The organism is Microbacterium sp. LS_15 (genome assembly GCF_041954735.1).
Classification (GTDB): domain Bacteria; phylum Actinomycetota; class Actinomycetes; order Actinomycetales; family Microbacteriaceae; genus Microbacterium.
On the sequence record NZ_JAVAYD010000004.1, the window covers coordinates 1 to 57,671 of the forward strand.

A 57,671-nucleotide genomic window follows, 5' to 3' on the forward strand; every position below is an offset into this window, starting at 1 on the left:
CCCCAGTCGGACGACCCCGATCACACGTGGGCGGCGCCGGGATCCGGCCCACACGGACCCGCATGATCGCTCTCCTCGACGTGTTCGCCCCGGACGGCGACGAAGCCAGGCGCTGGGCGGAGGAAGAGCTCGCCGACCCACGGTATGCCGACGCCAAGCCGACGTGGTTCGACATGATCTCGCGCGACATCGGACGCTTCCTCGCTGATCTCTTCAGCTCCGACAACGGACAGAACGTCGGGCCGACCGCGCTGATCGTCGTCTGCGTCATCGTCTTCGCCGCCCTCGTAGCCGCGCTCATCATCTGGGGCAGGCCGCGGCGCGGACGCGTCGTGCGGCGTCCGATCACCGGGCTGCTCGGCGCGGACGACGATCGCTCGGCATCCCAGCTGCGAGCGGATGCCGAACGCGCCGCCCGTTCCGGCGACTGGGACGAGGCGACCGTCCTGCGATTCCGTGCGCTGGCCCGCGGCCTCCTCGAGCGCGACCTCATCGACCCCTCACCCGGCGCGACCGCGCAGGCGATCGCCCGCGAGGTCTCACGGGCGTTCCCCGCCGAGGCCGGTGCCGTGCGACGCGCGGCGACCTCGTTCGACGACGTCCGCTACCTGCGGCATCCGGCGACTGCAGAGAGCTACGCCGAGCTCGCGGCCACGGACGACCGACTGCTCGCGCTCCGACCGGAACTGGCGACAGTGTGACGACGGCGACCGAGCTGGAGCTGACGTCGACCGCGGATCGGCCCGATCCGCGACGGCGTCTGAAGGCATTGATCGGGTGGGCGGTCGTCGCGGCGCTCGTCCTTCTCGGGGTCTTCGTCGCGACGCAGGTGGCCACGCAGATGCCCGGTGGCCGCGGTGGACTCGACCCGGAGGGCGTCGGCGATTCCGGGACGCGAGCGCTGGCAGAGCTGCTGCGCGATCAGGGCGTGGAGATCGAGGTGCTGCGCTCGCGCTCCGAGGTGCGTTCCGCGCTCGATGCGGATGCGACTCTCGCGATGGCGAATCCGTACACGCTCACCGACGAGGGCGTCGCCGACCTCATCGAACCGGCCGACCGCGTCGTCTTCCTCTCCGCCAGCACCCACCTCGTCGCCTTCCTCGGTCTGGGCGACAACGCGACCGCCGACTCGACCGAGGTCGAGGCCGACTGCGATGTCCGCGAGTTCGCCCGGGTCGGCAGCATCCGCCCCGACCGCGTGTTCGCCCCGGATCCCGGGGTGCAGGGCTGCTTCGGCACCGAGGACGCCGCCGCCGTGCTCGTCGGAGAGGTCGATGGCCAGAAGCGGACCGTGGTCGAGGGAGCGCGGCTGTTCAGCAACGCGTACCTCGCCGAGAACGGCAATGCGGCTCTCGCACTCGCTCTGCTGGGGCAGACCGACAAGGTCGTCTGGTACGTCCCGAGCTTCACCGACACCGACATCGAGGCGGCCGAGCCGGACACGCTCGGCTCGCTCACCCCGGGGTGGGTGACCCCCGCGATCCTCATGCTCATGCTCGCCGCCCTCGCTGCAGGCCTGTGGCGAGGGCAGCGCTTCGGCCCGCTCGTCGCCGAGACGCTGCCCGTCACGGTGCGAGCCTCGGAGACGATGCTGGGTCGCGCACGCCTCACAGCGAAAGCCGGAGACGCCGCCCACGCCGCCGAGGCGATCCGCGACGGGAGTCGACGGCGGCTCGCCCGCCGGCTGGGACTCGCCGTGCAGGCGAGCGCCGACGAGGTGGCCGACGCCGCATCCGACCGGCTCCGCGTCCCCCGCGGTTCGCTGCAGACACTGCTCGCCGGCCCCCTTCCGACGGATGACGCCGGGCTCGTCGAACTGGCCCGTCGCCTGAGCGAGCTCGAAGACGCCGTCGACGACACCCTCCGAGAGATGCGGAGACCAGAGTGAACGACTTCTCCCCGCCCCCGACCACACCGAATCCGACCGGAAGCCGAGGCCCCAGCGTGACCCCTGAGAACCCCACCGACGCGGACCTGCGTCAGGCGATGCACCGCGTCAGGACCGAGGTCGACAAGGCCGTCGTCGGCCAGGCCGGAACCGTGACCGGCCTCCTGGTCGCCCTCCTCGCCCGCGGACACGTGCTCCTGGAGGGTGTGCCGGGCGTCGCGAAGACCCTGGTCGTGCGGTCCTTCGCCCGCTCACTCGGCCTGGACACCAAGCGGGTGCAGTTCACACCGGATCTCATGCCGGGCGACGTCACGGGCTCGCTCGTGTACGACGCCCGCACCGGGGAGTTCGACTTCCGCGCGGGGCCCGTCTTCACGAACATCCTGCTCGCCGACGAGATCAACCGCACGCCGCCGAAGACGCAGGCGGCGCTTCTCGAGGCGATGGAGGAGCGCCAGGTCTCGGCGGACGGCACGAGCAGGCCGCTGCCCGATCCGTTCCTCGTCGCGGCGACCCAGAACCCGATCGAGCACGAGGGCACGTACTCGCTGCCCGAGGCGCAGCTCGACCGGTTCCTCATGAAGCTGGTCGTCGGGATGCCGGAGCGCGACGCCGAGGTCTCGGTGCTGCGCAAGCACGCGTCCGGCTTCTCGCCGCGGGAGCTGACCGGTGTGGAGGCCGTCGTCGATGCCGCGGTGATCCGCGCGGCGCAGGATGCCGCTGCTCGCGTCGAGGTGACCGATGACGTGCTCGGGTATGTCGTCGACCTCGCGAGGGCCACGCGGCAGTCGCCCTCGGTCGAGTTGGGAGCGAGCCCCCGTGCGTCCACGGGTCTGCTGGCCGCAGCGAAGGCCTGGGCCTGGCTCAACGCATCGTCCGCCGTGACGCCGGACCACATCCAGACGATGCTCGTCCCGGTGTGGCGCCACCGCCTGCAGCTACGACCCGATGCGCAGATGGAGGGCGTGTCCGCCGACGCCGTACTCACCTCCGTGGTGCAGCAGACCAGGGTGCCGATCTAGGTGTTCGTCACCGGTCGTCTCGCACTCGCGGTGGGCGTCGGGATCGTTCCCGTCGTCCTCACGGGTCTCGTGGGGTATCCCGCCTATGCCGCGCTCGGCATCTGGAGCGCGGCGTGCGTTCTGCTCACGGCGCTCGACGTCATGCTGGCTCCCAGCCCGCGTGCGGTCACCGTGACCCGCCGAGTGCCGAACCGCACGCGCATCGGCGAACTCGTGCCGGTCAGCGTGGCGCTGCAGAACACGGGCTCTCGCACCCTGCACGCGCTGATCCGCGACGCCTGGCAGCCCACGGCCGGCGCGGACGGCACCAGGCAGCGCCTCGTGGTCCCGCCCGGCGAGCGACGCCGCGTCGAGATCCCGCTCCTCCCCCGCCGAAGAGGCGAGCTCGTGAGCGAGTTCGTCATGGTGCGCTCGCGCGGACCGCTCGGCCTCGCGGGTCGCCAGGCTCGCCACCGCGTGCGCGGGGCGATCCGCGTGCTGCCGGCGTTCTCCTCCCGCAAGCATCTGCCGTCGCGGCTGGCGCGTCTGCGCGAGCTCGACGGCAACACCAGCATCCAGGTCCGCGGTCAGGGCACCGAGTTCGACTCCCTCCGCGAGTACGTCCGCGGCGATGACGTGCGTTCGATCGACTGGCGCGCCACCGCGCGCGCGGGCACCACCATGCTGCGCACCTGGCGTCCCGAGCGCGACCGCCACGTGGTCATCATCATCGACACCGGACGGACCGCTGCGGCGCGCGTCGGAGACGGCACACGCGTCGACGCCTCGCTGGAGGCCGCGCTGCTGCTCGCCGCCCTCGCGGCGCGGGCAGGCGACCACGTGCACTTGCTCATGTACGACCGTGTGGTGCGGGCCAGGGTCACCGGCGTGGAGGGCGCAGCCCTGCTCCCCGCTCTGACCGATGCGATGGCCCCGGTCCACGCTCGACTCGTCGACACCGACTGGCCGAGCGCGTTCGCCGCGGTGCGCACGCTCACGACGCGCCCCTCGCTCATCGTCGTGCTCACGGCGCAGGATGCCGCGGAATCGGCCAGAGGCTTCCTCGGCGCCTTCCCCGACGCGACCCGCGCCACCTCGATCCTCGTCGGCTCGGTCACGGACGACGGGATCGCCAGCCTCGCCAGACAGCGTGGGAGCCGCGAGGAGGTCTACGTCGCGGCCGCCGCCGAGAAGACGATGCGCGAGGCCGAGAACGTCGCGGACGCGATCCGCAGGGCGGGTGGGGAGGCGATCGCCGCCGACCCGGAGTCCTTGCCGCCGCGTATCGCCGATCGCTACCTCGAGCTCAAGGCCGCGGGTCGGCTCTGACGCGAGACCGAGCGAGCGCGCGAGCCGGCGTCAGCCGGCGACGAGCCGCGGGGTGCCCGCCTCGTACTCGACGAGGTCGCCGGTCTCGCCGCGCAGGTACGCGCGACGGCCGATCACGAGCATGTAGATCAGGAACACCGCGAGCGCTGCGCCCCCGATGCCGATCTTCACCGGCCACGGCAGCGCCCAGCCCGTGACGAACCCCTCGACGAGACCCGCGAGGAACAGGGCGAACACGAGTCCGATCGCGACGGTGGCGAGCGACCGGCCCTCGGCGGCGAGCGACTCGCCGCGCGACCGGTTGCCCGGCGCGACCCATGACCAGAACAGGTGCAGACCGCCGGCTGCGGCGACGAAGATGCAGGTCATCTCGAGCAGACCGTGCGGAAGGATGTACAGCACCATCACATCGGCGCGGCCGTGCGCGGCCATGACCGCGCCGGAGATGCCGAGCCCGATGGCGTTCTGCACCAGGGCGTTCACTGGCCAGATTCCGGTGACCCCGAACAGCACGCACTGCAGCGCGATCCACGCGTTGTTCGTCCACACCATCCCCATGAAGACCGCGGCGGGGTTCTCGGTGTAGTAGCCGGTGAAGCTCTCGTCGGCGTACTGGGCGAGCAGGTCGGGCGGGCCGAGCGTCGCGATCAGTGCGGGATCAGAGGAGATCCAGACGGCGGTCCCGACCACGACGGCGATGAACGCCACGGCGATCACGAGCGTGGTCCACCGCAGGCGGTAGAGGGCGGCGGGCAGCTGCAGCGAGAAGAAGCGCGCGATCTGGGTGAGGATGCTGTCGGAGGCACCCGTCAGGCGCAGCCGGGCCCGCACGAGGATGGTCGAGAGGTACGACCCCTGCGGCGACTCCCCCACCGACGTCTTCAGCTCGGCGAGATCGGCGGATGCCGCTCGGTAGCGCACGATGAGCTCGTCGACGCCCGCTCCGTCCAGGCGCTCGCGGCTCAGCCGGTCGAGCCGCTCCCACTCGGCGCGGCGTGCATCGGTCAGCGCATCGGCATCCACCTGATTTACTGTACTCATGTCCGCGCCGCTCGATACGTCCGACGAGGTGCTCTCCGGTGAGGCCGTCGCGATCGACGTGCAGCCGATCGGCTTCGTGCTGCGTGCCGCCGGCGCCATCATCGACATGCTCGTCAGCCTCGGCGTCTTCCTGCTGTGGATCTTCCTGCGCATCTGGCTGGTCAACGCCGGGATCCTCGACGAGGCCACGGACCGTATCGCGACCGTGAGCGCACTCGTCGTGAGCTTCATCGTCCTGCCGATCACGATGGAGATGGCGCTCAAGGGACGCAGTCTGGGAAAGCTCGCGGTCGGCGGGCGCATCGTGCGCATCGACGGCGGCGCCCCGGGCTTCCGGCACGCGTTCATCCGCGCCCTGCTGGGCGTCCTCGAGATCTACATGACCCTCGGCAGCGTCGCCGTGCTCGCCGGTGCGTTCAGCGCGCGATCGCAACGCCTGGGCGACATGGTCGCCGGGACATACAGCCAGCGCGTGCGCACGCCCAAACTGGTCCCGTCCGTTCCCGTACTGCCGCCGTCTCTCGCGGGGTGGGCGCAGATCGCCGACGTCGCTCGACTGCCGGACCGCCTCGCCCGCCGCATCTCGCAGTTCCTGCAGAGCGCGCCCCGCATGGTCCCCGCTGCGCGGCTCCGCGTGGCGCACGACCTGCTCGCCGAGGCGTCTCCGTTCATCTCACCGCTCCCCCCGGTCTCACCCGAAGAGGTGCTCATCGGCGTCACCGTGCTCCGCCGCGAGCGGGAGCGGCGGGCGCTGGAGAACGCCGACCGCAGGGCCGAGCGTCTGACGGGATGGCGCGTCGGGGTCTAGGCGCGCAGGGCCTCGTGCCGCACCACGAGCCATCCGGCAGGGACCGAGAGGCGGTCGGCGTGCGGGGCGCAGAGGTCGTGGGCGTGCGGGTGGTTCGCGATGCCGAGCGGACCGAGCGCGGCCATCTGGTCGCCGTAGTCGTAGGTGAGCGTCGCCACGGCTTCACGCGCACAGCCGACCTTCGAGCAGAGTCTTCCGTCCATCACCGTCAGGTTACGTCTGGGAGTGGCCGGGGGCTCGACGCCGCGCCGCACTCGGTTCGCCCTAGACTTTCGCTATGCCCCGCAGGTCCCGCATGTCCGCCTCTCCTCGGCGCGGCGCACGTCACGGTCGACACGGTCGCCTCGGTCGCAGCGAGGTCGTCCGCCCGCCGCTTGCTCCCCTCGACGGCCGCATCGACCGGTTCGACCTGACCGTCGGCACTGCCGTGGAGTTCCTCCGCGGCACCTGGCCCGAGCTGCAGGACGTACGCTTCGAGATCGGCGCAATGCCGGCGTTCGACGGCGGCGAGGAGGTGCCCCGGTGGTACCTCGACCGCGAGAACCGCCGGATCGTGCTGTTCCGTCTCCCCATCGAGCGGCTGCTGCCCCCTGGCCACGATGACAACGCGCACCGGCGCATGGCGATCGAGAGCGCGGTGTTCCGTGCCGCGGCCGAGTACGTCGGGCGCGAACCCTGGGACCTCGGCGGCCACGACCACTGACGCGACCACGGACGCGGGGCTTGCGGAGCCCCGCGTCGTCACGGGTAGACGGTGATCGTCTGCTGCGCCCCGGCCTCGGGCCATACGGGCCAGCCGGCGAGCGCACCGGCCGCGGTCATCCGCACGGAGGCGTGGACGGGACCGGAGGTGCTCAGCGAATATGACGTGCGGGGGTCCACCTCGAACGAGGCCGACGATCCGGCGGGCACGGTGACCGTCGACGGCTCGTCGCCCGAAACGGCGATCTCGACGACGGCATCTTCGTCCTCGTCGTTCGCGAGCACGAGGCGTGGTGCGGGGCCCTCGGGGATCGAGACGATGACCTCGTCGTCGAACTCCGGAGCGGGGAGCAGCCATGCGAAGTCCGTCTGCGGCCCGGAGCCGTCCTGCTCGCGGATACCCGCGAGCACGGGCGCCTCCGCCTCGATGTCCACCACGTACTCTCCGACCGGGACAGAGGCCAGAGAGATCTCCGTCGGCTGATCGGCCGCGAGCGTGACGGGGAGCTCCGTGACCGCCGAGGACTCGCCGACCCTCCGCATCGTGACAACGACGTCGGTGTCGACGTCCGGCGACATCAGGCGCAGCACCGCCATCTCGCTGCCGTCGGCAGGCGCCTGGAGCACCTGGACGCCCGGGATCACGGGATGCCGCTGCGGCGCCGACACCGCGTCCTGCAGGTCGACTCCCGCCGGGTCGAGCGTACGGGTGAGCGACGACTGCAGCACAGCGCGCACCGGCGATCCCGTGACCGTCACCTTGACGATCGGGATCTCCGAGCCGCTCGCGATCGACGACAGCGGCAGCGCCGCCTGGGTGCCCGCGGGCACGATGACGGAGGTGGAGGCTCGGACCGTGCCGAAGACCGACAGGGAGACGGTGCTGGGGACGGCGCCGGGGTTGGTGAGGACGACGACGTCCTTCGCGCCGGTCTCGACGGTGCCGCCGACCAGCCAGGACTCACTGCTCGCAGGGCGGCAGGGAGCGGCGGCGAACCCGAAGAGGTCGTCCTCCGCCAGCGCGAAGGATTCGGTTCCGGCGATGAGTGGCGCCCTGCGATCCTGCACCTCGCCGACGAGGCGACGCACCTCCACCGCGCCGACGAGGTCGTCGGCGGTGATCGACGTGGACTCCGGTGTGCCCGCCGTTCCGCCGCTCGCGAAGCGCGGCGATGCCGCCGACACCATCTCGAGCGAGTTCAGAGGGTCACGGCCGAGCGCGCGGAAGTCCCCGTTGCACACCAGCACTGCATCGCCGGGCAACGGGGTGACGTCGGCCTGCGCCGGCTCATGGGCGATCGTGGGCAGGGTGGCTGAGATCGCGAGCACGGTGCCGACCACACAGGCCGCCGCGACGAGAGCGCCGGTGATCACGCGAGCGCTGGTCGCCGCCACGCGGAAGGCACGGTTGCCGGTCATCGCCTGCCCTCCTCGGGGTCGGTGTCGCTCGCGGGACGCGGATCGCGGTCGCTCGGTCGTTCGAGGTCCGTGTCCGTGTCCGTGACGACGTCATCGCGCGGAGCGTCGTCGACGGTGGCACCGGCTGAATCGCTCGGAGCGGCCGGGTCGCCGTCGACGTCGACGGCCGCGTGAGCGCCTGCATCCGCCTCGTCTTCCGCGTCGGTTTGCTCTTCCGCTGTCTGCTCATCGGCCCCGTCACCGGCGATCTGGTCGATGCGCTCGTCGTGCTCGGAGAGCTCGTCGTGCTCGGAAGCCTCCACGTCCTCCGCGTGACGAGGCAGCACCAGTCGCTCCTCGGGCGCGAGCCCGACGATGCGAGGGGTCGCGCGCGCGGCGCGGCGGGAGGCCCGGGTAGGGATCGAGAGGAGCAGGGCGGCGAACAGGAGCACGAGCTGCACCGTGGCGACGAGACGGGCCGTCGCCTCCTGCCCCGTGGAGAGCGTCGCGCGCGGGGCGGCATCCGCTTCGAGCCGGTAGAGGACGCCGCGATCGGTCGTTCCCGCCTGCACGAAACCGGCGCGCTGATCGAGCGCGGTGATCGCCGCAGTCCCGAGCGTCCTGGCTCGGTCGGACTGGTCGTCCGCCACCGAGGCGAGGAGCACGTACGAGATCCCGAGGTCGCCGAGTTGTGCCGCGGCGTCGAAGTCGCGCGCGGAGAGCAGATCGACAGACAGCGTGGTGATGTCGCGGCCGAGGGGCTCGGTCGCGGTGGAGAGCATCGTGGTCTGCGCACCCAGGGTCTCACTGGCGCCCCAGGCCACCTCGGCGGCCAGCCCGCCCTCGTCGCGCGGGGTGAGCACGAGTGTTCCGACCGGGCTGTCCTCACCGGCCTGCGCCGCGACGTAGGCGGGCAGGGTCGATGCGGGTCCGTCGGTGAGCGCCGTGCGGCCCGTGTGGAAGGCGGCGAGAGCCGGCACCGCGCACACGGCGACGGCGAGACCGGCGACAGCCGCGCCGATGACGCGGAGTCGGGGCAGCGAGACCGCGCTGTCGAGCGTCACGAGCGCCGCGCCGAGCACACCGAGCCAGGCGAGGCTCAGACCGTTGCCGGGCCAGATCGCGACGGGAGTGCCCTGGGCGAACGAGACGGCGATGCCGACCGCGAGGAAGGCCGTGGCGAGTCCGCTCGCGGCCACGACCAGGAGGGTGATCCCGACGCGCCAGCGCGGTGAGACCGCCGCGATCAGCGCCAGGAGCGCGAGCGGTGCGGACAGCATCCCGATCCAGGGCGCCAGGCCAGGCCCGAGGATGTCCGCCCAGCCACCGAGGTCCGCGGAGGGGAATCCCGAAGCGAGAGCGAGGCGACCTGCCTGATCGGCGGCGACCTGAGGTCCGGCCCAGATCAGGCCGGGGTCGCCGAGCAGGGCGATGAGGCTCCCGTGACGGAGCTGCCAGACGACCAGGGGTGCGAAGAGCGCTGCGCTGGGCACGAGCACCCACAGCAGGCGGATCGCGCCGCGCACGCGGGCGCCCGCCAGGCTGATGCCGACGGCGATGACCCACAGCAGCAGCAGCGCGGGAACGAGCGAGGGCGCGCAGGCGGTGACTCCCGCGAAGAGGAGGGAGGCGGCTCCGGCGGCTCCCCACGACCGGTGCGACACCACCGCCGCGTGGAAGAGCCAGGGCAGCAGCAGGTGCACGAGCACGCCGGTGGGCCGGCCGTCGACGAGAGCGGCGAGGAAGGTCGGGGCGAGCGCCCACACGATGCCGGCGAGGATGCGGAGGCCCGCGCGATCCGTGACGCGAGTCGCCGCGAACCACGCGCCGAGCACGGCGAGAGGGAGTGCGAGCACCCACAGGAGCACGAGGGCGAAGGATGGGCCGGCCGGCCACAGCGAACCGAGCACCGCGATCACCCCGGCGAAGGGATCGGCAGGCCCCACGACGTCGACGCCGAGACCGCGGATGCCCCAGGCCGCGTCGGCCCAGAGAGCCGCGACCGTCGTGCGCAGGGGCAGCAGCGCGCCTCCACCGAGGACCGGCCACGCGAGCAGGGAGGTGAACGTGGCGACGCTGACCGCCAGGGCCGCGAGAACGGCCCACGCTCCCCCGCCGGAGAAGAAACGCAGCTCGTTGGCGACGCCGCGTTCGCTGCCGTGCCCGTCGTCCAGACGGCGGCGGAGGTCCGCCCGGCTGACACGCAGCGGCGCGATGCTGGACCAGGTGGAGGTGCGGAACTCGCGGATGCGCTGGCGCGAACGCGCCACGGCGCCCACCCTCGCCATCGCGGTCGCCGCCGCTCCCCACTCCGGGGCCACGGCTTCGGGGCGCTTGCCGATGAGATGCGTGATGGAGCGCCACAGCGCGAGAGGCAGCAGCGTGAGCCAGTGCAGCGGGACCACCGCCGCCGGCGCGTAGGCGAGGCGACGGTGCAGCTGCGCGAGCCTCTGCGCGAAGGCTCGCCGGCCTCTACCTGTCGGGAGCGCTGCAGGGCCGTCGGGTGACACCGAGAGACGGGCCGAGGGCGCCAGCACCACCCGGCCGCCGCCGAGGCGAGCGCGGACTCCGAGATCGAGTCCCTCGTCGGCGCCCCCGAGTGCGCGATCCGGACGCAGGGCGTCCCGCACCTGGGAGCGGATGAGCATCCCGCGGATGTCGGCGCCGAGGACGTCGTCCCGGCCGTCGTGCTGTCCCTGATCGAGCTCGCCCGCGGCGAGCTCGACGGAGCGTCCGAGACTCGTCATGCTCACGCCGAGTGAGACGATCTCGCGGTCGTTGTCGGTCTCCACCAGTTTCGGCGCGGCGATGGCGGCGGACGGCGACCGCTCGAGCGTGCCGACGAGTCGCTCCAGAGCCCGCGGGTGCGGGGCGGTGTCGTGCGCGAGGAGCCAGACCGCGCTGCCCTCCGGGATCCGCGGCCTCGCCAGGTCGACCGCATCCGCGAAGGACGTGCTCGTGCGGGCCTCGATGACCCCCTCGACCAGCTCACCGACGGTCGCGCTCTCCCGTGCGGTCGTCGCGTCGCCGCACATCACCAACGTGATCGCCGCCGGCGCGACGGTCTGTGAACGCAGAGCGTCCAGCGTGTGCAGCAGCTGCGCGCGGGCGGACGAACCGGGGCGCGCGACGATGATGGCATGAACTCGGGCTGGCATGACGTCGTCAGCCTATGCGGGCTCGTCACTCGCCGGATGCAGTGCGCGCGGCGTGGCCCGAAGCCCGGTCGTCAGCTCGCGCGACGCTTGAGCTTGCGGCGCTCGCGCTCGGACAGTCCGCCCCAGATGCCGAAGCGCTCGTCGTTGTTGAGCGCGTATTCGAGGCACTCGCCGCGCACGTCGCACGAGGTGCAGATGCGCTTCGCGTCGCGGGTCGATCCGCCCTTCTCGGGGAAGAAGGCCTCCGGATCGGTCTGCGAACACAGAGCATCGGTCTGCCACGCGAGCGCGTTGTCGTCGTCGGCCTCGACCTTGCGCACCCCGGGAACGCCCAGGTTGACCGGGTCGACGAACCAGTTGTCCGGCACGTCCGAACGGTATCCCGTCATCTCGATCTCCAACCCTGTATTCCGCCCCCTCGGCGGGCCGTGCACCACTAATTACACCCGTGTGATTCGCATCGGTCAAGTCGCGGATCGTAAACCCTCAACGATGTCTTGAAGGTTCATCTCGCCCCTTCGGCGTGTCGCTCCGGCGTGTCGCGAGGTCAGCGCGCGTCCGCCGCAGTGCCGGGCGTCGCGATGAACGCCTCTCCGGGGCCGGTCAGGGTCACACGCCCCTCCTCGGCACCGGCGTAGACGACCGTGCCGACGGGCACCGTGCGTCGTCCGCCGTCGGCGCCGGTCACGGCGACATCGCCGGCCGTCGCGAGCACCATCGTCGGGCCGTTCACCGGCACCTCGACGGCATCGCCCGACAGTGTGGCGCGCTGGAGGGCGAAGTCTTCGACCGGCACCTCGTAGGTCGTGAGGGTGCCGCTCGCCGCCGGTCGCAGCACCGGAACCTCCCCGGCCGTCGTGTCGAGGATCGAGAGCAGCTCCTGGACGTCTATGCGCTTGGGCGTCAGCCCCCCGCGCAGCACGTTGTCGCTCGCCGCCATGATCTCGACGCCGAGGCCGGAGATGTAGGCGTGCAGAAGTCCCGCCCGCAGGAAGACGCCCTCGCCCCGGCGCAGCACGACGTGGTTCATGAGGAGCGCGACGACCACGCCCGGGTCGCCGGGGTAGGTCGACGAGATGGCCGACACGGCCCGCAGAGCGTCCGCCCATTCCCCCGTCGCCGACCCGGCCGCCGTGCGCACCGCCGCGATGACGTCGTCGACCTCGCTCTGCGCGTCGCCGGAGAGCAGCCAGCCGATCGTCTCGCGGAGGACGTCGCCCCCGCCGGAGAGATGGTCGACGAGCGAGCCCACGCCCGTGCCGCCGTTCAGCTCGGCGAGCAGCCGCAGGGTGTCGGGCACCTCACGCAGCCCGCTCAGCGACTCGAAGCGATCGCTCAGCGCGACGATGAGCTCCGGCTTGTGGTTGTCGTCGCGGTAGTTGCGCCGCGGGTCGTCCAGTGCGAGCTCGGACTCGCGCTTCCAGCCGGCGCGCGCCTGGGCGATGGTCGGATGCACTTGGATCGACAGCGGCGACGCGGCCGCGAGCAGCTTGAGCAGGTACGGCAGGGAACCACCCGTGACGGAGTCGAGCGTTCCGCCCTCCTCGACGTCGGCGGGGTCCCCGGGGTGGTCCCCGAACCAGACCTCGGCCTCCGGCTGAGCCGCGGGCTCGCGGCCCTCGAGGTCGGCGAGAAGAGTGGTGGATCCCCAGGCGTAGTCGCGGGGCACGTTCGTCAGGCTGAGCAGCATGTGACCAGGGTAGGGCGAGCGGCGTTCGAGGAGCGACTCGATGACACGGCGCCGGAGCGCGCGGGGCATCCGGTCGGCGTCCGGGTGCGCGCTGTAGCCTGATCCCGATGGCGCAGTACACGAAGCATCCGGTCTCCGCTCCGCCCCGCGCACCGGAACGCGAGTCGACGGGGCATCTGCTGCTGCGCGGTTACATCATCCTCGTGCTGTTCGCCACGTTCGCGCACTCGGCGGTCTACAACCTCCTCGGCGAACTGGGCGCAGGCGCCGTCCTCGCGGCATTCGTCATCGTCACGCTCGCGATCGGCATCCCGATGGTGTCGCGCCGCCGCCCGCAGGCGTTCGCCTGGCGCCGTCTGCCGTGGGCCGCGACGGCCTATACGGTGCTCGCTCTCGTGTCCGTGGCGTGGTCGCAGTGGCGCGGTGCCACCCTCCTCACGTGGGCTCTGCTCGCCGGAGTCACGGTGAACGCCCTCTTCATCGTGCACGTGCTGAGCTGGAGCGAGATCGTGCGCGCCCTCGCATCCGCGTTCAAGTGGATCCTCGGACTGTCTCTCGCGATCGAGCTGTGGGTCGCTCTCGTCGTGCACGGGCCCATCCTGCCGAACTTCTTCGTCCGGCCGGACGGCGAGGTGAACGCGCACTGGTACTGGGTCCGCGGCAACCTGTTCGACGGAGAGCGCATCCAGGGCATCGTCGGCAACTCGAATCTGCTGGCGATCATCAGCCTGTTCGCCCTCATCACCTTCGGGATCCGGTTCGCGGCGCGAGCCAGGTGGCGCACGACGCTCGCCCTCTGGTCGCTGCTCGCGGCGTACTTCCTCGTCAGAGCAGGATCGGCGACCGCGTACGCCTGCGCCGCGGCGGCCCTCGTCGTCCTCGTGGTCGCGTTGCTCATGCGTCGCACCACGACCCCCGGAGCACGCACCCGCCTCTACGTCATCTTCATCGGCGGCGCCGTCGTGCTCGCGGGCGCCGTCTGGCTGCTCCGCGGTCCGCTGCTCTCGGTGCTCGGTCGGAGCGCCGACCTCACCGGCCGCTCCGACAAGATCTGGGAGAAGGTGCTCGAGCGGATCTCGCAGCATCCGCTCTTCGGCAACGGCTTCTCCAGCCCGTGGGTGCCGTTCGACCCGGCGTTCGACGAGTGGATCGTCGACCACGGGATCACGGTCTTCCACGCGCACAACATGTGGCTCGACGTCCTCATGCAGCTCGGCGTGCTCGGTCTGGTTCTGATGACCCTCGCCTATCTGAGCCTGCTCTGGCGCTCCTGGTTCTTCGCGGTCGACCGTCCGCGCTGGGACCTCACGGCCGATCGCGAGTACTCGCCGCTCACCCTGCTCCCCAGCCTCTTCACCGTCGTGCTGCTCGTGCAGGGCCTCACCGAGTCCACGCCGATCATGCTCTGGGGCTGGATGCTGCTGGTGATGCTCAGCTTCAAGATCAAATCCGTCCCGCTCGTCGGCGTCGGCGAACGCGACCGCGTGATCGAGCGCGGCGAGAGAGCACGGCGGGTTCCGTGACGCCCGAACGGCGTCTCGCCGACCTGCTCGGATCCGCGGAGTTCGCCAGGGCGTTCACGATCGCGGTTCTCGCCGCGGTGTTCGGTTCGTTCACGATCGAACGCCTCACATCGACGGTGACGCTGGCGACCGTCATCGCCGTGCTGTGCGGCGTGGGAGCGAGCGTGCTCTGGGTCCGGCGCGCGGAGCTCTCCCCTCTGCGCCTGGCCCCGTCGTCGCTCGTCGCCTTCCTCGCGTGGGCGCTGGTGAGTCTGGTCTGGACCGCTGACAGGTCCGACACCGCCTTCGGCTGGATGGCCCTCGTCGGCTTCGCCTTCCTCGCGATCGCGGTCGGGCACGTGCGCGACACCCTCCAGACTGTCCGAGCCCTCGGCGACACGCTGCGCATCCTGCTGGTGCTGTCGCTCGCGATGGAGATCCTCTCCGGGATCCTGCTCGACATGCCGTTCGGATTCCTCGGCATCCAGGGGAACCTCGCCCTCGGCGGTCCTGTGCAGGGCCTGTTCGGCAGCCGCAACATGCTCGGTTTCGTCGCCGTCATCGCGCTCATCACCTTCGTGATCGAGTGGCGCTCCCAGTCCGTCACCGCCCCGCTCGCTATCCCGTCGATCGCGCTCGCGGCACTGCTCGCCTTCCTGTCGTCCTCCCCCACCGTGATCGTCCTCGCCGTGGCCGTCGGGGTGAGCACGGTCGCGCTCATGATCGTGCGTCACACGCCGCGCGAGCGCCGCGGCGTGGTGCAGTGGGTGCTCAGCGTGCTCGTCGTCATCGCCCTCGTCGCGGCCTTCATCCTGCGGCACGCGATCATCCGGCTGCTCGACGCCGGGTCGGATTTCTCGATCCGCGCGACCCTGTGGAACACGATCCTCGACTTCGTCTCGCTCAAGCCGATCCAGGGCTGGGGCTGGTTCGGCCCCTGGTCGCGGGGGGAGTTCCCCTTCACGTATATCAACTTCCTCCTCGACGACCGGCATCAGAGCGCGCTGAACTCCTACTTCGACGTGATGCTGCAGCTCGGCTGGGCGGGCCTCGTGCTCTTCCTGCTGCTCGGCGGCGTCGCGATGGTCCGCTCCTGGCTGGTCGCCAGCGCGCGCCGCTCCGTCGTCTACGCGTGGACGCCGCTCATGCTGGTGACCCTCGCCGTCGACTCGATGTTCGAGAGCTTTACCCTCGAAGGCGCCGGGTGGTTCCTGCTCGTGCTCTGCGCGCTGCGCGCCGGTCAGTCGCGGTCGTGGCGCGAGAACATCGACGCAGCCCACACGGGCGCGATCCCCACGCTGCATCCCGAGCGGTAGCCGCGTGCGGCGCCCTCGGGGGAATCCTCGTCTCGCCCGGGTAGGCTGGGGTCTGCTCGCGGCGTCCTGCGAGACCACACCCTCCCGGAGATCCCACTCGTGACACACGTCCCCTTCGACCCGGCGTCCGCCACGATCGTCATCGTCACCTACAACCGATCGCACCTCCTCACCGGACTCCTCGAGAGCATCACGGCGATGGACCCCAAGCCCGGGCACGTCGTGATCATCGACAACGCGTCCTCCGACGACACGACCGAGGTCGTCGAGTCGTTCCGTCCGCGCCTCGGGACCGAGGTCGTGTACCGCCGTCTCGAGACGAACACGGGCGGCTCCGGCGGGTTCAGCGAGGGCATGCGCACCGCGTACGAGCTCGGCTCCGAGTGGATCTGGATGATGGACGACGACGTCGAGGTCATGACGGACGGACTCGCCAAGATGGGCAAGTGGGCGCCCCGTTTCAAGAGCATCCAGGGTCGCCGATACGACTACGACGGCAGCGAGTTCTACTGGCAGTACCGCATCGCGGAGCGCATGGGCATCCCGATCCCGTTCGCGCCGTCGGGCTTCGACGCCTCCGGGTTCAAGGAGATGAACAGCGGATGCTTCGAGGGGATGTTCATCCACCGCTCGATCGTCACGCAGATCGGGCTCCCCGACCCCCGTTTCTTCATCTACTGGGACGACCAGATGTACGGCTGGCTGGCCTCACGCAAGACCACGGCCGTGATCGTCGACGAATTCGTGCTGCGACGCACCCGTGAGATCAAGCAGTGGGACATGGGCATCCGCCACATGAACGCGTCGAGCAACGCCTACCGGTTCTACATCATGCGCAACCGCGCGTACCTCAAGCAGTACTACCGCGTGCACGACAACTACAACCCCGTGCTCTTCGGCCTGGGCACCGCCATGACCTTCGCCAAGGAGCTCATCCGCCTGTTCTTCGTCGAGCGCACCGTGCGCGGTACGAGCAACCTGTTTCGCGGGCTCAAGGAGGGCGGCCGGCTCGGGCGCGACCGCTCGTGGAAGCCGATGCCCCCTCTGGAGGACTGAGCATGAGCGACGAGCAGCAGCCGGACCTGCAATGGGGTCCCCTCGAGCAGAGGCCGCAGCGCCGCGGGCGGGTGTGGGTGATCGTCGGTGCCGCCGTCGCGGCTCTCGTGCTCGTCGGCGCGTTGCTCTTCTTCCTGCTGCCGCGGGGCGAGGACAGCCCGAGGCCGGAGGTGAGCACCACGCCGTCGCCCTCCGCGAGCGTCACCGAGGAGCCGACGCCTGGGTCCACCGCAGGGCCCGAGCCGAGCATGACACCCGTCACCACTCCCCCGCCCGTGCCGGATCCGTCCGTCGATGCTTTCCGCGATCAGGTCAGAGGGTGGCTCGATGACGCGCTGACCGGCATCGACATCGTCTCAGCATCCAGCGGTCAAGAGGCCCTCGGCGTCGTCGAGACCCTCGAAGACGATGTGCAGCGGCTCTCGGAGACTCCTGCTCCGTCCTCGATCCAATCGGAGTGGTCAGAGGCGCTGGGCGATTACGCGGAATCGCTCACCGCTCTTCGAGCGGTTGTGTCCGACGGTTCCGGCACTGCAGCCTCCGTCGAGTCGGCGCGTGCTTCCGCTGAAAAGCTCCGCGCTGTCGTGGGGCTGTGACGCCCGGTCAGGCTTGCGCTTCCAACCGACGGAGTCTCTCCTCGTAGTGCGACGCCAGCTCCAGCCGGAGCCGGGCGCGCTCATGCTCGGCCCGAGCACGCGAGAGCACGTCGTCGGAGTCCGCGTCCTCGAGCGCGAGTCGCCCACGAAGCGCCTCGAAGCGTTGCTCGAGAGCAGCGAGCTGGGGCGCGATGCGATCGAACTCCGATCGCACATACGAGAAGTCTGCTTGCGTGCCGGTCAGTCGCGCATCGTAATCGCGCTGCGAAGCAGCCACCTGCTCGAGCGCCGCCTCCAGCCGCTCGTTCACTCGCGCGTCGACTCGGCGTTCGACCATGACGTCGATTCGTCGACGAAGTCTGTTCAGCATTGGTTCCTCAATCATTCGGGTGATGGTGGGGAGACGATGACCGGTCAGCGGTGATAGGTGATCCGTCCGCTGTCGATCCACGAGCGGACGAGCGTCGATTCGAGATCGATGCGGTGTTCCGCGCCCACCGCCGAGGGGTCGCCGAACGCGTGGTTCCAGGAGGTCTGATCCGGCGCATCGATGAACGAGAAGCCTGTCGCGTCCACCGCGGCATCGGGGAACAGCCTGGTGGCGATCCACAGCATCACTGTCCCGGTGGTCGCCCATTGGCCACCTTCCCTCGGATCGGCCCCCAGCGCCTCGCCGAGCGGCAGGACGACCTCCCTGTTCGGTATGGTCACGATCCCGAGGTCGGTCGGCCAGAAAGCCGGAGTCTTCGGGTTCTCCCACAGGAGCCTGCCTGGCTCGACCATGAGATAGAGCCGCTCGGGATAGGCGTCGAAGAACCAGGGAGTAGGCCGCACGCCCCTGTTGAAGACGACAACGTCGACGCGGCGGCCGGCCGTCGCCGGCGAACCCGGGTCATCCATTCGGAAGCCGTTTACGCGGAAGACGACATCCGCGGAGTCGACCATCGCCGCCCGCTCTTCGGAGGGCTCCAGAGGCTGATTGCCGACGACGGCGACCCGTCGAATCGGCGAGGCGCCGTACGAAGCCACCAGCGGACGGATGCGATCGTAGAACGCGACCTCGTCGGTCGACCTCTCATCGCTCTCGACGAGCTTCCTCACACGCCCCATAGGAAATCAGCTTAGGGCAAGCGGGCGCGTCACCCGGCGCCCGATCAGGGCCTGTCGATCGAGCGCCCGTAGAGTAGTCGGCGTGACTTCTGCGCAGACGATCGACCTGTCCTCGGCGACCATCGGCCCCGGCTCGCCCGTGTTCACGATCGCCGAGATGTCGGGCAACCACAACGGCGACATCGATCGAGCTCTCGCCATCGTCGACGCGGTCGCCGCGACCGGAGCGAACGCACTCAAGATCCAGACCTATACGGCCGACACCCTGACGATCGACTCCGATCAGCCGGCGTTCCGTGTGACCAGCGACCACGGACTGTGGGGCGATCGCAACCTTTACGCGCTGTACCAGGAGGCCCATACCCCCTGGGAATGGCACGCGGCGATCTTCGAGCGGGCGAGGTCGCACGGGCTGATCCCCTTCTCCACGCCGTTCGACCCCAGTTCCGTGGCCTTCCTCGAAGAACTCGGCGTGGAGCTGTACAAGACGGCGTCGGCGGAGATCGTCGATCTGCCTCTACTGCGCGAGGTCGCGCGTACCGGCAAGCCCATGATCGTCTCGACCGGCATGGCCACCCTGTCGGAGATCGACGCAGCGGTCTCGGCGATCCGAGGCGCGGGATGCACCGAGCTCGTCCTCCTCGCCTGCACCGCCGCCTATCCGGCAGTGCCGGAAGAGGCGCGTCTGGGCAACATCAGGGCGCTGCGTGATTCCTTCGATGTGCCCGTCGGACTGTCCGACCACACGCTCGGCATCGGAGTGGCCGTCGCGGCGGCCGCCCTCGGCGCCGTCGTGATCGAGAAGCATGTCACGCTCGACCGCGCCGACGGTGGCGTCGACGCCGACTTCTCCCTCACGCCCTCGGAGTTCCGCTCCTTGGTGACCGCCGCAGAGCAGGCCCGCATCGCCGTCGGCAGCGGCGTCTCCTTCGGTCCAACCGAGCAGGAGCACGCGGTCCTCGCGCTACGTCGTTCGCTCTTCGTGGTGGCCGACGTGCGAGCCGGCGACAGGATCACGCCCGATAACGTTCGATCCATCCGACCTGCGGGAGGCCTGAACCCGGACGATATCGATCTCGTGCGCACGCGTACCTTCTCTCGCGACGTCCGGCGGGGCACTCCGCTGACCTGGGATCTGCTCTAGCGTCGACTATCGCTGTCGCAGGCGCCACTGCGACAGCGCGAGGAATCCGGCCTCATCGGCAGGATTCTGGGGGAGATATCCCGCTCGCTCGAAGACACGCCGCGACGCAGCGTTCTGCTCGTGCACGACGGCGATCATCCGCACGGGGTCAGGCGCGATGAGAGCGCGCTGCGCCGCGGCGAGGGCGCGCCCGGCCACCCCTCGTCCGCGAGCGTCGGGGGCGACCGTTATCGAGACCTCCCAGTCCGTGGTGGAGCGGCGGTCCCATCGGCATGTCGCCACGGGGACCCCTCCCTCCTCGATGACGAGCAACCGACGGTCGGCGGCAGCAAGGCTGCGGGTGAGCCACGCGAGATGCCCCTGCTCGTCCACGACGGAGCCGTCGCGTGAGTTTCGTCGCGTGACCTCGTCGTTCCGCCACGCCAGGAGCAACTCGGCGTCGTCCTCGCGAGCCAGGCGCGCGCGCACGGACGGAGCACCGGTCGACGATCCGCCGGTCGGCGCCGCGGTGCGGGGCGTTCTCAGCAATTGCTCCCAGGAGGCGACGATCCGCCAGGTGCCGAGACCGTCGACGGTCGCCGACAGACGCGCCCCCCGCTCGGCCAGCTGCCGGCGGGAGCGCATCAGGCCGCCGAGAGAACGGAGCCCCTGCTCGAGATCGTCGTGCGGGGGTTCGCCGAGGCCTTCGGCGAGCCCTGCCTCAAGCACCTCACGATAACCGGCTCGTTGATTGTCCACCGCGCAGACGAGCGCCATCGGGAGCCCCATGCAGGCGAAGTCCCATACCGAGGTTCCCGCCGCTGTCACCGCCAGGTCATGTGCCCTGGCGAGCGCCGGGAGGTCATCGACGAAGCCGACGATGCGAACGACGTGTCGTGACGCCCTGGCTGCCTCGACGACCTCCGGTCGTTCCCGCGGATCGACCGCGGTGACCTCGAGCGGTCCTTCGATCGAGTCGAGCCCGGCGACGATTCGCGCGGTGAGTCGCCCGGGGTCCGTGCCGCCCATCACCACGAGCACTCGCGGCGTCGCGTTGTCGATGCGAGGCGCGTCCCGCTGCCGACGAACCTGGTCGCGAATCACGGCGGCATCGATTCCAGCGAGATGCGCGCGGCCGAGTTCGGGCGCGACGAAGGTTCGCTCTGATCCCAGATTGGCGTCGATGGACAGGTCGGCGGCTCGCACACCGTAGGAGCCATCCTGCATGTTGCTGACCAGGGCACCCGAGCTCGACAGGTCGGGTACCGACCAGTATGTGTCTAGGTGCACGACGTCGGCACCTCGGGCGGCGTCGAGCAAGTCGGCATCGCAGGAGGACACGGGCCGAGGTGGCGTGGCGCCGGGTAGAAAGCGCTCCAGGACCGACGTCGCCGCTTCGTCGAGGTCGCCGGCGATGGACGTGGCCCACCCTCGCTCCTTCGCGGTCCGAGCGATCGCGATCACTCGCATGAGGTGGCCCATGCCGTAGTCGGCTCCGGCGTTGCAGTGGAAGAGAACCCGCCGAGCAGTGGTCATGCGGTGTCCTCCTTGCCGGGGTGCGGGCGCACCCACCCGATAGGATAGGGCGAGCGTGGGACAACCCGAGCATCCACGCGATGACGACAACGCTGAGGAGACAGAGTGTCGGTTCTCGAGGGCGCGAGCATCCTCATCACGGGCGGCACCGGGTCGTTCGGCAAGGCGTTCATCCGCCACGCGATGACGCACCTGAATCCGCGTCGGCTGGTCATCTTCTCCCGCGACGAGCTCAAACAGTACGAAGTCCGTCAGCAGTTCGGCGACGACCCTCGCCTGCGCTGGTTCATCGGCGACATCCGCGACGAGCGGCGTTTGGCGCGTGCTCTCCACGGCGTGGACTACGTCGTGCATGCCGCTGCGCTGAAACAGGTCGACACCGCCGAGTACAACCCATTCGAGTTCGTGAAGACCAATGTCCTCGGCAGTCAGAACGTCATCGAAGCGTCCATCGACGCCGGGGTGAAGCGCGTGGTGGCGCTGTCCACCGACAAGGCGTCGAGCCCGATCAACCTCTACGGCGCCACGAAGCTCACCGCGGACAAGCTCTTCATCACGGGAAACCACTACGCGGCCGCGTACGACACGCGATTCGCGGTCGTGCGCTATGGCAACGTGATGGGGTCACGCGGCTCGGTCATCCCGTTCTTCGAGCGACTGGGCGCCGAGGGCAAGCCGCTTCCGATCACCGATCTGCGGTGCACGCGGTTCTTCATCACGCTGCCGCAGGCAGTCGAGATGGTCGTCGACACATTCGAGCTCATGCAGGGCGGCGAACTGCTCGTCCCCCGAATCCCGTCGATGAAGGTCACGGACCTCGCTCACGCCGTCGTGCCGGGCGCCGAGCTCGTAGACGTCGGCCTGCGACCCGGCGAGAAGCTGCACGAAGAGATGATCAGCCCGGAAGAGGGGCGACGTGCCGTCGTCGTCCAGGACGGGAGATACTTCATCATCCAGCCCGACCTGGCCTCGTGGGGCTACCGGGTGCCGGAGGGTGCCGTACCCGTGCCCGAAGGATTCGCGTATCGCTCGGACAGCAACGACCGGTGGTACTCGCGGGAGGAGATCGCCGCGATCATCGAGGCGGGGATCTGACGGTGCTGCCGTACGGGAGGCAGTCGATCTCAGAGGACGACATCGAAGCGGTGGTCGAGGTCCTCCGCGGTGACTGGCTCACCACCGGCCCGGCCGTGGCGGCGTTCGAAGCGAGGCTGGGTGAGATCGCGGGCGGTCACCGCGCGGTGTCAGCGACCTCCGGTACGGCTGCCCTCCACATGGCCTATGCCGCAGCCGGGATCGCGGCCGGAGACGCGGTGATCTCGACCCCCATGACCTTCGTGGCGACGACGGCCACCGCGTCGATGCTCGGAGCCCGCATCGTGTTCGCCGACGTCGAAGAGGACACCGCGCTGATCGATCCGCTCGCCGTCGACGCACTCGCCGACGAGAGGACCCGCGTCATCGCCGCCGTCGACTACGCCGGCCATCCTGCTGACTACGACCCGCTGAACGCGACAGCTGCGCGCGTCGGCGCCCTCGTCCTCGACGACGCGGCGCACTCGATCGGCAGCACGTACAAGGGCCGGCCGGTGGGCGATCTCGCCGACCTCACCGCGCTGTCCTTCTTCCCGACCAAGAACCTCACCACGGGCGAGGGCGGCGCCCTCATCGCGAAGGACCCACAGCTTGCCCAGCGCGCGCACGAGTTTCACTTCATCGGGCTGGTGCGCGATCCCGAGCGCTTCCAGATCGTCGATGAGGGCCCCTGGCACCAGGAGGTGCACGAGTTCGGAGTGAACTACCGGCTCACCGACATCGCGAGCGCACTCGGCCTCTCGCAACTCGCCCGTCTCGACGCGTTCAAGCGGCGCCGGGCTCAGATCACCAGTCGCTACGATGACGCGCTCTCCGACATCGACGGCGTTCGGACACCCGTGCAACGGGCTGATGTGGATCCGATGCGGCACCTCTACCCGGTGCGGATCCTCGACGGACGACGCCGCGAGGTCTTCGAGCGCATGCGGGCGAACGGCATCGGAGTACAGGTGAACTACATGCCCGTGTACTGGCACCCGGTCTACGCCGACGCGGGTTACCGTCGCGGAATGTGTCCGAACGCCGAGGCCTTCTACCGGGAGGAGCTGTCGCTCCCGATCCACCCCGAGCTCACCGACGCGCAGGTCGACTCCGTCGTGGACGCGCTCGTCCAGGCGCTTCGATGAAGGTCGGCATCATCACCCAGGCGCGGATGACGAGCACGCGCCTCCCCGGCAAGGTGATGCTGACGGCGGCAGGCCGGCCGCTGCTGGACTTCCACCTCGATCGCCTCCTCGCGACCGCTCTGCCGGTGATCGTCGCCACGACCACCAATGCTTCGGATGAGCCGATCGTGTCGCTCGCTCGGGCCAGGGACGTCGCGGTGTTCCGTGGCAGCGAGAACGATGTGCTGAGCCGCTTCGCGGGGGCGGCGGCGGAAGCCGGGCTGGACGTCGTCGTCAGGGTGACCTCCGACTGCCCCCTGCTGGACCCCGCCGTGATCACGGAGGCCGTGCGCCGCTTCGTGCAGATCGACGACCCCGACGCCCACGTCTCTAACGTCCTCGATCGCACCTATCCGCGTGGCCTCGATGTCGAGGTCTTCTCTGCCGCGGCACTCGCCGAGGCACAGCGGGAGGCGACGGAGCCCGCTGATCGCGAGCACGTCACCCCCTATCTCTACGCCAACCGCACGGGGCGCGCGACCCTGCATGCGATCACGCGCTCCCCAGACGCCTCGCGGTATCGCGTCACACTCGACACCGCGGACGACCTCACCGTGATCCGGGCGCTGATCGAGGAGCACGACGCCGCGTCGTTGGACGCCGACGCGCTGATCGCCGTCCTCGATCAGCATCCGGAACTGGTGGCGGTGAACGCCGACGTGGAGCAGAAGAAGCTCGGCGAGTAGCACGCTGCCAGCAGCCGCCTACGAGTTGTAGTCGGCGTTGTAGCGGTCGAGGACGTCGGCGATGGGTGCGTCGAGGACGAGCGTCCCCTTGTCGAGATAGAGCCCGCGCGTGCAGAATCGGCGGAGGTCTCGTTCGTTGTGGCTCACGAAGAACAGCGTGCGGCCCTCGGCGAGCAGTTCGTCGATGCGCTTGTAGCACTTGTCGCGGAACGCCTTGTCGCCGACCGCGAGCACCTCGTCCACGAGCAGGATGGGCTCGTCGAGCTGCGAGACCACCGAGAACGCCAAGCGGACCTTCATACCGTTGGACAAGTGCTTGTACGGGGTGTCCTCGAACCCGCGAAGCTCGGCGAACGCGATGATGTCGTCGTACCGGCGCGTCACCTCCGCCTTGGACATGCCGTGCAGTCCGGCGGTGAGGCGCACGTTCTCCCGGACCGTCAGATCGCCGACGAACCCGCCGGTGATCTCGATCAGCGGCGCGACGCCACCGTTGACCTTCACCGACCCCTCGTCGCACAGCAAGACGCCTGCGACGAGACGCAGAAGGGTCGACTTGCCTTGGCCGTTGCGGCCGACGACCCCGATCGACTCACCCGCCTGCACCGAGAAGGTGACGTCCCGCAGCGCCCAGAACTCACCGGGGCGCGAGCGTCGGGACGCTCCCGAGAACATGTCCTTGAAGCTGCGGCGTCCCCGCCTGTTGCGACGAAAGCGGACGCCGAGCCCTGATACCTCGATGGCCGTCGACATCACAGCTCCTTCAGCACGGGTCGTTCCAGCGCGCGGAAGGTCCAGATCCCCAGGACCAGGATGACGACACACATCATCGCGCTGATCGCCACGGGCACCGGATCCCAGAGCTCCGGGAAGAATCCGACCCGGTAGAGGGTGAAGATCCCCGCGAGCGGATTGAAGGCGCCGATGATGTGGAACGGGTCAGGCAGGTCGCGGAAGCTGTAGATCACGGGCGAGGCGTAGAACAGCGCCCGGAGGACGAGCGCCGTGGTGCGCTCGAGATCGGTGTACAACACGCACAGTGGCGCGACGAGAAGTCCGAGCCCGACGAGGAGCACGACCTGCATGATGACCGCCACGGGGAACCACAGGAGCGACCAGCTGACCGTCGCCCCGCTGAACACCGCGAAGAGCACGAGGACCGGCATCGAGAAGAGGAACTCGATGCCCTTGCTCAGGACGATGCGGTTGACCCAGATCGACCGAGGGATCGCGGTCGACCTCACGAGCCGCGAATCCTTGCGGAAGGCACGCGTGAAGTCTGACACCGAGCTGTTGAACCACACCCAGGGCAGTAGCGCCACGATGAGGAAGACGATGTACGGGTCCTCCCCCACACTCCGGTGGAAGACCTGGGTGAAGACGAACCAGTAGATCGCGCTCATCACCAGGGGGTCGAGCACCGACCACAGGTAGCCGAGGAAGCTCGTCGCGTACCGGACCTTCAGGTCGCGGGCGGACAGCAGCCACAGCGAATGCAGATAACGTCGGGGCGTTCCCGGCGCCCCGACAGCATCGTGACTCACAGTGTCGAGTCTAGGCGAGCGAGTTGTTCCACATCGACAGCGCCGAGCCGATCGCCATGTGCATGTCGAGGTACTGGTACGTGCCGAGGCGGCCGCCGAAATGGACGCCCTGCTCGCCCTTTGCGAGCTCGCGGTAGGCCAGCAGTCCGTCGCGATCGGTCGGCGTGTTCACCGGGTAGTACGGCTCGTCCTCGCGGTTCGCGAACCGGGAGAACTCGCGCATGATGACCGTCTTGTCCGAGTTGTAGACGTCCTTGCGCTCGGGGTGGAAGTGCTTGAACTCGTGGATGCGCGTATACGGGACGTCCATGTCCGGGTAGTTCATGACGCTCGTGCCCTGGAAGTCGCCCACGTTGAGGACCTCCTGTTCGAAGTCGAGCGTGCGCCAGCTCAGAGCGCCCTCCGCGTAGTCGAAGTAGCGGTCGACGGGGCCCGTGTAGACGATCGGGAGCTGACCGACGGTGGCGCGCTTGTTGAGCGGCTGCGACTCGTCGAAGTAGTCGACGTCGAGCTTGACCTCGATGTTGGGGTGGTCGGCCATGCGCTCGAGCCACGCGGTGTACCCGTCGGTCGGCAGACCCTCCCACGTGTCGTTGAAGTAGCGGTTGTCGTACGTGTACCGCACGGGCAGACGGCTGATGATGTCGCCGGAGAGCTTCTGCGGGTCGGTCTGCCACTGCTTGGCCGTGTAGTCGCGGAAGAAGGCCTCGAACAGCGGGCGCCCGACGAGCGCGATGCCCTTCTCCTCGAAGTTGGTGGCGTTGCTGACGTCGAACTCCCCCGCCTGCTCCTTGACGAGCGCACGGGCCTGGTCGGGCGTGTACGCCGCCTGGAAGAACTGGTTGATGGTGCCGAGGTTGACCGGCATGGGGAACACGGTGCCCTTGTGGGTCGTGTATACGCGGTGAACGTAGTTCGTGAACGACGTGAAGCGGTTGACGTACTCCCAGACCGTGGCGTTCGACGTGTGGAACAGGTGCGCTCCGTAGCGGTGGACCTCGATGCCCGTCTCCGGCTCCGCCTCGCTGTAGGCGTTCCCGCCGATGTGGTGCCGACGGTCGATGACCGTGACCTTGCGGCCGGCTTCAGCCGCCCGCTCTGCGATGGTGAGGCCGAAGAAGCCCGATCCGACGACGAGGAGATCCATATTGCTGCTTTCTGCCCGAGGAGGCTCAGAGACGCGCGGGCTGGCCGCGGCACACACGACACACCACTCTACCGGCAGCTTCTTCTGCGAATCTGTCGGGCGCCGTCAGCTCGAGTCGGCACGCCCCCCGTCTCCGAGATCCAGCATCCGGGCGAGCATGGGAGCGAGAGTACGCCCGTACGCATCCGACGTGTGATTGTCGTCGATGTAGATCGCGACGTTGCCGATCACCCCGTAGCAGGTCCCCTCCGGGCACAGCCACGGACGGAAGTCCACACCGATGATGCCGTCGGACGCAACGAACTCCGCGAAAGAGCGTTCCCCCTCCTGCCCGATGTCGTCGACGGCGCACTGCTGCGGGTCTTTCTGCGCATCGATCGCCGCATTCACGCAGGCGTACATGTCGAAGTCGAACCGCGGGTTGTCACGGACGGCGATCACCGCGATGCCCTCGGCGATCAGATTCTCGGCGATCTCTGGAACACCCTCGATCAGAACTTCCGTCGAAGTCGGGCTCGCGCGAGTCACGACCAGGTAGACGACGTCGGGCCGGATCTGTTCGACGTACTGCATCGCAGCGACCCGCCACTCATCGCACGGGGGTCCCGGCGAAGACCAGGACGGAGCTCCGATTCCGAGCGCGCACCCTCCCTTGAGCAGCGCCACGAGCTCCCACGCCTCTTGCGCCGCGACGATCTTGAGGGGGGACATGAGCTGCTGCGCGTGTGAATCGCCGATGACGAGCACTCGCGGGGCGTCGACCTCGTGTGCGCGCGACGTCTGCACACAGCTCCCATCGAGCACGGGAGCCGATGGACGCAGCCGCCCGGAACATTGAGTGTCGAGCTCGACCCACTCGGACTCGAGCGAGGTCGCCGAGGGATGCAGAGGTGCGGAGGCGATATCGATCTCTGGGTGGTCGAGATGCGCGGCACCCGGATAGGAGTCGGTCGTAGCCTCGAGTTGGGCGGTGGTCTGGTGCAGGTGAGTCCCCTGCCAAGCGGAGAGCGGGACGGCGACGGTCAGCGTGGCTGTGCCGATGAGCAGGAACGGCAGACGACGTCCGCCGCGGACGGTGCCGAGATCCCAGGCCGGCCTCTCGACGATTCGAGTCAGGCACCCTGCCAGGACTGCAGAGAGCACGAGGATTCCGGCTCCGGCGACCACGCCCGGAACCGGGCGGCCGGATATCGTCATCCAGGTGATCAGCACCGGCCAGTGTACGAGATATAGAGCGTAAGAGTTTCGTGCGACCGCCCGCAGCGGCCGTGAGGCGAGAAGCGCCCCAGGTCCGCCGCGAGGGTTGTCCCGTCCGCCTATGATCACGAGCGCCGTGCACACCACCGGCCAGAGGGCGAGGTATCCGGGGAACCCGCCCTGCACGTCCAGAACCAGCCCGCACACAGCGATTCCCGCCAGGCCCACCCATCCTCCGACAGCAGCCACTGTCGGACGCAAGCGCACGTGCGGCACAGCCAGCGCGACGAGCGAACCGGCTGCGAACTCCCAGAGGCGAGCACCTGTGTCGAAGTACGCGAACACCTGCGACTCCGAGGTCAACGAGATCGAGTGGACGAGCGAGAGCGCGAACACGGCGGAGAACACTATCGCCAACGCGGGGAGGATCATTCTGCGACGTTGACGGAAGAGAAGCCACACCGCACCGATCAGCACAGGCCAGAGAAGGAACACCTGCCCCTGCACGGAGAGCGACCAGAAATGCTGGAAAGGGCTCGGGACGACCGCATCGCGGGCGTAATAGTCGACACCGGAGAACGCCAGGGCCCAGTTCTCGACATAGAAGAGACTGGACCACGCCTCCGACCACGCGCGCGTCCACTCTGTGCGCGGATAAGCGGCGGCCACCACGCCGAGGGTCAGCAGAACTGTGGCCGTGGCCGCCGGCACGAGGCGAAGGAACCTCCGCGCCCAGAAAGTCGCGAGCGCGAGAGGGCGATCGTCCTGGATTCGCCGGGCGAAGGAGCCGGTGAGGAAGAATGCCGACACCATGAGGAACACGTCCACGCCACCGGACACCCGGCCGAGCCAGACGTGATAGACGACGATCAAGAGAACCGCGAGCGCCCTCAAGCCATCGATATCAGCGCGGTATTCGGCCTGCTCGTGCATAACGGTCGCGTCCCGATGTGTTCGTCTGCGCGTCGGGAGTGTCATCATCACATGGCCGGTGCGGGCTCGCACCTCGTCGAGGGGTGGCTTCGAACAGCTTAACCGGTCGCACTGAGCAAGCCGTCGACCGCCTCTTCGAGACGAGGCTTGAGCATCCGCACGTATTCGAGATTGAGATGGTCGGCGTCGTAGTAGACGGGCACGCCGCCGACGACTGCGTAGCACGATTCATCGTCGCAGAACGAGGTCGTCAGATCCACCGATGCGATCAGCGGCGATCCGGAATCGCCAGCGGCCGCGACGACCGGATCAGGCGGCTGGGCCTGAGCGCGCGGACGTGCACACACGAGCGGATCCTCGGCGTTGAGCAGCACGCAATCAGGCGAGCGCACCTCTCCGTTCCACGGCGGATCGGCGACCGCGAGCACCCTTGTCCCGACCGCAGCCCAGGACCGCCAGTAACTCGACAGCCCTCGCTTCATCTGCTCCGCGGACGGCGCGCCGCTGCCGTCGTCCACGGTCTGCTGCCGGGATGCCATTGCGGTGATGACGAGATCGGGTGACTCCTCGACGATGGTCTCCGAGAGGTCATGCGACCATGCCTCGCAGAGGCGCGCGTCAGCCGGCGCCCAGGCTCCACGGAAGCCCACGAACGTGACGTCGGCCACGGGGCAGCCGCCGAAGTAGCTGGTCGTGACGATCCAGTCCCGCTCGCGGGCCATATCGAAGACCGCCCCCTGCCATTGCTGAGCGTGGGAATCGCCGACCAACCACACGCGCGTAGGATTCTGCGCTCCGCCCGAGAAGTCGCACTCCATCGTGGTCTTCTTCTCGCCGTACTCGAGGATCGGGAGGAACTCTCCGCACTCGGGGGGCGTGTAGGAGTAGAGATTGCGGTCCGTCATGACGGAGTAGTGTGCGGCTCCGAACGGATCGTCGCAGTCGGCTCCCGGCGCGAGCGCCAGCGGCCCCTCGCACGAGACCGCGACGACTTCGTCGGGCGGCCTGTCCGCCTCGACTCGCGCGTTGTACCAGGTGAGGAGAGCAGCGGCCAGTGCGCCGATCGTCATCAGTCCGATGATCATGAGTGCGAGCGCCCGCGCAGTGGACCCCTTCCAGTAACTCCACCGCTGACCAGCGTCCTCGACGAACCGCTTCGTCAGTGCCGCAAGCACGAGCGCGACTCCGAGGACAGCGAACTTCGAAACGGTAGAGGCTTCCGCGGCCAAGACGAACGGGGCGATGACTATCAGCGGCCAATGCCAGAGATACAACGAGTAAGACACTCCGCCCACCCATTGAACGGGGCGAAGCGCGGTGATGCGCGAGTGCCACAGAGCAGCACCATGGTTGCCAGCGAGGATAACCAAGGCCGTTCCGAGTACGGGGACCAGCGCCGCGTACCCCGGAAATGACGTCGTGTGATCGAATGTCACGGCCGAGTAAGCGATGAGGCCGAACCCGACGAGGCTGAGAAGGTTGGCCGCGAGACGATGCAGCGGTATTTTCGCTCCCAGCAGAGCGATTGCGCCCCCCACCGCGAATTCCCACCCTCTCGTAAACGTCGCGAAGTACGCCTGAGAGGGCGCGACCAGGGTGTAGACGATGCTCGAGACGAGCGAGAGCGCTCCCACGACGATCACCACCATGAAGATCGCCGCGGTGGATCGCGATCTGATGCCACGCCGGGTGAGCGAACGTGCCCGGCGAGCGAGGAGGACCGCCGCGATCAGAAGCACGGGCCAGATGATGTAGAACTGCTCCTCCACGGAGAGCGACCAGTAATGCTGGACGAGGCTCGCCGCGTCGTTGAGGGCGGAGTAGTTGACGGACATGGCCGCGAGGAACCAGTTCTCGACGTACCCGGCGCTGGCAACGATCTCCCAGACGTTGCGTCCCCACCGCGGGTACGGAAGGAAGACAGCTGCGAGAACGAGGGACACGACGAGAACCAGGAATGCCGCAGGAAGCAGACGACGGATCCGGCGCGCGTAGAAGGCCCCGAGCCGCACTCCCCCTGTTCGGGCGATCTCGCCGGTGAGATGACCGGTGATGAGGAAGCCGGAGATGACGAAGAACACGTCGACACCGACGTACCCGCCGGTGAGCCTCAACGGCCACAGATGGTTGAGGACGACGAGTCCGATCGCGAGAGCACGCAGGGCCTGGATATCGGTACGGAAGACCTTGCGATCCTTGGTTCCGACCGACCGCCCCTGTTCGTGGGCCACTGTGCTCACGAAGCGAGGTACTCCCGCAGCAACGTGTCTCCGACCTCGGCTGCGAATCCACTCTCTCGTGCGCGAGTGAGGTCGAGCACGCTGTTTCTCGGACGCGGGGCCACGGGCGCTGTCGCCGCGGCGAAGTAGTCCTCCGTGGACACACCGGTCACTCGCGCAGGGTCATGTCCCGTCAGCTCGAACACGCGTCGCGCGACGTCCGCCCATGTCACGGCGTCGCCGTCCGACGTGAGGTTGTAGACGCCGAAGGTGGGGCGCTTCTCGAGGAGATGTCTGATGAAACCGGCGATCTGCGAGGCGAACGTGAGTCGACCACGCTGGTCGTCGACCACCTTCGGGTCTATCCCCCGAGAGGCGAGCGACGCCATGGTCCTGACGAAGTTGTCACCGTCGCCGATCACCCAAGAGGTGCGGACGATGTAGTGACGCGGGACGGTCGATGCGGCGATGTCGCCGGCGGCCTTCGTCTGCCCGTAGACACCGAGGGGGCACAACGGATCGTCCTCGCGGTAGGCACGGTCGGAGGCGCCGTCGAACACGTAGTCGCTCGACACATGGACGAGGCTGATGCCGTTGGCGGCGGCTATCCGTGCAAGCCCCGCGGGCCCGGAAGCGTTCGCGGCCCATGCGTCGACCCGTCCCTCGGAGGTCTCGGCGAGGTCGACCGCGGTATAGGCAGCGGCGTTGATGATGGTCTCGTAGTCGCGCCAGCGTCGAGCTGAGGCGAGATCGGCGGACGCGAGATCGAGGTCGGCGCGCGTCGCCCACTCCACGTGGTCGAGCCCCGCGAGCTCGGCGCGGAGAGCGGTGCCGAGCTGACCGGCGGCGCCGAGGACGAGCGTCTTCCGCGGTGCAACCGGCTCCACATCGTCCAGACGCGGGTGGGCGAGGTCTTTCGCCGAGACCTCTGCATCGGTCAGCGGGATGGGCCAGGCGATGGCCGCAGTCTCATCGGCGAGATTCAGGAACGAGTAGGTCGCATCCGGTGACCAGTGGTCGTTGACCAGGTAGGTGTAGGCGGTGTCCGGCTCGAGCGTCTGATAGGAGTTGCCCACGCCGCGAGGCACGAAGATCGCTTTGGAAGCGTCGAGCTCTGTCGTGAAGACCGCACCGAACGAGGGACCATCACGAAGGTCGACCCACGCTCCGAAGATGCGTCCGGTGGCGACCGACACCCACTTGTCCCAGGGCTCGGCGTGGATCCCGCGGGTCGTACCCACGGCGTCGTTGAACGAGACGTTGTTCTGCACGGGCCCGAAGTCGGGGAGACCCGCGGCCGTCATCTTCTCGCGCTGCCAGTTCTCCTTGAACCAGCCGCGGGAGTCACCGTGCACGGGAAGGTCGAACACCACCAGGCCCGGGATCGACGTCTCGGTCCTGCTCAGCGACTTCCCGAAGTCGATTTCGCCCACGTCGGTCACTGTCCCTTCGAGGCGTAGAAGGCCTCGGTCTGATCCTTGGAGGGCGCCCACCACTCCTCGTTGTCCCGATACCACGCGATCGTGGCGGCGAGTCCCGATTCGAAATCGGCAAACCGAGGGGTCCATCCGAGCTCGGTCCGGAGCTTAGTCGAGTCGATCGCGTACCGCAGGTCGTGCCCGGCCCGGTCCGTCACATGATCGTAGGCGTCGCGGGGCTGCCCCATCTCCTTCAGGATCAACTCGACGACCTGCTTGTTATTGCGTTCGCCGTCGGCGCCGATCAGATAGGTGTCGCCGATACGTCCCTTCTCCATGATCGTCAGCACCGCGGAGGAGTGATCGTTCGCATGGATCCAGTCGCGCACGTTCTCCCCCGCTCCGTAGAGCTTGGGTCGGATGCCGCGGATGACGTTCGTGATCTGACGCGGGATGAACTTCTCGACGTGCTGGTAAGGACCGTAGTTGTTCGAGCAATTCGAGATCGTCGCCTGTACACCGAAAGAGCGAACCCACGCGCGCACGAGCAGGTCGCTCCCGGCCTTGGTCGACGAATAGGGAGACGACGGGTTGTACGGCGTCTGCTCGGTGAAACGCTCCGGGTCGTCGAGCTCGAGATCGCCGTACACCTCGTCCGTCGAGATGTGGTGGAAGCGCGTCTCGTGCTTCCTGGCCGCTTCGAGCAGGGTGTAGGTCCCGATGATGTTCGTGTCGAGGAACGGTCTCGGGCTGTGCAGCGAGTTGTCGTTGTGCGACTCCGCCGCGTAGTGCACGACGGCATCCGCCTCGGCCGTCAGACGGTCCACGAGCTCCGCGTCGGTGATGTCGCCGTGCACGAAGCGGACTCGGTCCTCGGGCAGCCCCGCGAGGGAGGCGCGGTTACCGGCGTACGTGAGGGCGTCGAGCACTGTGACCGTGTGATCGGTGTTCGCAACCACGTAGTGCACGAAGTTGGATCCGATGAAGCCGGCGCCGCCGGTGACGAGGATGTTCGACATCAACGACCTCTCTCCAGGGTCTCGAGCAGGTATGTGCCGTAGCCGGACTTGACGAGTTTCTCGGCGCGCTCTCGCAGCTGCTCGTCGGTCAGGAAGCCCTGACGCCAGGCGACCTCCTCCGGTACGCCGATGCGCAGCCCCGTGCGGCGCTCCATCGTGCGGACGTAGTCACCGGCATCCGACATCTGATCGAACGTCCCGGTGTCCAGCCATGCTGTCCCGCGCGGCAGCACTTCGACCTGAAGACTGCCCCGCTCGAGATACGCGCGGTTCACGTCGGTGATCTCGTACTCCCCGCGGGTGCTCGGCTGGAGGCCACGCGCGATCTCGACCACGTCGTTGTCATAGAAGTAGAGTCCGGGCACGGCGAAGTTGCTCTTCGGCCGGGCCGGTTTCTCCTCCAGCGACACAGCTTTGCCGTCCGCGTCGAATTCGACGACCCCGTAGGCGCTCGGCTCAGCGACCCAGTACGCGAACACTGCTCCGCCCTCGACGTCGGTGTATCGCTTGAGCTGTGTACCGAGACCGGGGCCGTAGAGGAGATTGTCCCCGAGGACCAGAGCCACGCTGTCGTCGCCGATGAAATCCGCGCCGATCACGAACGCCTGCGCGAGACCATCGGGAGAGGGCTGCTGGGCGAAGGTCAGGTTCACGCCGAACTGCGATCCGTCACCGAGGAGGCGCTCGAACTGCTCGGCATCATGCGGCGTTGTGATGATGAGGATGTCCTTGATTCCCGCCAGCATCAGCGTCGAGAGCGGGTAGTAGACCATCGGCTTGTCGTACACCGGGATCAGCTGCTTCGAGATGCCGATCGTGATCGGGTGCAATCGGGTTCCGGAGCCGCCGGCGAGAATGATGCCTTTCACCCCCATATCGTGCCATACGTAACCTGGTGGCTTGCGGCATGCCTCGTGACTTGCGTCACTTCAATCACACTGGCAACATTCGTCACTTTCCGCCACAATGAGCATGTGACCGGCACATCCCACACCCGCCTGCGTCGTCTCGTCTCGAGCGCTGCGGCCATCGTCTTCGCGGCTTCGCTTCTCGTCGCGGCGCCCGCGAGCGCGTCCAGCGCGACGATCGCCGCTAGTCAGGCTGGCGCGGTCACGGGCATCCCGCAGGCGGAGACCGGGATCGCAAAGACTGCGAATCTCTCGCTTTTCCGCGCGGGCAACATCATCTCGGATGCGTCGTTCTTCAATTCGTCGACGATGAGCGCCGCGCAGATCGACTCGTTCTTCCGCGGCAAGGTCGCCAGTTGCCAATCCGGCTACGTCTGCCTCAAGGACTATCGTCAGAACACTCCGAACAGGCCCGCAGACAGGTACTGCAACGGTTACAGCGGCGCAGGAAACGAGTCCGCCGCGACCATCATCTACCGCGTGGCGCAGTCGTGCGGCATCAACCCCCAGGTCTTCATCGTCATGCTGCAGAAGGAGCAGGGGCTCGTCACCCACACATGGCCGAGCTCCTGGCGCTACGACATGGCGCTGGGGCAGGGGTGTCCGGACACCGCACCGTGCGATCCAGCCTATGCCGGCTTCTTCTACCAGATCTACGGCGCGGGCCGTCAGATGAAGATCTACGCCGAGGGCCGCTACTTCACGTACTACGCCCCGGGCAAGACCTGGAACATTCTCTTCCACCCGAACGCCGCCTGCGGTCGCGGCCCTGTGTACATCGAGAACGTGGCAACCGCAGCGCTCTACTACTACACGCCGTATCAGCCGAACCAGGCTGCCCTCAACGCCGGTTACGGCACGGGGGACGGATGCTCCAGCTACGGCAACCGCAACTTCTATCAGTACTTCATCGACTGGTTCGGCTCGGTCAGCTACGACGTGGTCGGCGGCTTGGCGACATACTGGAGCTCACAGGGTGGAGGCAACGGCGCACTGGGCCAGCCCACCGGGGCGATGACCACCTGGCCGAACGAAGGCTGGTCGCAGCCGTTCGCTGGAGGCGACGTTTTCCAGAAGATCGGCACGACCGCTGTCCACTCCGTGCGCGGAGCGTTCAAGGCGGAATACGGAAGAGTCAACGGTTTCCGCAGCGGCCTGGGCTGGCCGACCAGCGACCAGGTCGGCATGTCCGGCGGGTTGTACCAGGACTTCGAGAACGGCCGGATCTACACGAAGTCGGGCGCCGCCGGGGTGGCGATCGCGGCACCGATGTTCGCCGAGCACGAGAAGCAGCGCAACGTCTTCGGGACCCTCGGCTGGCCGAAGGCGCGCGCATATCTCACCGCGGACGGCTCGCGCCAGGACTTCGACGGAGGCTCCATCTTCGCGAACTCGTCGGGCGTGTTCACCTTGCCTGCCGACATCGTGACCGCATACGACCGCGCAGGTGGGATCTCGCAGATGGGATCCCCGACCTCGGCGGTCACGAGCGACTCCCGCGGGCAGTACGTCTCCTTCACCGCGGGATGGATCCAGCGCAGCGGATCGGCGCTCGTCCTCGTCAAGGGCGCGCTCGGCAAAGCCTACGCGGCCCTGGGCGGCGGATCGGGCAAGCTCGGCGCGCCGTCGGGCGCCGAACGCCTCCTTCCCGGCGGAGGGTGGACGCAGAGCTTCACCGGTGGCGCCCTCTACCATTCGTCGTACGGAACGTTTTCGGTCACCGGCTTCTCTGCCGAACTCGCGGTACTGGGCGGCGTGGACAGCTTCGGCTACCCGAGCGCGGAAGCCGTCGTCGACGGATCGCGCAGCTCGCAGCAGTTCGGGTCTCGGACCATCGCAAAAGCCACACCTAACGGCGGCGCGTACGTCGTCACCGGCGCGATCGGCACGCACTACGCAGCGGCGGGTGGAGTCAAGAGCTTCTTGGGCGCCCCGACCGCCAAGGAGCGCACGCAGGGTGGAGGGTGGATCCAGGACTTCGAGGGCGGCCGCATCCTGCACTCGGTCTACGGAACCTTCGGCGTGCCGACTCCGATCGTCAAGGTGCTCGACGCCAACGGCGGGATCGCCTCGAGGATCGGGTGGCCGACCGCCGCCCCTGTGCAGACCTCGGACGGATGGCGCCAGGACTTCTCCGGAGGCACGCTTCTCGCCAGCACGGACGGCGTGAAGAGTGGAGCGATCGTGGGTGGGATCATGAACGTCGCCCGCAGCTACAACGCATTCGGCGACATCGGCTACCCCGCGGAGAAGGAGAACCTGACGACGAACGGCTGGCGTCAGCGCTTCGATACCGGCACGATCTTCGTTCCGAACGCCTACGCCCCGAGCGTCGTGAGCGGGGCCGTACACGAGTTGTACGTGTCGTTGGGCGGCGAGACCGTCACCGGGGTACCGACCGGCCCCGCGACCGTCATCGGCAGCGGACGCAGCCAGCAGTTCCAGCGATTTGGTGTGTACAGCAACCCGACAACCGGGACATGGCAGTCGAACGGGCTCATCAGAGATCGCTACACCGTGCTCGGCGGTCCTGCGGGGGTGCTGGGCTGGCCGACCGAGTCCTTGACCACGATCTCCGGAGGCTGGCGGCAGCTCTTCACCGGCGGCGCGATCTACTCAACTGCCGGCGGATCGGTCTACACCGTCAAAGGCTCGATCGGCGGCGAGTACATCCGCCGCGGCGCCGAGAAGGGGACCCTCGGGTGGCCGGTCGGCAACGAGGCACTCGTCGGTGGGCTGTGGTCGCAGAAGTTCCAGAACGGCACTCTCGTCCTGCTCCCCAGCGGAAGCTTCGAAGTGCGCTGACCGCACGGTGGGCACACCATCGGCCGGTATCATCGAGAAGCCATGATCGATTCACTCCGCACGCTCATCATCGTCCCCGCGTGGAACGAAGAGCAGAACGTCGGCAACACGGTCCGAGAGATCCTGAGCCTCGATGCGGGCTACGACATCGTCGTGGTCGACGACGGTTCCACCGACAGGACCGCGGAGGAGGCACGGCAGGCGGGCGCAGACGTGCTCGTCCTGCCGTTCAATATGGGCGTGGGCGGCGCCATGCGCACGGGCTTCACCTACGCCCAGCGTCATGGATACGCCCGCGCGATTCAGGTGGACGCGGACGGGCAGCACAACCCCCAGGACATCGCCGTCGTGCTCGACGGCCTGCAGAACGCGGACATCTCGATCGGCGCCCGCTTCGCGGAGGTCGGAGACTACAAGGCCCGCGGCCCCCGCCGATGGGCCATGAAGATGCTCGCCTCGGTTCTGTCGACGGTCGGCCGGACTCGCCTCACGGATGTCACCTCAGGGTTCCGAGCGGCAAACCGCCGGGCGATCGACCAGTACGTCCGCTACTACCCTGCGGAATATCTCGGCGACACCGTCGACTCCCTGGTCAGCGCTCTGCACTCGGGCCTCACCGTGACTCAGGTTCCGGTCGCGATGCGACCCCGCGCATACGGGCGCCCGAGCCAGAACCCCCTCGGCGCCACCGTGTACCTGCTGCGAACGACGTTCGCGCTCACCCTTGCGCTCCTTCGCGGCAGCCGCTCTGGAAAGGCATCGGCATGATCATCGCCGCCGGCATCGCCTTCGCCCTCATCGTCGTCACCCTGATCATCGTGATGCTTCTGCGCCGTCAGCTCCGCGAGAAGTACGCGATCCTGTGGCTTCTCATCGGGATCACGATCCTGATCCTCTCGATCTTCCCGTCGTTGCTGATCGGACTGTCTGCGTTCCTCGGCGTTGCCGTTCCATCGAACCTCATCTTCGCTCTCTCGATCGTGCTTCTGGTCGGCGTGACGCTGCATCTCTCGTGGGAACTGTCTCAGGCCGAAGACGAGATCCGGCGAGTGGCCGAGGAGGTCGCGATCCTCCGGACATCGATCGAAAGGCTCGAAGCACGGGACGACACCGGTTCACGCTCCACCCCGGCAGACAGGATTCCGACGCGGACCGACGCGGATGACGAGCACTGACGGCGCGGGCTCCGCGCTCCGCTGGATCCTGTTATCGACGGCTGTCGCCGGAATCCTCGGATATGTGATCCAGGTCGCAGCATCGCGCCTGCTGGACGGCTCCTCGTACGTCTCGTTCTCCGTGATGTGGTCGACCGTGTACCTCTGCGTCGCGGCGATGTCCGGCGTGCAGCAGGAGGTCGCTCGGGCAGCGCGCCCGTCTCGCGATCACACGCCGAGCACGGTACTGCGCTCGTTCACCCTCAGCGCGATCGCCGTCGTCATCATCGTCGCGCTCGGGGTGGCTGCCTGGCTGGCAGCGACCACTCTGCCCCTCCCCTTCGTCGGGCTCGGGGCGGTACTGAGCATCGCGTTCGTCGGCTACCTCGTCAACGCCGTCCTCAGCGGTGTTCTCTATGGACTGCGGCTCTGGCGCGGCGTCGCTCTCATCACCGCGCTCGATGCGGTTCTCCGGATCATCCTCCTCGCGGCGGCGTTCGCGTCGGGAGCTCACCCTCTGTGGCTCGGTCTCGGCATCGCGTTCCCGTTCGGTCTGTCGTTCGCCCTCGCGTGGACGGTGCTGCGCCCGGGCGTCGTCGGCCGGTTCGCCCTCGATGTCGGCTTCGCGAAGCTGTCGCGCAACGTACTCAGCACGGTGGGCGCAGCGGCGTGCAGCGGTGTCATGATCTCCGGTCTTCCTCTGCTCATCGGCGCGACCTCGGCGAAGGTCCCGGCATCAGCCGTCGGCGCGTTGCTCATGGCCATCAACCTCACAAGGGCCCCGATCGTCGTGCCCGTCGTAGCGATGCAGAGCTATCTGATCTCGGCGGTCTTCCGAGACCGGGATTCCGTGTCGACGCGGCGTCTGTTCGGCCTGCTCGGGGTGGCGATCGCCATCATGGCTGCACTGTCCGCGATGGCCTACTTCGTCGGCCCCTGGCTGATCGAACTGATCTCGGCGGGGTCGTTCGAGATCGACCCCCCTGTCATCGCGATCGTCGTGTTCAGCGCGGGTCTCGTCGCGCTGATGTGCGTCACCGGACCGGCGCTGGTCGCGCGCCGCGGTCACGTCGCCAATGTCCTCGGCTGGGGCGTGGCCGCCGCGCTCACCGTCGCGTGCCTCCTGCTTCCCGTCGATTTCACCACCCGGGTCCTCACGGCGCTGACGGTGCCGGCGATAGGTGGTCTTGCAGCCCACGTCATCGCGCTGCTCGGCAGGGGTCGGAACGCTCCTTCCCACTCGTCCGGTGCCCTACCGGTCTGACGACGACCCCTCCGGTAAGATGGTCGAGGCTCACGCCAGACCATCGTTCTCCCGATTCAGGAGCAATCTTCATGACCGAAAGCCTGGCGCCGAAGCGCGCACTCATCACCGGAATCACGGGGCAGGACGGCAGCTACCTCGCCGAGCTCCTCCTCTCGAAGGGGTATGAGGTCCACGGCTTGATCCGCCGTTCATCGTCGTTCAACACGCAGCGGATCGATCACATCTACCAGCCGGCGCAGTCCGAGGATCAGCGGCTGTTCCTGCACTTCGCGGACCTCGCCGACGGGTCGCGCCTCGTGACGTTGCTCAACGAGATCCAGCCGCACGAGGTCTACAACCTCGCCGCGCAGTCGCACGTTCGCGTGAGCTTCGATGAGCCGGAGTACACCGGTGACGTCACGGGCCTCGCGACCACCCGTCTGCTCGAGGCCATCCGCGCGGCCCACGTCGACTGCCGCTTCTACCAGGCGTCGAGCTCGGAGATGTTCGGAGCCACGCCGCCGCCGCAGAACGAGGAGACCCCGTTCTACCCCCGTTCTCCCTACGGTGTCGCGAAGGTGTACTCCTACTGGATCACCCGCAACTATCGAGAGGCCTACGATCTCTTCGCGGTGAACGGCATCCTGTTCAATCACGAGTCGCCGCGCCGAGGCGGCACGTTCGTGACCCGCAAGATCACCCGCGCTGTCGCCCGCATCGCCGCCGGAGAGCAGAAGGAGCTCTACCTGGGCAACCTCGACTCCGTGCGCGACTGGGGCTACGCGCCGGAGTACGTCGAGGGCATGTGGCGCATGCTGCAGCACGATGAGCCGACCGACTACGTTCTCGCGACGAACACCGCGTACACGGTCAAGGACTTCCTCCGGTTCTCGTTCGAGCACGTCGGGCTGGATTGGGAGAAGTACGTCAAGTTCGACGAGCGCTACCTGCGCCCGACGGAGGTCGACGCGCTCATCGGCGACTACGGTCGCGCCAAGGATCTTCTCGGCTGGGAGCCCAGGGTGCTCACGCCGCGCCTCGCGCAGATCATGGTGGATGCGGATGCCGCCACCCTCGAGGTCGAGGGGCGCCACTACGTCGATCAGGTCCAGAGCTGACACGTGCGTGTACTGATCACCGGTGCCGGCGGGATGCTCGGCTCCGGCATCTCGGAGCGGTGGTCGTCCCGTCGTCCGGAGGATGACGTCCTGGCGCTCCGTCGTCAGGACGTCGACCTCCGCGACGCAGAGGCGACGAGCCGTGCGATAGGCACCGCGCGACCCGATCTGATCGTCCATGCCGCCGCGGTCGTCGGCGGTATCGCCGACAAGATCGCGCGCCCCCTTCCCTACCTGCTCGACAACCTCGCCGTCGACCGCGCCGTGATCGACGCCGCCGTGTCGAACGGGGTTCCTCGGATGGTCTACGTGGCCAGCGCCGCCGCCTATCCAGCGGCGGCGCAGAGCCCGATCGACGAGTCGCAGCTTTTCCGAGGTGAGCTCGAGTCCGCCAACGAGGGCTACGGTCTCGCGAAGCTCACCGGTCTCACCGCAGTACGCTACGCGGCGCAGCAGACCGGGCTCGCATACCGTTCGATCCTGCCGTCGAACCTGTACGGTCCCCGCGACACCTTCGCACCGGATCGAGCGCACCTCATCGCGTCGACCATCCGCAAAGCGCACGAGGCCAGGGAGACCGGCGCGGCCGCCGTGTCGGTCTGGGGCGACGGGACCGCGCGACGCGAGTTCACCTACGCTCCCGACCTTGCGGACTGGCTGGTCTCCGCGGTCGACGACATCGCAGCGTGGCCTTCTACCATGAACGTCGGAGCAGGCACGGATCACAGCATCCGTCAGTTCTACGAGATCGCATGCGAGATCGTCGGTTTCGACGGAGAACTCAAGTTCGACGTCAGCCGGCCGAGCGGTGTTCCTCAACGTCTTATCGACTCGACGATCGCGCGCTCCCACGGATGGGCCCCCGTGACTTCCATGGCCGACGGCATGCGCGCGTGCTACGACTCCTACCTGAGACAGATTGCGAACGGAGAACTTCGATGACCTCTGCTGAACCGGCCTATCCCCTGGCCACGACCACCTGGGACGATTCCGAGTATGCGGCGATCCGTCGCGTGACGGACAGCGGGCGCTTCACCATGGGTCCGCTGGTGAAGGAGTTCGAGGCGGGATTCGCAGCTCACTTCGGCGCAGAGTACGGCGTGATGGTCAACTCGGGCAGCTCGGCGAACCTGATCGCCGTCGCAGCGGCGGTGCTGGATCCCCGTATCGACCTCAATCGCGGTGACGAAGTTCTCGTTCCCGCCGTGTCCTGGCCGACCACCTACTACCCGCTGACCCAGTACGGGCTCCGCCCTCGGTTCGTCGATATCGACATCGACACGCTGAACGTCGACCTGGACCTGCTCGAGGAGGCGATCGGCCCGAGAACCAAGGCGCTGTTCGCCGTCAATCTGCTCGGCAACCCGAACGACTTCACGCGCCTGCGTGAGATCTGCGATCGGCACGGGTTGGTCCTGATGGAGGACAACTGCGAGTCCCTCGGCGCCGTCAGCGACGGGATCAACGCCGGGACCGCCGGCCTGGTCGGGACCTTCAGCTCGTTCTTCTCGCACCACATCGCCACCATGGAGGGCGGTGTGATCCTCACGGACGACGAGCAGATCTACCAGGAGATGCTCTCCCTGCGATCCCACGGCTGGACCCGGGACCTGCCCGACGAGAACCACGTGCACGATAAGACCGGGAATGCGTGGGACGACCTGTTCCGCTTCGTACTCCCCGGGTACAACGTGCGCCCCCTCGAGATGGAGGGAGCACTGGGCATCGAGCAGCTCAAGAAGATTCCCGCGCTGATCGCCGGTCGCCGCGAGAACGCGAAATACTTCGCAGAGCGCTTCGCAGACATCTCTTCCGTGCGACTCCAGAAGGAGACAGGGGAGAGCAGCTGGTTCGGCTTCTCTCTCGTGCTCGAAGGCTCGCTCGCGGGTCGTCGTTCGGACCTCGTTGCGGCCTTCGCCGAGGCGCGGATCGAGTCCCGTCCGATCGTCGCGGGCAACTTCACCCGCAACCCGGTCATGGCACATCTGGATGCCATCGTGCCGGCTGCTCTGCCGGCAGCCGACAAGGTCCACACAGACGGGCTCTTCGTCGGCAACCACCACTACCCCGTGCGCGACGGCATCGACCTCGTCGCCGACACCGTCGAGCGGGTAGCGCGCTCGTAGCGCTCAGCGCTTGCCGTCGCGAAGGGCACGCTCGAAGGTCTCGAGCGTGCCCTTCGCCGTCCTCTCCCAGGAGAACAGCTCCGCGCGCTCGTAGCCACGACGCGTGAGGTCGCGCATCAGCTCGGGATCCGTGGCCGCGGTCGTCATCGCGGCGGCGATGGATCCGAGGTCATTCGGGTCGATGAACAGAGCGACGTCGCCGACGACCTCGCGATAGACCGGGATGTCACTGATCATCACCGGAAGCCCGGCCATCATGGCCTCGAGCGCCGGCAGTGAGAACCCGTCGGCGAAGGAGGGCATCGCAAGGGCGGTCGCGGTCGAGTAGAGGTCCCGCATCTCGTCCGTGTCGACCCAGGAGCGCAGGTCGACCCAGTCCTGCATACCGGTCTCCGCCACGACGTCGATCAGCGGATCGTCACCGTGGCTGCCGGTGACGACGACGCGCGGGCGCACCTCGGGGTCGATCAAGGGCAGCGCCCGGATGAGCGACGGCCAGTTCTTATGCGGTCGGCGGTTGCCGGTTGCCAGGATCATCGCGCCGTCGGCGGAGGCGCGGGAGCGGTCGACACCCTGCAACGGGGTGCCCGCCAGAGGAACCAGGTCGATGCGCTCAGCATCCACCTTCAGGTACTGGACGATCGCCTGTCGTGATACCTCGCTGATCGTCAGGATACGAGCGGCGTTTCGAGCGGCCAGGCGCTCCATGACCTTCACCGGAAGGGTGTACATCGGCGTCGACATGTACTGCGGGTGGCTCCAGTAGAGCATGTCGTGCATGGAGATCACGGCCGGCATCTTCGTCCGTGCAGGCCCGAGCGTCATGGGCGAGTGCAGCAGATCGGCCTCGGCCGCAGCTGCAGCGCGCCCGCATCGGAGCTCGCCCCATGCCCACGCGAAACGGTTCTCGCCGCTGATGCCCGAGGCGATCGCCTCGCCGGGGAACCAACTCCGGTCGAGCTCCCAGCCCTCCGTGCTGAAGTATCCGATGTACTCGTGCTCCGGCGCCAGACGCCCGAGCTGCATGTACAGCTCCCGGGCGTACGTCTCCATCCCGCCCTTCTTGCCCGTCAGCGAGAGGAGATCGACGAAGATTCGTGCCATGGAAGGTGTCCTTTTCGTGTGCGTCACGCCGAGGGCGCGACGACGGCGGAGCGGGGGCTCGCCCCGCGCCCGCGCACGCGGCGCATACAGGGGCGCTCGATGAAGAACCAGCTGAGCATCGCCAGGACGACGGTGCCCACGATGGTGACGAGGATGAAGATCGGCATCCCCCAGCGGTCCCCGCCGAACAGCACGGTCAGCTGCTGGATCGGCCAGGCGTAGATGTAGAAGCCGTAGGAGATGTCGTTCTTGGCGATCCAGCGCGGCTGCGGGATCACCGTGGACAGGTAGAGCAGCCCGTACGCCAGGAAGGGTGAGGAGATCTGTCCGCCCCAGTGCGGAATGAGCGCGATGGATGCGACGGCCACGACGAGTGACGCTATCGCGACCCAGCGGTTCACGCCGAGCCGCTCGATCACGAGGAACGCGACAGCACCACCGAGGAAGAACGGAAGCAGTTTGAAGAGGAGCGTGAAACTGCCGTCTACACCGAGCCGCTCGGCGAACCCGATGTTCATCCACACGAGAACGGATACGACAAAGGCGATGACCGCAGGTACGTAGGATTTCCGGAAGAGTGCCCAGGCGCCCAGGAGCCACACGATCAGGTAGCAGAGGAACTCGTAATAGAGCGTCCAGAGGGAGCCGTTCCACGCGTTCGGATACGGCACCGTGTTCAGCGTCGCCCCGATGTCGTAGGTCGTGATGTCGAGTCCCAGGTTCCCCCAGATGTACTGCAGTGGCGTCACCGGCGTTGAGACGTACCCGGAGAGCGTGCCGTTCTCGACGAGAGCGGCGATCGGCCCGAAGACCACGACCGTGACGATCAGACAGACGAAGAACGCGGGATAGATACGAGCGATCCGATGCAGCAGGTAGTCTCCGGCGCTCGTCCGGAAACGACTTCGGGTGATCAGGAACCCGCTCAACACGAAGAACCCCGCCACGGCCCAACCACCGAGGTTCTCGCCGTGGATCTGCGGTCCTTCACCTCGCCCGGCGATATACCAGCTGTGCGCGAACAGAACCAGCGCAGCGAGGATCAGGCGGAACAGGTTGAGGCTGTTTGCCCGGTAAGGGAACTCGACCCCTTCCAGCGCATGTCGGCCGGTCACTTCAACAGATTCCGCGAAGCCATCTCGTCGAGCGACTTCTGATAGGTGTCTCCCTCGACCGGCTCGGATTTCACCCAGTCGACGAATCGCTGCACCCCTGCCGAGAACGCCACCTCGGGAGTGAAACCGAGGACCTCCCGCAGACGAGTCGTGTCCGCGACGTTGTGGCGGATGTCCCCGAGGCGGTAGTTGCCCGAAATATGGGTCGGCACGTCGACGCCGAAGGCGTTGAACAGCACACCGACGACCTCTTTGACGCTCGTCGCCTTCCCGGAGCCCACGTTGAAGATGCCGCCCGCTGCGGCCGGGTGCGTTGCTCCGAGGAAGGTGGCCTCGACCACGTCGTCGATGTAAACGAAGTCGCGCGTTTCGAGGCCGTCCTCGAAGATGTTGATCGCCTTGCCCTGGCGGATCAGCGTCGAGAAGATCGAGAGGATCCCCGTGTAGGGATTCTTCAGGGACTGACCAGGACCATACACGTTCTGATACCGCAGCGAGACGGGCTCGACTCCGATCGTAGGAGCCACTGTCATGATGAGCGACTCCTGCATCTGCTTGGTGATGCCATACACGGACGACGGGTGCAGCTTCGCGTCCTCATCCGTCGGAATCAGGGTCAGCGTCCCCTCCCCGTCGACGTGCACGTCGAAGTCGCCGGCGGCCATGTCTGCATCCGCGCGATGCGAGGGATAGACGACGCGCCCATCGCTCGTGCGGTAAGCGCCCTCGCCGTAGATCGATCGGGACGATGCCACGACGATACGACGAACAGCATGCTGCTCATTGGCGAGGATGTTGAGGAGCTTGGCGGTGCCGCCGATGTTCGTCTCGGTGTATCGGTCGATTTCGTACATCGACTGCCCTGTGCCGGTCTCGGCAGCAAGATGGATGACGACCGTCGCACCGCTCAGGGCGCGACGCAGGTCGTCGGCCGACGTCACAGTGCCCTCGATCACCTCGGCGACGCCGTCGAGCGACCGCAACAACGGCGACTGTTCGCGGGGGTCATCGCCGTGGACCTGGCTGATCAGCGCGTCGAGGACCGTGACCGTGTAACCCGCTTCGACGAACCGACGCGCGAGACGGGTTCCGATGAAACCGGCGCCCCCGGTGATGAGGATGTGTTCCGCCATGATTCTCTCCTGTAACTGGGTGCGACGCTCGGGCTCTGGAGCCTGTCAGAGCGCGAAGATGTGGGCCAGCGTCGATCTTAGCCCGGCGGACGTGCCGCCCCGGATGACGCCTGGGAGCTCGGCTACACCGTGCAGACGTGACATGAGGCGCACACGAGCGGTGGTCTCGGTCCGGCGCCAGCGCAGCGCCCGCGCCAGCTCTGCGGCCTGACGATAGTACGTCCGCTCGTCACGGAAACGGCGGCCGTCGAGGAGCGTCTTCTGTGAGGCGCTGCCCCCATGACGGCGGTATGAGAAGGCCCGAGTGGGGATGTACGCGAGCGTCCCACCGTCGAAGGCGATGTCCATGAGGAGAGCGAGATCCTGGATGATCGGCAACCCGTCGCGGAAATCGATGCGCTTGAGGGTCGCGGTCCGGAATGTCAAGGACGGCCAGTACAGCCAGTCGCCCCGGATCAGACTGGTGGCCATGCGGTCACCGCGGAGCACGGCGATCCCCTGCCCGCCCTTCGGCGCCAACAGTCCCTGCTTCACACGGTCGACGAGCGGCGAGATCTCCCGACCCACCTCGTCGATCACGTCGACACCAGGCTGGATCACGTCGGCATCGGGCACGCGGGTGATCACCTCGCGTACGAGCTGCAGGTAGTTCGGGTGCATGAGGTCGTCGCAACCGAGGATGGTCACGAACTCGCTCTCGGCTTGGCGGATCGCCTCACGATAGTTCTCTGTGATGCCCAGATTGACGGAGTTCCGCACGTACTCGATGCGGGGGTCCCCGAGATCCGCGAAGAACGCCGGCACACTGTCATCCGGGTAGCAGTCGTCGATGACGACGAGGCGCCAGTCCTCCATAGTTTGCGCCTGCACCGAGCGAACGGTCTGGTACAGCAGATCGGGATCGCCCCAGAAGGGCACGAAGATCTCATGAGTCATGACGCATCACATCCAGTCACACGGTAGAGGCGCGCATCACCGACCGCGTCGACCAGAGAGAGCGCTGTGGAATCGTCGAGATCTGTCAGGCCGTCGTACTCGTGTTCGGCGCCGTGAATCTCCTGCGTGCCGAAATCCAACACGTAGTGCACGCCAGATCGTCGCATGGCGTCGCAGACTGCGGTGCCCGGTCGCGCGTCGGCGAGACGCTCCAGGATCAGCAGGTCATCCTCACTGAAATCCATGAGCATGTGGGGCATCAGCACGTCGCGATCGGAGAACGCGTATGCCAGCCCGGCACCTGTCCATGCGCTTCCTGCGATGGTCGCGTCGGCGGGAACCTCATCCGGCAGGCGCTCGAGCAGCGCCTTCTCGTCGAGAGTGATCAGGCGCGACTCGTCCGTATACGCATAGACGGCGGAGGCCATCCGAATCGCCTGCAGTGACGCGTAGGTCTGGCCGGCGAGCGCCACCAGCACGAGCGTGGCGGTGGCCGCGACGAAAGCGCGACGCCGCTCTGTGCTCGACATCCGACGTCCGATCCACTGCCACAGCGCTGCCGCACCCGCCGCGGCCAGTGGTATGACGACCAGCGGAAGCAGCGCGGCCAGACGAGGAGCGTTGTTGTACCAGGCTGCCGTCATCAGGTCGCGCAGCTGGTGCCAGGGCAGCGCACTGGCGACGACATAAAGCATGCCCACGGCGAAAGCGGCCGCAAGAGCGAAGACATGAGAACGTGTGCGCTCGCGTATCGCGACGACCACGCCGATGAGCAGCAAGGTCGCTACCACCCACGGGACATTGCCGTAGGTCGGGGCCACGGTGATCGCTTGTCCGATCGCCTGGGCGACGGACTGCTCCACGGGCCAGCCTCGGGCCTCCGCGGCGGGCTTCAGCACCTTCCAGGCCAGAGCAGCGATCACGACCGCTGCTCCCATGGCGGCCGAGGCGCGGATGATCGATGTTCGCGAAGGAGCCGTCAAGAGGAAGGCGACGAATGCGATTGCCGCACCCACCATCGCGAGCACCATCCACGCGACGAACGCCCCAGGATGCGCCACGGCGATTCCCGGTAGCCCGCCCATCACGGCCACGACGAGGATCGTCGCCGGCGGGACCGTCCTCTGTCCGTGCAGGCGGAGCAGTGCGACGATCGCGGCCAGGGCCGGCGATACCAGGGCCACCCCGAGGAGGTACGGGTACAGGACTCCGTAGTCCATCATGAGCACGGGGAACGCCGGGACGAGGCCGGTCAGTACGCCAGCCGAGGTCAGGATTGCGCGCGACCCTCCCATGAGAGTGCGGGTCAGCAGAAGAACGCCCGCTGGCCAGACGAGCGCCGATACGACGATCGTCATCGCATTGGATGCCGTCATAATCGATGAGCCGGAGAGCTGCGATACAAGAGCGACGGTGGCGTGCCACCCGCTGGGATAGAACCACACCCCCCCGGTGTCGCTGGTCATCGATCCCACGGTCAACGGCGAAGCCGACCCGGTATCCAGGATGTAGCGCACCGCGTTGAGATGAAAGACGTTGTCGAAGGACTGCGAGATGTTGTCCGGGGCGCCGATGACAGCAAGAACCTGCGCCCCGATCAGGACTGCGGCGCCCGCCAGGACCCATGCCGTGAGGGCGCCCGCGTCGCGTCCCGTCGTGGTCGCTGCACGTCCCCTCCGCGTCAACCAGCTGACGAGGGCGGCGACCAGACCGATGGCCGCGGCCGTGATGCACACAGGGACCCACGACCAGGTCATGCCGACAGCCGGACTCCAGAGCGAAGCGATGGCGATGGTGCTCATCGACGCAAGGGGCGCGAATCCCCACGCCCACAGCCCGCGGAGCGACAGAAGACGCGCGACAGCATATCCGGGGACGAAGAGAAACAGGAGCGCGATTCCGAGCGCAGGAACCGCAGAAAGCCAGGTCATCGCGTCCGGCCGTCGGGGTATCGAACCTTCGGATTGAAGGCGATGCCCCGCAGCCACTTGCCCAGGAGCTTGGCCCGAAGGTCCAGCGGCACACGTCCGCGGTGAAGACTGACGAACAGTCGGGCACCGAACTCCATGAAGTAGAGGAAGCCGCGGTGATGCAGCTGCCACGAGGCCTCGTTGCGGACGCCGTAGGCGAACTTCCAGAGGCTCTTGCGGTCGACCATCGCGAAGTTCACGCCGCGGTTGTCCCCCATGTCATGGACCACGACGCTGTCCATCACCTGCACGCCGGGGCATCGGGCGGTCAGACGGAGCGTGTACTCGCGGTCGTCGAACCAGATGAAGTACTCCGAGTAGGGAAGACCGTACTCCGCGATCGCCCACCGGGGGATCAGCACGGACACGAACGAGCACGCGGTGACCATAACGTTGTTCTGCCCCTTGACGAGCAGACGCCCCCAGTCCCAGGTGGGGACCGGATTGTTCATCTCGCAGATGCTGCCGTCGGTGAACTCCACGACCGAGCACGCGAAGGGCACGTCGCCGCCGAGTTCCGACACGGCGCCGTCGAATCCGGCGATCAGCGATGCCAGGGCCTCGGGCTTCGGGTAACAGTCGTCGTCCATGATCCAGACGTGATCCGCGCCCGAGGCGTACCCGCGGAGCATCCCCTCGGAGAATCCGCCGGCCCCACCGGAGTTGGTCTCCATAGTGACGACCTCGAGCGGCACGGAGGTCTCGAGCGAGGCGAGGTACTCCGCGGTGCCGTCGGTCGACGCGTTGTCGATGACGAAGAGCGTCTCGACGGGGTGCGTCTGAGCCTCGATCGATGCGATCACGGTCTTCAGCTTCTCCAGCCGATTGAACGTGACGACAACTCCTGCGACGCTCACCACGAGCCCACCTCTTCCTCGAACCATGAACTCGCCGACTGCTGTGAGAGCAGCTTCTTCTCGGCCTTGCGCTCCTTGCGCCACAGCGCCTCGCGTGCGCTCTCGTCGTCCATCAGCGGAGCGACCGCGTCGGCGAGCTTCCTCGCTGCGACGCGCGCATACCGCGGGACGAGCGCGGACGACGGGATGACATCGCCCTGCGCCCCCACGTCGGTCGACACGACCGGGACTCCGTGCGCGATCGCCTCGAGCGTCGTGAGGGTCAGACCCTCGTTATGTGAGGAGACCACGAGAACGTGCGCCTCGTCGAGCGTCTCGGCGACGGGTGTCGCGGACGTGCGACGGATGATGTCGGACGTCAGCCCCTCGGCCGCGATGATGTCGTCGACCCAGCGCGACAGCTCGCCGTCGCCGTGCAGGATCACGCGAGGCGTGCGGCCCTTCTTCTTCAGGCGGTGGACCATCGCGACGAAGACCTCGGGGGCCTTCTGCCGGGCCATGCGACCCACGAACGCGACGGTGAAGGGCTCGTCGGAGGGTCGCGGCCGGAACTCGGCGTCCTTCGGCTTGACGGTCAGGCCGCCCAGCGGCGCCATTACGACGCGATCGGCCGCGATGCCCTGCACATCGGTCATCCAGCTCGCGAGGCTCGGCGAGATCACGTGGTGCGCGGTGATAGACCGCGAGGCGATCGCGCTCGAGAGCGGATAGCCACCGCCGGTGTACTCGACGATGTGCGTGCTGTCGACGATCGGGATCTCGGGCCGGGACGCCGCGATCCATGCAACCCTGTCGTACAGCCACTGATTGTGGTGGATGACGACGCCGCGCACATCGAAAGTGCGGAGCAGGCCCCGCAGGAGCGGTTCGATGCCGGGCGTCTGCGACTTTACCGTCGGCTCGGAGAACGGCACGATCAGGGCACCGTCCAGCTCCGGGCGGGTGACCCATGGCTGGTGGGAATCCCGGTTGCTGAGCACGATGGGCAGGAATCCCGCCTCGCGGACCAGGCGCACGGTCTCGAACGCCCAGAGCTCTGCGCCGCCGAGCTCGAACCAGTGCAGTCCGATGATGACAGCCTTCTGCGCGTCCTTCGGTGCGGGAGGCGCAGGTACGATCACGTCGTCCTCGTGTTCTCCGCCGGGGAGGAACTCGCGTGCGTAGTCGCGCGGCTCGATGGCCGTGGTGAGGCGCTTACGGAAGCGCAGGAGCGACAGGTCGCGGGCGTCGTCGTAGAGCAGGGGGGCGCGGGACTTCACCTGACGTGCGATGCTCCCGACCAGGCCCGGGCGCGGAGGACGGTACGGATCAGCGGCGAGGACCCCGTCGGAGGAGACATGCAGGTGGCGCGTCGAGGATGCGACGAGCGCTGCCGACTCCGCTTCGGATCGCTCTGCGGTCCTGTCCTCCGGCGCGACCTCGCTGATGATCTCGAAGGTCTCGATGCGGCGGCGGTTGTTGCGGGACAGGCCGGTGAACGTGGTGTCGTCCGTGAGACGCGGCGTGGTGTCGACGGATCCGTCGTACAGATGCACCCGCAGCGTGCGCTTCGGCGCCATCAACGAGTGGAAGTTCAGCGCCCCGACGAGCAGACGGCGTTCCCGCTCCGAGAACCCGTCACCGGTGGAGGGGTCCGAGAACCGGAAGAGTGCGGGCTGATCGAGAGCTTGCAGGAGTGTCACGGATACAGTTTGCTTTCGGATCGACGGACGCACGAGACCTTCGAGATCCTATCAGCGCGACCGATGCGGTCCCTGGGCCTGGCCTTATCCTCATGCGATGCGTCGTCCCATCGATCTACCAGGGACGGACCGTCCGAACTCGTATGATTGCTGACGGTGCGCACGAGACGGTGAGCGCATACGGAAGGCGGAATCGCGGTGCAACAGGATCGCACACATGACGATCAGAGGCTGACGACGCCGGGGGCGAACAAGGGCCTCCTCGAAGTCTTCCGACAGCGGCATCTGCTGTCGCTGATCGTTCGCAAGGAGATCCAGATCCGTTATCGCGGGTCGGTCCTCGGCTGGTTGTGGTCGTATGTGAAACCGCTCGTGCAGTTCGTGGTCTTCTTCGTCGCCATCGGCGTGTTCCTCGGATTGAACGACCGCGTCGATTTCTTCCCGATCTACCTGCTCTCCGGGATCACGGTCGTCACCTTCTTCAACGAGGCCTTCTCGAACGGCACGCGGTCGCTGGTCGACAACGCACCGCTCATCAAGAAGATCTACCTGCCGCGAGAGATGTTCCCCATCGCGAGCATGCTGATCGCCGCGGTCAACACCGTCCCTCAGATCATCGTCGTCGTCGTGATCTCCCTGTTCTTCGGCTGGTCGCCGACGTTCGCCTCCTTCGCCGCGATCCTGCTCGCGTTGGTCATCGTCGCCATCCTGGCGAGCGGATTGGGCCTGTTCTTCGGTTCCATCAACGTCACGTTCCGCGATGCGCAGAGCTTCGTCGAGATCATCGTGATGGTCGCCATCTGGGCATCCCCCGTCATGTACGAGTGGACGCAGGTCGCACGTGTGGTGCCGGAATGGCTGTTCGTCCTCTACCGGCTGAACCCGATCACCGCGGCAGTCGAGCTCTTCCACTACGGCATCTGGGCGCCGCTCGGCCCCGACAACGCGTCTCCCATCCCCGATGTCTGGATGTACGGGCTGCTGGCCCTCGTGACGTCTCTCATCGCCCTGGCCGTCGGCCAGCTCGTCTTCCGCCGACTGGAGGGTCGTTTTGCCCAAGACCTCTGACGCAGCCCCGCTGCCCCGTATCGTCGTCGACGACGTCCACAAGAACTTCAAGCTCCGGCATACGCACTCCATCAAGGAGACAGCGCTCGCTGCCGTGCGGCGCAAACCTCTGACGACCGACTTCCACGCGCTCGACGGCGTCTCATTCGAGATCGGAGTCGGTGAGGCGGTCGCCCTGCTGGGATATAACGGTTCGGGCAAGTCGACGATGCTCAAGCTCATCTCCGGCGTGCTCGCGCCCGACTCGGGTTCCGTGCTGACTCGAGGCAGAGTGGCCGGACTGATCGAGGTCGGAGCCGGCTTCCACCCTGATCTCTCGGGTCGGGAGAACATCTTCCTCAACGCCGCCATCCTCGGGATGAGCAAGAAGGAGACCGAGGAACGATACGACGAGATCGTCGCGTTCAGCGAGATCGAGCAGTTCATCGACACGGAGGTGAAGCATTACTCGTCCGGGATGTTCCTGCGCCTCGCCTTCTCTGTCGCCATCCACACGGAGATGGATGTCCTGCTGATCGACGAGATCCTCTCCGTGGGCGACGAGCCGTTCCAGAAGAAGTGTCTGGCGCGAGTTCGCGAGTTGCACTCCCAGGGCAAGACCCTCGTCGTCGTGAGCCACGACCTCGACATGGTCTCCAAACTCTGCGACCGCGGGATCCTCCTCCAGAAGGGCAAGCTGCGCTTCGACGGCGCGACGACGGAGGCCGTGCAGCTCATGCGTTCCTGACGATCCCTCCGGGTCACCGGGTCCGAGGTCACAGGTCGGCGTGCAGCCCCCAGACGCGTTCGCCTGCTCCATGCCAGGAGAACGCGCGGGACCGATCGGCAGCCAGCACGCTGAGGCGTCGGGCGCCGGATCCGGTCGCGTCCACGACGGCATCCTCGATGTCGTCCCTGGCGACGATCGCGCCGCCGTCGGCGACGACATCACGATGCACTCCCGTGTCGAGTGCGACGACCGGAACACCCAGCGTCATGGCTTCGACCGCGCGCCACGGCCACGCCGCGACGTCGTCCGTCGCGACGAAGGCCGCGGCACCGGCGAGAACGGCGGCCCGATCCTCGGCGGAAAGGGCGGAGCGGATGCGGGCACGCGACTCGGGGAGGCCTGCAGCGGCCGCGATCTCCGCCAGTCTGGGCTCCGCGCCCTCTGCTGCATCGAGCACCACGGCATCCGCGCCGGCGGCGAGGGCCGCTCGGAAACCCGCCTCTATGGTCGCGGGTCCTCCGGTGACCACGATGTAGCGGTCGGGGATGGTCAGGGTCGCACGGCGCTGCGTCGCGTCGAGCGGCACCACGAATCCCGTGGGCACCGCTCCGGGGATGACCCGGATCCTCTCCCCCAGCTTCGCGATCTCGGCGAGGCGCGCCCCGATCGTGTGCGTGGGCACGACCACGGCGTCCGCGTGCCTGGCGGCCCGCTTGAGCATCGCGCGATTCCAGGAGACCGCGGATTTCGCCAGTGTCTCCGGGGCATCCCATGCCCTCAGGTCCCACAGCGTGACGGTCGTCTGATCGTTGTCGTGCACCCGGTCATGCCGCACGAGCGGCGCCATCAGCGACGCGGAGTGGATGAGGCCTCCGCCGACCCCCGGCGCTATCCCCATCTGCCAGGATGCGGCGAGCTCACGCCGTGCGAGCGACAGTCGATGCACGCCGGCGAGTCCGGGCACCGCGACCTCGCCCTGCGCGGGGACGATCGCCTCGACGTCGCACCCGGACGGCGCCGTGTCGACGAGGGCGCGCGTCAGATCGAGAGCTGCCCAAGCCTGGTCCTGGTCCACGACGTGCGTCAGCTGATCCAGAACCATGCGCAGTCGAGCACCCATGTGACCAGCGTAATATCCGGGCCCGCCGAATCCCGGAGGCGGCGCGGAGCGACGGTGATATGCAGCGCATGCTTGAATGCAGGGGTGAGTGACGGACGCCTGCCGGTACGTCGCCGATGGTTGCGGTGGACCGTCGGCGTGATCCTGACCCTTCTCGTGCTCGCGATCGGGTGGGTGACGATACGCGGCATCGGTGCGGTCAGCGACCTGCAGCGGGTGTCGACGTCGTCGTCTCAGCTGAAGGCGGCGATCGGAGAGGGCGATCTCGAGAAGGCGACCAGGCTCTCCGACCGCATCGCCCATCACGCGGAGTCCGCTCACGGACTCACCTCCGACCCCGTGTGGCACGCGTTCGGCGTGCTGCCCTGGATCGGCCCGAACTTCTCGGCCGTCAGCGACGTCGCCGAGATCGCAGACGAGGTCGCGTCGCAGGCCCTCGTCCCTGTCCTCGATGTCGCAGGCAGGCTCGACCTCGCGAGCCTCGGGTTCTCCGGCGGGCGGATCGACCTCACGCCCTTCGCCACGATCGAGCCACCCCTGGCCGACGCCGCCGCCACGCTGAGCGCCGCCGAGGAGCGCGCGCTCGCCATCGACGCGGATGCGACGCTCCCTCCTCTGGCCGATGCGGTCGGCGAGATGCGCTCGGCCGTCACGCAGGCGGCGACGGTCGTGGGTTCGCTGCACGGCGCGGCAGCGCTGCTACCCAGCATGCTCGGCGCGGAGGGCCCGAGGAACTACGTGATCGCGATGCAGAACAATGCGGAGCTGCGCTCGTCGGGCGGCATCATCGGGGCGATCGCTCTCCTGCACGCGGAGAACGGGCAGATCTCGCTGCTGCAGCAGGCGTCGACGATGGACTTCCCCGCTCTCACCGAGTCGCTCCCCCTCAGCGAGTCGTCCGTCGCGCTGTTCGAGGACCGCCCCGGTCGCTACCTGCAGAACATCACGAACATCCCCGATTTCACGGAGGCAGGCCCGCTCGTCGCCGCCCGCTGGCAGCAGCGCTTCGGCACGCCGGTCGACGGAGTGATCGCTGTGGATGCCGTGATGACCGAGAACCTGCTCGCAGCGACGGGACCTCTTGCTTTCGGGCCGTTCACGGTGACGGAGGACGACGTCGTGAGTCTGCTCCTCTCCGGGATCTACACCGCCGTTCCCGATCCGGCGGCGCAGGACCAGATCTTCGCGCAGGCCGCAGGGGCGCTGTTCGGGGCCGCACTCTCCGGGACCGATCCGAAGGCTCTGGTCGCCGCTCTCGCGACATCGGCCGACCAGGATCGCATCCGCATCTGGAGCGCTCACGAGGACGAGGAGGAACTGCTGGCCGGGACCGCCCTCGGCGGCGCGCTCCCCCGCGACGACGCGACCAGTCACGTCGGAGTGCTCTTCAACGACACCACCGGCGCCAAGATGGACTACTACACCGACGCGACCATCACGACCGCGGTCGGGCGCTGCGACGGCGAGTCGACGACGCGCGTGAGCGTCACCTGGACGAACAACGCACCTGCTGACGCCGGAACGACGCTCCCCGAGTACGTCACGGGAGGAGGCACCTACGGCGTCGAACCAGGCATGGTGCGCACCCTCGTCACGGTCTACGGCCCGGAGGGGGCGACCCCGTCCCGTGTAGACCGCGAGGGCGGCGGCCCGGACGGCGACGTGCAGACCGCGCTGCTCGGGACCCGCTCTGCGGTGCAGCAGGAGTTGTTGCTCGCTCCCGGCGAGTCGGCCACGATCACCGTCGATTTCCGAGGAACAGGCGCGGGCAACCGACTGACGGAGGTCGACCACACCCCGATGATCCGGGATCCCGAGACGTCGTACGAAGAACTTCGATGCAGTCCGTGACTTTCGTCGAAGCATGATGTAGTCTCAAGTCCACTGGGGAATAATTGGGTTCGCCGATCCTGTCGTGGGGACAGGATGAGCCCACGCAATCGGGCGCAGGGGTGTGTCCGGATGCGATTCCGCGTGAATTTCTGGGGAGAATCATGCTGAGAAAACTGGCTGCCATCAGCCTGACCGCTGGCGCGCTCGTGCTCATGGCACCCGCCGTCGCCTCTGCTGCACCGACGGGGTCCGACTCGTACGCAGACACGCCGCGCGTGTCGGTGGGCGATCCGGTCATCGATATCTGCGAAGTGTCCACCGTCGTCTTCGGCCCTGGCTACTTCCAGCCGTCCGAGAACGTGTCCGTGTCCGTGTCCGGAGCCAACGCCGGTGCTGCGGCCGTCTCGGGCAACACAGCCGCCGGCGACGGCAGCCTGCTGCTGACCTTCCGCCCGCCGTCCGACGGGGAGGGCTCGTACTCGCTCGCCTTCTCCGGCTCGCGGTCGTACACCGCGCTCATCACGGTGTCGCACGGCCACGATTCCGCAGCGAGCTGCGACCACGACCCCGGCGTCGCGGCTGCGGGCACCGAGATGCCGCTCACGGGCGACGGACTCGAACTGGCCCTCACCGGTGGCAGCGTGTCACCGTGGCTGGTCGGCACGGGTGCTGTCGCACTCATCGGCGGAGGCGCACTCGTCGCCACCGGAATCGTCCGCCGCAAGCGCGCCTGATCCGCTCACGGACGTGCGCACCTTGACGCGCGCGTGCCGAGATCAGATTCCCGCCCTGCGGGAATCGACTGGGCGACGGTGATCCCTCCCCCTCCGATCACCGTCGCCTGGCGAATCCGGTCCTGAACCGGAAAGGCCCACGGCCGCCCCTCTCACTTCCGGAGGCGGCCGTGGGCCTCTTTCGCGTACGAGGTGCCATGCGTGCGCTCGGTGTACCGCGCTCCCGACCGATCGTGCTTCGGGTAGGACTCAGGGAGCGGGCGTCGGAGTCGGGGTCGGCGGGTGCAGCGTCTGCTGGATGAGCTCGTGGATGTAAACGTAATCGGGCGAGTGCTCGTCTATGCCGTTGTCCGGGGTGAGCTCGATCGTGGTGAC

51 protein-coding genes (1 of these 51 running past the window's edge) are annotated in these 57,671 nt (G+C 67.7%); 25 read left to right on the forward strand and 26 right to left on the reverse strand.

Annotation, left to right across the window (positions count from 1 at the left end; all coding sequences use genetic code 11):
* The first annotated feature begins 62 nt into the window (after nt 1–62).
* The 4 genes from RAC69_RS07160 to RAC69_RS07175 are packed head-to-tail and all read left to right on the forward strand — an operon-like array spanning nt 63 to nt 4,218.
* On the forward strand, nt 63–701 hold the full coding sequence (locus tag RAC69_RS07160) for a DUF4129 domain-containing protein (RefSeq protein ID WP_375086140.1): 639 nt from the start codon (nt 63–65) through the stop codon (nt 699–701).
* On the forward strand, nt 698–1,888 hold the full coding sequence (locus RAC69_RS07165) for a DUF4350 domain-containing protein (protein ID WP_375086142.1): 1,191 nt from the start codon (nt 698–700) through the stop codon (nt 1,886–1,888). Before RAC69_RS07160 ends, RAC69_RS07165 begins: the two co-directional genes overlap by 4 nt.
* Nucleotides 1,889–1,944: 56 nt before the next feature.
* Nucleotides 1,945–2,910: an AAA family ATPase gene (locus tag RAC69_RS07170; RefSeq protein WP_375086143.1), complete on the forward strand. Its 966-nt coding sequence runs from the start codon at nt 1,945–1,947 to the stop codon at nt 2,908–2,910.
* Nucleotides 2,911–4,218, forward strand: a complete 1,308-nt coding sequence (locus RAC69_RS07175; protein WP_375086144.1) for a DUF58 domain-containing protein — start codon at nt 2,911–2,913, stop codon at nt 4,216–4,218.
* Nucleotides 4,219–4,248: 30 nt separating this feature from the next.
* Here the strand turns inward: RAC69_RS07175 and RAC69_RS07180 are convergent, their stop codons facing one another.
* Nucleotides 4,249–5,241, reverse strand: coding sequence for a stage II sporulation protein M (locus RAC69_RS07180; protein ID WP_375086391.1), 993 nt, complete (start codon nt 5,239–5,241; stop codon nt 4,249–4,251).
* A gap of 16 nt (nt 5,242–5,257) precedes the next feature.
* Between RAC69_RS07180 and RAC69_RS07185 the strand changes: the two genes are divergently transcribed.
* Nucleotides 5,258–6,067, forward strand: a complete 810-nt coding sequence (locus tag RAC69_RS07185) for an RDD family protein (RefSeq protein WP_375086146.1) — start codon at nt 5,258–5,260, stop codon at nt 6,065–6,067.
* Here RAC69_RS07185 and RAC69_RS07190 read toward each other — a convergent pair.
* The gene (locus tag RAC69_RS07190; RefSeq protein ID WP_096714759.1) at nt 6,064–6,270 is read right to left on the reverse strand and encodes a DUF3499 family protein; all 207 of its coding nucleotides are present in this window, start codon (nt 6,268–6,270) and stop codon (nt 6,064–6,066) included. The two genes, RAC69_RS07185 and RAC69_RS07190, sit on opposite strands and share 4 nt — an antisense overlap.
* 74 nt (nt 6,271–6,344) lie before the next feature.
* On the opposite strand from RAC69_RS07190, the gene RAC69_RS07195 reads away from it, so the two are divergent.
* A complete protein-coding gene (locus RAC69_RS07195; RefSeq protein WP_341934929.1) occupies nt 6,345–6,770 on the forward strand; it encodes a hypothetical protein in 426 nt (141 codons plus the stop codon).
* Nucleotides 6,771–6,808: 38 nt separating this feature from the next.
* Here RAC69_RS07195 and RAC69_RS07200 read toward each other — a convergent pair whose 3' ends face one another.
* The 4 genes from RAC69_RS07200 to manA form a co-directional block, all read right to left on the reverse strand.
* Nucleotides 6,809–8,188, reverse strand: a complete 1,380-nt coding sequence (locus tag RAC69_RS07200; protein WP_375086148.1) for a DUF5719 family protein — start codon at nt 8,186–8,188, stop codon at nt 6,809–6,811.
* Nucleotides 8,185–11,325: a glycosyltransferase gene (locus RAC69_RS07205; RefSeq protein WP_375086150.1), complete on the reverse strand. Its 3,141-nt coding sequence runs from the start codon at nt 11,323–11,325 to the stop codon at nt 8,185–8,187. Before RAC69_RS07205 ends, RAC69_RS07200 begins: the two co-directional genes overlap by 4 nt.
* Before the next feature lie 71 nt (nt 11,326–11,396).
* Nucleotides 11,397–11,714 (reverse strand): WhiB family transcriptional regulator, encoded by a 318-nt coding sequence (locus RAC69_RS07210; protein WP_144877231.1) that lies wholly within the window; start codon nt 11,712–11,714, stop codon nt 11,397–11,399.
* A 158-nt stretch (nt 11,715–11,872) separates the two neighbouring features.
* Nucleotides 11,873–13,015, reverse strand: a complete 1,143-nt coding sequence (manA, locus tag RAC69_RS07215; RefSeq protein WP_375086153.1) for a mannose-6-phosphate isomerase, class I — start codon at nt 13,013–13,015, stop codon at nt 11,873–11,875.
* 107 nt (nt 13,016–13,122) lie between these two features.
* Between manA and RAC69_RS07220 the strand changes: the two genes are divergently transcribed.
* The 4 genes from RAC69_RS07220 to RAC69_RS07235 all read left to right on the forward strand — a co-directional run bounded on the left by RAC69_RS07220 (nt 13,123) and on the right by RAC69_RS07235 (nt 17,485).
* A complete protein-coding gene (locus RAC69_RS07220) occupies nt 13,123–14,538 on the forward strand; it encodes an O-antigen ligase family protein (protein WP_375086155.1) in 1,416 nt (471 codons plus the stop codon).
* Nucleotides 14,535–15,833 (forward strand): O-antigen ligase family protein, encoded by a 1,299-nt coding sequence (locus tag RAC69_RS07225; RefSeq protein WP_375086156.1) that lies wholly within the window; start codon nt 14,535–14,537, stop codon nt 15,831–15,833. The genes RAC69_RS07220 and RAC69_RS07225 overlap by 4 nt, the downstream gene beginning before the upstream one ends.
* A gap of 99 nt (nt 15,834–15,932) precedes the next feature.
* The gene (locus RAC69_RS07230) at nt 15,933–16,889 is read left to right on the forward strand and encodes a glycosyltransferase family 2 protein (RefSeq protein WP_375086158.1); all 957 of its coding nucleotides are present in this window, start codon (nt 15,933–15,935) and stop codon (nt 16,887–16,889) included.
* A 2-nt stretch (nt 16,890–16,891) separates the two neighbouring features.
* Nucleotides 16,892–17,485: a hypothetical protein gene (locus tag RAC69_RS07235; protein WP_375086160.1), complete on the forward strand. Its 594-nt coding sequence runs from the start codon at nt 16,892–16,894 to the stop codon at nt 17,483–17,485.
* Nucleotides 17,486–17,492: 7 nt separating this feature from the next.
* Here RAC69_RS07235 and RAC69_RS07240 read toward each other — a convergent pair whose 3' ends face one another.
* Both RAC69_RS07240 and RAC69_RS07245 read right to left on the reverse strand, forming a co-directional pair.
* Nucleotides 17,493–17,822 carry a hypothetical protein gene (locus RAC69_RS07240; RefSeq protein WP_375086161.1) on the reverse strand — a complete coding sequence of 110 codons (330 nt, stop codon included), beginning with the start codon at nt 17,820–17,822 and terminating at the stop codon, nt 17,493–17,495.
* A 77-nt stretch (nt 17,823–17,899) separates the two neighbouring features.
* Nucleotides 17,900–18,586, reverse strand: a complete 687-nt coding sequence (locus tag RAC69_RS07245) for a hypothetical protein (protein WP_375086163.1) — start codon at nt 18,584–18,586, stop codon at nt 17,900–17,902.
* 91 nt (nt 18,587–18,677) lie between these two features.
* Between RAC69_RS07245 and pseI the strand changes: the two genes are divergently transcribed.
* Nucleotides 18,678–19,739 carry a pseudaminic acid synthase gene (gene pseI, locus RAC69_RS07250; protein ID WP_375086164.1) on the forward strand — a complete coding sequence of 354 codons (1,062 nt, stop codon included), beginning with the start codon at nt 18,678–18,680 and terminating at the stop codon, nt 19,737–19,739.
* Nucleotides 19,740–19,745: 6 nt separating this feature from the next.
* On the opposite strand, the gene RAC69_RS07255 is transcribed toward pseI, so the two are convergent.
* Complete coding sequence (locus RAC69_RS07255) at nt 19,746–21,254, reverse strand: GNAT family N-acetyltransferase (RefSeq protein WP_375086165.1); 1,509 nt, start codon at nt 21,252–21,254, stop codon at nt 19,746–19,748.
* A 105-nt stretch (nt 21,255–21,359) separates the two neighbouring features.
* Between RAC69_RS07255 and pseB the strand changes: the two genes are divergently transcribed.
* From pseB to RAC69_RS07270, 3 genes are read left to right on the forward strand one after another with little or no spacing between them, the layout of a single operon-like run.
* Entirely contained in the window at nt 21,360–22,349 is a 990-nt protein-coding gene (gene pseB / locus RAC69_RS07260) for a UDP-N-acetylglucosamine 4,6-dehydratase (inverting) (RefSeq protein WP_375086166.1), read from the forward strand.
* A 2-nt stretch (nt 22,350–22,351) separates the two neighbouring features.
* A complete protein-coding gene (locus RAC69_RS07265) occupies nt 22,352–23,476 on the forward strand; it encodes a DegT/DnrJ/EryC1/StrS family aminotransferase (RefSeq protein WP_375086167.1) in 1,125 nt (374 codons plus the stop codon).
* On the forward strand, nt 23,473–24,201 hold the full coding sequence (locus RAC69_RS07270) for a cytidylyltransferase domain-containing protein (protein WP_375086168.1): 729 nt from the start codon (nt 23,473–23,475) through the stop codon (nt 24,199–24,201). The genes RAC69_RS07265 and RAC69_RS07270 overlap by 4 nt, the downstream gene beginning before the upstream one ends.
* Nucleotides 24,202–24,219: 18 nt before the next feature.
* Here RAC69_RS07270 and RAC69_RS07275 read toward each other — a convergent pair whose 3' ends face one another.
* The 8 genes from RAC69_RS07275 to rfbA all read right to left on the reverse strand — a co-directional run bounded on the left by RAC69_RS07275 (nt 24,220) and on the right by rfbA (nt 34,547).
* Nucleotides 24,220–24,954, reverse strand: coding sequence for an ABC transporter ATP-binding protein (locus RAC69_RS07275; RefSeq protein WP_375086170.1), 735 nt, complete (start codon nt 24,952–24,954; stop codon nt 24,220–24,222).
* Entirely contained in the window at nt 24,954–25,745 is a 792-nt protein-coding gene (locus RAC69_RS07280; protein ID WP_375086171.1) for an ABC transporter permease, read from the reverse strand. The genes RAC69_RS07275 and RAC69_RS07280 overlap by 1 nt, the downstream gene beginning before the upstream one ends.
* A 10-nt stretch (nt 25,746–25,755) precedes the next feature.
* Nucleotides 25,756–26,892: a UDP-galactopyranose mutase gene (glf, locus tag RAC69_RS07285; protein WP_375086172.1), complete on the reverse strand. Its 1,137-nt coding sequence runs from the start codon at nt 26,890–26,892 to the stop codon at nt 25,756–25,758.
* A gap of 105 nt (nt 26,893–26,997) precedes the next feature.
* Nucleotides 26,998–29,070 carry an acyltransferase family protein gene (locus tag RAC69_RS07290; RefSeq protein WP_375086173.1) on the reverse strand — a complete coding sequence of 691 codons (2,073 nt, stop codon included), beginning with the start codon at nt 29,068–29,070 and terminating at the stop codon, nt 26,998–27,000.
* Between the two features lie 50 nt (nt 29,071–29,120).
* Nucleotides 29,121–31,262, reverse strand: a complete 2,142-nt coding sequence (locus RAC69_RS07295; protein WP_375086174.1) for an acyltransferase family protein — start codon at nt 31,260–31,262, stop codon at nt 29,121–29,123.
* On the reverse strand, nt 31,259–32,674 hold the full coding sequence (locus tag RAC69_RS07300; RefSeq protein WP_375086175.1) for a sugar nucleotide-binding protein: 1,416 nt from the start codon (nt 32,672–32,674) through the stop codon (nt 31,259–31,261). Before RAC69_RS07300 ends, RAC69_RS07295 begins: the two co-directional genes overlap by 4 nt.
* Before the next feature lie 5 nt (nt 32,675–32,679).
* A complete protein-coding gene (gene rfbB / locus RAC69_RS07305) occupies nt 32,680–33,678 on the reverse strand; it encodes a dTDP-glucose 4,6-dehydratase (protein WP_375086176.1) in 999 nt (332 codons plus the stop codon).
* Nucleotides 33,678–34,547: a glucose-1-phosphate thymidylyltransferase RfbA gene (gene rfbA, locus RAC69_RS07310; protein ID WP_375086178.1), complete on the reverse strand. Its 870-nt coding sequence runs from the start codon at nt 34,545–34,547 to the stop codon at nt 33,678–33,680. The genes rfbB and rfbA overlap by 1 nt, the downstream gene beginning before the upstream one ends.
* 105 nt (nt 34,548–34,652) lie before the next feature.
* Here rfbA and RAC69_RS07315 point away from each other — a divergent pair, with 105 nt between their 5' ends.
* From RAC69_RS07315 to RAC69_RS07345, 7 genes are all read left to right on the forward strand, one after another.
* The gene (locus RAC69_RS07315; protein ID WP_375086179.1) at nt 34,653–37,391 is read left to right on the forward strand and encodes an LGFP repeat-containing protein; all 2,739 of its coding nucleotides are present in this window, start codon (nt 34,653–34,655) and stop codon (nt 37,389–37,391) included.
* Between the two features lie 42 nt (nt 37,392–37,433).
* Complete coding sequence (locus RAC69_RS07320; protein ID WP_375086180.1) at nt 37,434–38,159, forward strand: glycosyltransferase family 2 protein; 726 nt, start codon at nt 37,434–37,436, stop codon at nt 38,157–38,159.
* Nucleotides 38,156–38,566: a DUF2304 family protein gene (locus tag RAC69_RS07325; RefSeq protein ID WP_375086181.1), complete on the forward strand. Its 411-nt coding sequence runs from the start codon at nt 38,156–38,158 to the stop codon at nt 38,564–38,566. Before RAC69_RS07320 ends, RAC69_RS07325 begins: the two co-directional genes overlap by 4 nt.
* Nucleotides 38,553–39,809: a hypothetical protein gene (locus RAC69_RS07330; protein WP_375086182.1), complete on the forward strand. Its 1,257-nt coding sequence runs from the start codon at nt 38,553–38,555 to the stop codon at nt 39,807–39,809. Before RAC69_RS07325 ends, RAC69_RS07330 begins: the two co-directional genes overlap by 14 nt.
* Before the next feature lie 71 nt (nt 39,810–39,880).
* Entirely contained in the window at nt 39,881–40,909 is a 1,029-nt protein-coding gene (gmd, locus tag RAC69_RS07335; protein ID WP_375086183.1) for a GDP-mannose 4,6-dehydratase, read from the forward strand.
* Between the two features lie 3 nt (nt 40,910–40,912).
* Entirely contained in the window at nt 40,913–41,851 is a 939-nt protein-coding gene (locus RAC69_RS07340; protein ID WP_375086184.1) for an NAD-dependent epimerase/dehydratase family protein, read from the forward strand.
* Nucleotides 41,848–43,035 carry a DegT/DnrJ/EryC1/StrS family aminotransferase gene (locus RAC69_RS07345; protein WP_375086186.1) on the forward strand — a complete coding sequence of 396 codons (1,188 nt, stop codon included), beginning with the start codon at nt 41,848–41,850 and terminating at the stop codon, nt 43,033–43,035. Before RAC69_RS07340 ends, RAC69_RS07345 begins: the two co-directional genes overlap by 4 nt.
* A 3-nt stretch (nt 43,036–43,038) precedes the next feature.
* On the opposite strand, the gene RAC69_RS07350 is transcribed toward RAC69_RS07345, so the two are convergent.
* Genes RAC69_RS07350 through RAC69_RS07380 form a run of 7 tightly spaced genes read right to left on the reverse strand, consistent with a single transcriptional unit; the run spans nt 43,039 to nt 51,832 of the window.
* Nucleotides 43,039–44,139, reverse strand: a complete 1,101-nt coding sequence (locus RAC69_RS07350; RefSeq protein WP_375086187.1) for a glycosyltransferase family 4 protein — start codon at nt 44,137–44,139, stop codon at nt 43,039–43,041.
* A gap of 23 nt (nt 44,140–44,162) precedes the next feature.
* The gene (locus RAC69_RS07355; protein ID WP_375086189.1) at nt 44,163–45,254 is read right to left on the reverse strand and encodes an acyltransferase family protein; all 1,092 of its coding nucleotides are present in this window, start codon (nt 45,252–45,254) and stop codon (nt 44,163–44,165) included.
* On the reverse strand, nt 45,251–46,387 hold the full coding sequence (locus RAC69_RS07360) for an NAD-dependent epimerase/dehydratase family protein (RefSeq protein ID WP_375086191.1): 1,137 nt from the start codon (nt 46,385–46,387) through the stop codon (nt 45,251–45,253). Before RAC69_RS07360 ends, RAC69_RS07355 begins: the two co-directional genes overlap by 4 nt.
* A gap of 45 nt (nt 46,388–46,432) precedes the next feature.
* Nucleotides 46,433–47,323 (reverse strand): glycosyltransferase, encoded by an 891-nt coding sequence (locus RAC69_RS07365; RefSeq protein ID WP_375086193.1) that lies wholly within the window; start codon nt 47,321–47,323, stop codon nt 46,433–46,435.
* Nucleotides 47,320–49,254 carry a DUF6541 family protein gene (locus RAC69_RS07370; RefSeq protein ID WP_375086194.1) on the reverse strand — a complete coding sequence of 645 codons (1,935 nt, stop codon included), beginning with the start codon at nt 49,252–49,254 and terminating at the stop codon, nt 47,320–47,322. Before RAC69_RS07370 ends, RAC69_RS07365 begins: the two co-directional genes overlap by 4 nt.
* Nucleotides 49,251–50,150 (reverse strand): glycosyltransferase family 2 protein, encoded by a 900-nt coding sequence (locus RAC69_RS07375; protein WP_375086196.1) that lies wholly within the window; start codon nt 50,148–50,150, stop codon nt 49,251–49,253. Before RAC69_RS07375 ends, RAC69_RS07370 begins: the two co-directional genes overlap by 4 nt.
* The gene (locus RAC69_RS07380; RefSeq protein ID WP_375086198.1) at nt 50,147–51,832 is read right to left on the reverse strand and encodes a glycosyltransferase; all 1,686 of its coding nucleotides are present in this window, start codon (nt 51,830–51,832) and stop codon (nt 50,147–50,149) included. Before RAC69_RS07380 ends, RAC69_RS07375 begins: the two co-directional genes overlap by 4 nt.
* Before the next feature lie 198 nt (nt 51,833–52,030).
* On the opposite strand from RAC69_RS07380, the gene RAC69_RS07385 reads away from it, so the two are divergent.
* Both RAC69_RS07385 and RAC69_RS07390 read left to right on the forward strand, forming a co-directional pair.
* A complete protein-coding gene (locus RAC69_RS07385; RefSeq protein WP_375086199.1) occupies nt 52,031–52,900 on the forward strand; it encodes an ABC transporter permease in 870 nt (289 codons plus the stop codon).
* Complete coding sequence (locus RAC69_RS07390; RefSeq protein ID WP_375086201.1) at nt 52,884–53,627, forward strand: ABC transporter ATP-binding protein; 744 nt, start codon at nt 52,884–52,886, stop codon at nt 53,625–53,627. The genes RAC69_RS07385 and RAC69_RS07390 overlap by 17 nt, the downstream gene beginning before the upstream one ends.
* Before the next feature lie 28 nt (nt 53,628–53,655).
* On the opposite strand, the gene RAC69_RS07395 is transcribed toward RAC69_RS07390, so the two are convergent.
* A complete protein-coding gene (locus tag RAC69_RS07395; protein WP_375086202.1) occupies nt 53,656–54,729 on the reverse strand; it encodes a glycosyltransferase in 1,074 nt (357 codons plus the stop codon).
* A gap of 84 nt (nt 54,730–54,813) precedes the next feature.
* Between RAC69_RS07395 and RAC69_RS07400 the strand changes: the two genes are divergently transcribed.
* Together RAC69_RS07400 and RAC69_RS07405 are read left to right on the forward strand one after the other, a co-directional pair.
* Nucleotides 54,814–56,580 carry a DUF4012 domain-containing protein gene (locus tag RAC69_RS07400; protein ID WP_375086204.1) on the forward strand — a complete coding sequence of 589 codons (1,767 nt, stop codon included), beginning with the start codon at nt 54,814–54,816 and terminating at the stop codon, nt 56,578–56,580.
* A 143-nt stretch (nt 56,581–56,723) separates the two neighbouring features.
* On the forward strand, nt 56,724–57,296 hold the full coding sequence (locus RAC69_RS07405; RefSeq protein ID WP_375086206.1) for a hypothetical protein: 573 nt from the start codon (nt 56,724–56,726) through the stop codon (nt 57,294–57,296).
* Nucleotides 57,297–57,545: 249 nt separating this feature from the next.
* Here RAC69_RS07405 and RAC69_RS07410 read toward each other — a convergent pair whose 3' ends face one another.
* Nucleotides 57,546–57,671, reverse strand: partial view of an LCP family protein gene (locus RAC69_RS07410; RefSeq protein WP_375086208.1) — the 3' portion only. It continues 1,275 nt past the right edge of the window; the window shows 126 of its 1,401 coding nt (coding positions 1,276–1,401); the start codon falls outside the window, past its right edge; the stop codon is at nt 57,546–57,548.

Coding starts and splice junctions, on each gene's coding strand:
- RAC69_RS07255 (WP_375086165.1), bottom strand. CDS start 21,254: ATGACCACTGCTCGGCGGGTTCTCTTCCACTGCAACGCCGGAGCCGAC.
- RAC69_RS07345 (WP_375086186.1), top strand. CDS start 41,848: ATGACCTCTGCTGAACCGGCCTATCCCCTGGCCACGACCACCTGGGAC.
- glf (WP_375086172.1), bottom strand. CDS start 26,892: ATGGATCTCCTCGTCGTCGGATCGGGCTTCTTCGGCCTCACCATCGCA.
- RAC69_RS07330 (WP_375086182.1), top strand. CDS start 38,553: ATGACGAGCACTGACGGCGCGGGCTCCGCGCTCCGCTGGATCCTGTTA.
- RAC69_RS07190 (WP_096714759.1), bottom strand. CDS start 6,270: ATGGACGGAAGACTCTGCTCGAAGGTCGGCTGTGCGCGTGAAGCCGTG.
- RAC69_RS07160 (WP_375086140.1), top strand. CDS start 63: ATGATCGCTCTCCTCGACGTGTTCGCCCCGGACGGCGACGAAGCCAGG.
- RAC69_RS07200 (WP_375086148.1), bottom strand. CDS start 8,188: ATGACCGGCAACCGTGCCTTCCGCGTGGCGGCGACCAGCGCTCGCGTG.
- RAC69_RS07240 (WP_375086161.1), bottom strand. CDS start 17,822: ATGGTCGAACGCCGAGTCGACGCGCGAGTGAACGAGCGGCTGGAGGCG.
- RAC69_RS07365 (WP_375086193.1), bottom strand. CDS start 47,323: ATGACTCATGAGATCTTCGTGCCCTTCTGGGGCGATCCCGATCTGCTG.
- RAC69_RS07185 (WP_375086146.1), top strand. CDS start 5,258: ATGTCCGCGCCGCTCGATACGTCCGACGAGGTGCTCTCCGGTGAGGCC.
- RAC69_RS07405 (WP_375086206.1), top strand. CDS start 56,724: ATGCTGAGAAAACTGGCTGCCATCAGCCTGACCGCTGGCGCGCTCGTG.
- RAC69_RS07270 (WP_375086168.1), top strand. CDS start 23,473: ATGAAGGTCGGCATCATCACCCAGGCGCGGATGACGAGCACGCGCCTC.
- RAC69_RS07290 (WP_375086173.1), bottom strand. CDS start 29,070: ATGATGACACTCCCGACGCGCAGACGAACACATCGGGACGCGACCGTT.
- manA (WP_375086153.1), bottom strand. CDS start 13,015: ATGCTGCTCAGCCTGACGAACGTGCCCCGCGACTACGCCTGGGGATCC.
- RAC69_RS07350 (WP_375086187.1), bottom strand. CDS start 44,139: ATGGCACGAATCTTCGTCGATCTCCTCTCGCTGACGGGCAAGAAGGGC.
- RAC69_RS07370 (WP_375086194.1), bottom strand. CDS start 49,254: ATGACCTGGCTTTCTGCGGTTCCTGCGCTCGGAATCGCGCTCCTGTTT.
- RAC69_RS07220 (WP_375086155.1), top strand. CDS start 13,123: ATGGCGCAGTACACGAAGCATCCGGTCTCCGCTCCGCCCCGCGCACCG.
- RAC69_RS07235 (WP_375086160.1), top strand. CDS start 16,892: ATGAGCGACGAGCAGCAGCCGGACCTGCAATGGGGTCCCCTCGAGCAG.
- RAC69_RS07210 (WP_144877231.1), bottom strand. CDS start 11,714: ATGACGGGATACCGTTCGGACGTGCCGGACAACTGGTTCGTCGACCCG.
- RAC69_RS07320 (WP_375086180.1), top strand. CDS start 37,434: ATGATCGATTCACTCCGCACGCTCATCATCGTCCCCGCGTGGAACGAA.
- RAC69_RS07325 (WP_375086181.1), top strand. CDS start 38,156: ATGATCATCGCCGCCGGCATCGCCTTCGCCCTCATCGTCGTCACCCTG.
- gmd (WP_375086183.1), top strand. CDS start 39,881: ATGACCGAAAGCCTGGCGCCGAAGCGCGCACTCATCACCGGAATCACG.
- RAC69_RS07395 (WP_375086202.1), bottom strand. CDS start 54,729: ATGGGTGCTCGACTGCGCATGGTTCTGGATCAGCTGACGCACGTCGTG.
- rfbB (WP_375086176.1), bottom strand. CDS start 33,678: ATGTCGAACATCCTCGTCACCGGCGGCGCCGGCTTCATCGGATCCAAC.
- RAC69_RS07205 (WP_375086150.1), bottom strand. CDS start 11,325: ATGCCAGCCCGAGTTCATGCCATCATCGTCGCGCGCCCCGGTTCGTCC.
- RAC69_RS07195 (WP_341934929.1), top strand. CDS start 6,345: ATGCCCCGCAGGTCCCGCATGTCCGCCTCTCCTCGGCGCGGCGCACGT.
- RAC69_RS07275 (WP_375086170.1), bottom strand. CDS start 24,954: ATGTCGACGGCCATCGAGGTATCAGGGCTCGGCGTCCGCTTTCGTCGC.
- RAC69_RS07360 (WP_375086191.1), bottom strand. CDS start 46,387: ATGGCGGAACACATCCTCATCACCGGGGGCGCCGGTTTCATCGGAACC.